Below are 57,671 nucleotides of genomic sequence, written 5' to 3' on the forward strand. Positions count from 1 at the left end.
CTCAGCCTTCGCGTCATGCGACGGTTGAGGAAGCCACCCGCATACGTGGCGCCGCCGATGCGGAAGCGCTGAAACTCAGGCATCATGATGCCGATTTTCATCGTTCCCATCAGCCGGATGACGGTGCTGCACGCGCCGCCTACGACGCGCTTGAGCAGGCCCGTATCGAGTCTGTCGGCTCACGCTATATGCTGGGCGTGGCCGCCAATCTGGACCAGAAGCTGGAAGAGGAATGCCGCGCGCTCGGCGTGCCGCACATGTCCAGCAAGGAGCAACTTCCCACCGCTTTTGCGCTTGGACTGCTTGCCCGCGCAAAACTCAGCGGGCGGCCGGTTCCGGAAAGTGTCCGTCCCCTTCTCGATGACTGGAGCCGCACGCTGTCTCCTGATGCCCTGAAGGCCCTTGAGGCCCTCAATGCTGCCCAGGATGATCAGGTCGCCTACTCCAAAGCGTCGCAAAAGCTGATGGCCGCCTGCTCTCTTGTCGAACTCGATAGCGAGCAGCCAGAAAACGATGAAGATGGGGAAGATGATGCGACCGGAGAGGATGAAGACGGCGCGGATGAGCCGCCTGCCTCCCCGGAAGAGCAGCCCTCAACCGATGAAATGGAAGAGGAACAGGCGGCAGCCGAACCTCAGTTAATGGATGGAAGTGGTGAAACCGGCGATCCGGATGAAGCCACAGATTCAGAATCCGGTGATACTGACGGAACCGGTGAACCTTCGGGGCCCAATGAGGGACGACAGGCCACCCCCGGTGACACGGCTGCCGGTTATCACGCCTATACCACCCAGTTTGATGAAGAAGTCGCCGCAGAAGATCTGTGCGATGAAGACGAGCTGACACGTCTGCGCCAGCAACTGGACATTCAACTGGCGTCACTGACCGGTGTCATTTCACGACTGGCCAACCGCCTGCAGCGTAAGCTGCTCGCGCAGCAGACCCGTTCATGGAACTTCGATCTCGAAGAAGGCATCCTTGATGCCGGGCGTCTCTCGCGGATCGTCGTCAACCCGACCCTTTCCCTGTCCTACAAGCAGGAAAGCGAGACGGAATTCCGTGATACCGCCGTCACACTTCTGATCGACAATTCCGGCTCCATGCGCGGACGGCCGATTTCCGTAGCCGCCATGTGCGGCGATATCCTCGCCCGCACCCTTGAGCGCTGTGGCGTGAAGGTGGAGATCCTGGGCTTCACCACGCGTGCATGGAAAGGTGGTCAGAGCCGTGAGAAATGGACGGGCGACGGCAAACCGAAAAACCCCGGACGTCTGAATGACCTGCGCCACATCGTCTACAAGGCGGCGGATACTCCCTTGCGTCGGGCTCGCCGCAACCTCGGACTGATGTTGCGTGAAGGTCTGCTCAAGGAAAACATCGACGGTGAGGCGCTTCTCTGGGCGTCCCGTCGCCTGCGTAACCGCCCGGAGCAGCGTCGCATCCTGATGGTGATCTCGGACGGTGCGCCTGTCGATGACAGTACCCTGTCGGCCAATCCGAGTTCGTATCTAGAAGATCATCTTCGAGAGGTCATCACGGCTATCGAAAGCCGCAGCGAGATCGAACTGGTCGCCATCGGCATCGGACACGACGTGACGCGCTATTACAGGCGCGCCGTGACCATCACGGACGCCGAAGAACTCGGCGGCACGATGATGAAGAAGCTGTCCGAACTCTTCGATGAAGACGCGAAGCGGTCAGCCCGGCGCGGTTAAACCACGCCGGGCAGCAAAAGCGAGAACCGCATCCACCATCCGGTCGACGTCAGCCGCCATTGTTCTGTGATTGACGATGGCGGCACGGATCACGAGCCGACCGTTGATCCGTGTCGTCGAGGGGACCGCCAGACCGGCTATCTGGACGTCCTTCACTATCTCGCCGTTCAGATGGTCAAGCTGCTCATCTGTCAGAGTGCAGTCCCGCAGGCGGAAACAGACAATGTCGAGAGTCACGGGGGCCATAAGTTCAAGCATTGGTTCAGCGTCAACACGAGCCTCAAGATGACGGGCAACCGCACAACAGTGATCCACCATCCGGCCAAGCCTCTGCGTGCCGTAGACTGACAGGGTCGCCCAGACTTTCAGCGCCCTGAACCCCCGGGACAGATCCGGGCCGAGATCGCAGAACCAGGGGGCACCTGCTGCTAGTCCACGATCCTCCCGCGAGAGATAGGACAGAGTCTGGGCAAAAGCCGCGGCATGTTTGGTGGCATCGCGCACGATCACACACCCGGCGTCATAGGGAACCTGCGCCCATTTGTGGAAATCGAACGCAAGACTGTCGGCTCTCTCAAGGCCTGACAACGCCTTTTTGAAATGAGGAGAGAGCGCTGCCATCGCGCCGAACGCGCCGTCTACGTGAAACCAGAGTTCTTCCTTGGTGGCGATTCCAGAGATGACGTCCAGGGGATCGATTGCGCCCACATCGACGGTCCCCGCAGTTCCGACCACAAGGAATGGCTCGAAGCCTGCCTGCCTGTCTGCCGCAATCATGGCCTTTAGAGCCGTCGTATCCATACGGAAAGCATCATCAACAGGAACCAGACGGAGCGCATCAGAACCGAGGCCAGCCAGATCAAACGCCCGACTGATGCATCCGTGGGCGCTACAGGCGGCGTATCCCACCAGCGAGCGCTGGCCCACACCGTTTTGCCGCAGTGACAGGCCATCTTTTGCGGCGCGACTGGCGACGATGACGGCAATAAAATTCGCCATTGAAGAGCCCGTGACAAACAGGCCCGACGCTGTTTCCGGAAAGCCCATCAGGCTGGAGGCCCAGCGAATGACCATGCGCTCGACTTCTACGGGCGCATGATCCCGGCCTCCCAGATTGGCGTTGAGGCCCGCAGCCAGCATCTCCGCCAGCATACCGACGGGCGTGCCGCCCCCATGCACCCATCCCATGAAGCCCGGATGGCGGTTCCCTACGCTGTAAGGAAGGACCATCTGTTTGAACGTTTCCCCAAAGGCCTCTGCATCCATCCCATGTTCGGGAACCGGGGTGTGACGAAAACCGGTCCGTATATCATCGGGCAAAGGCTGCCAGACAGGCTGCTCCCTGATTTCCCGTAGATTATCGAACATCATGTCGAGCATATGATGACCTGTGGCCCGGAGCCTGTCCCAGTCTGCGCCTTGCGGATCGAGAGAAAGAAATGGGTCGGTATCATCCACCATAAAAAGGCTTTCGCAAGAAACTGGCTGACAGGAAACTTAGGTCATCACTGCGCTTTCATACAGGACCAAGGCGGTGAAAACCAAGCAAGCGAAGCTGATACCTGCAAATGACTGATTTCCACAATCTGGAGTGAAGCCAATCATGCTGTTCGACGGTTTTGCTCTCATAATCAGGACTGTGAACGACGTTCCTTACCGCTTTTGTCTTGGGGGCAGTGGCACACTCCTCATGCTCCTGCATGGTCGGCCAGAAACACACGCCATGTGGCATAAGGTGGCTCCAGCCCTTGCAGCCCATTACACAGTGCTGTGCCCGGATCTGCATCCTGAGCGCTCTCTCACCCAGCAGGCTGATGATCTGCTTGGTCTGGCGGATAATCTTGGCCACGAAAGTCTCATTCTGGCAGGGCAGGACTACGGGGCACGGGTCGCGTGCGAAGTGGCTGGGCAGGAACCGTCTCGTGTGAAAGCGCTGGTTCTGCTCGAAGCCCTGCCCGGTCCGGATCACTCCGGTCGGGATGATATGGCTTTTTCCCTGACACAATATGAGAGTTGCTGGTTTGGTCAGCTTCACCCCAAACCGGAAGCCAACGCCGTCCAGATACCTGCTGAATGGCTGGATGATCCTATCGCAGAAAACAGCTTCTTCTCTCCAGAGGCGGTAGAAGACTATCTCTCCGCGCAGGTGTGGCGAAGCGACACACCTTTTTCATGGCCAGTGTCTCGTCCGGATCTACACTGTCCTGTTCTTGTCCTCTGGGGCGCAAAGGGACGTATTGGCGGGTGGTATACTCCCGTTTTACCTTGGCTGGCTGTTTCCACCGGCACTGTGACCGGCCATGCGCTCCCGGCTGAGCATTTTCTTCCGGAAGAAGCACCAGAAGAAACTCTTGCCGCCATTCAGGATTTTCTGAGTAACATCTCATGAACCAGGCACACGGCCTGCCCCTCCTGACGAACAGAAACCCTGATGTTCCTAACCGAACAGCGAGGAAACAAGCGAGTTACCGCTTGAGGTAATGCCAAACAGGCTGAGAGTCGGATCACTTGTTCCATCCGAACCGTAAAGCGAGAGCAATGAAGCCGGTTGCGTTACTGTCTGCGGATTAAACTGAAGGATGGCCAGATAACGCTCTGCATATTTCTGAATGTTTGCTTCAGATGAGAAGTCCGAGGCGTTATATGTTTTTTCAATCAGACGCTTCTGTTCGTCATAATCCAGAACACCGAACTGTGTTGGATTATATCCGCTTACAGTTTCAACAACTTTCAGAAGAGTGGAATCGGACATGATCTGATCGACAGTCATGCCTGTCGTCATTGTTCTTGTGAAGTAGAGAGCATTACCAACACCGGACGTGCTCTGCTGTGCCTCCAGCGCTGTTTCATAGGATTTTTCATCATATTTCGTGACGATCGAATCAACGGTCGACTGATCAGCGAAAGGAGATGTTGTCGAAGCGGAAGAACCACTTGTATCGAATGCAGCAAAAGCTTTAGCGAATGCTGTCCACGCCGCATTGCCTGATTTGGCCGACACGGACTTGGGATCAGTCGGATTCTGCGTAAGGAGGTCTTTCACCAGCGCTGTGGAGTTCTGAATCGATCCAAGCCCATAGGCTCCGAGCACCACAGAAAGCGCCTTGTAGTTTTTCATCAAGGCAGAGGCAGAGGTGATTGTTACGGCGTCTTCCTCAAAAGATGACGTATAGTTTGTTACCGTCGCATCTGTCTTGGCATAATCGGAAGCCGATTTTGCCTCGTCCTTGAGATCATGCTCATACAGGGCGACGGGAGACAGACCGGTGATAATAGAAGACATGGGAGACCTCCATCAGCCGGCTTTTCCGGCGTTTGCGTCCGTCTCGCAGAGTGCCCCACCAGTACTAACAACCAGTTAAAGTCATATACGCAAAACAAATGCCCAAGATTCATTTTAGGCTTGGCGACACGAAATTTTCTTGCTCTTCTGTAACGAACTTCTCCGGGCGGGCTACGTTTTCCAGGAGAAAAGCGGTCAGGAGCACGAATGGGCAACGCTACGCACAAACAGACCGGACCTTCCCCGACTGTCAGCGGACTCTCCGCAAGCACACCGTCTGAAGGGCTGTTCTCCACTTATCAAAACGGACATTTTTTCTGTGAGCTCACCAATACCGGAGCGCCGCTCGATCCCCGGATTGATCTGCTCCGGCAAAGGCTGAACGCCCTTCCTCTGGATGACCTCCGCACCCGTGCGGCACAGGCAGAACAGGAACTCTACAATCTCGGCATCACTTTCACGGTATATTCGGACAAGAACGCCATTGACCGGATACTGCCGTTTGATCTTGTTCCCCGTATCCTGACCCAACCCGAATGGCGCCATGTGGAAGCCGGCGTAAAGCAGCGGGTCAAGGCTCTGAACATGTTCCTGTGGGACATCTATCACGATCAGAACGTGCTCAAGGACGGCATTATTCCCCGTGAACTGGTCGTCGGAAACTCCAATTTCTGCCCCGCCATGATGGGACTGGACGTTCCCGGCGGTACTTACATCCATATCGACGGCACCGACCTTGTGCGCGACGAGACAGGTCGTTTTCTCGTTCTGGAAGATAACGGACGGACACCTTCCGGCGTCTCGTATGTGATCGAAAACCGCCATACGACGCTGCGTGTCATGCCGGATATCGCGTCAGGCATCGACCTCATGCCCGTGGACGAGTACGGCATGCGCTTACAGAATGCGCTCTCGGAAGTCGCCCCTGAAGGTGTGGACAATCCTCAGGTCGTCCTGCTGTCGCCTGGCATCTACAACTCTGCCTATTTCGAGCATGTTTTCCTCGCCCGCGAGATGGGTGTTCCTCTCGTGGAAGGACGCGACCTCGTCACTGAAAACGACCGCGTCTATATGCGCACGACAGCGGGCCTGCGTCCGGTCCATTCCATCTACCGCCGCCTCAACGACGACTTTCTTGATCCGGAAGCCTTTGATCCCTCAAGCATGCTGGGTGTGCCCGGACTGGTGCAGGCCTACCGCAAGGGAAATGTGACCATCGCCAACGCGATCGGAACCGGCGTGGCGGATGACAAGGCCGTCTACGCCTACATGCCGAGAATCATCCAGTATTACCTCTCGGAAGAACCGATCCTTTCCAACGTGGAGACGCATATCTGCGCCGAACCGGAAGGACTGGCCTACACATTGGCCAATCTCGACAAGCTGGTTGTCAAACCCGTTGGTGAATCAGGTGGTTACGGCCTTCTGATCGGCCCGCATGCGACGAAAGAGGAACTCGCGGAGTTCAGTAGCAAGCTGAAGGACGATCCCTCCAACTACATCAGTCAGCCGGTCGTGCAGCTTTCCGTCTGTCCGACACTCTGTGAAAACGGCCTCGAAAATCGCCATGTCGATCTGCGTCCTTTCGCTGTCACCGGCAAGGACACATGGGTGCTTCCGGGCGGTCTCTCCCGCGTAGCCCTGAAGCGAGGCTCGCTCGTCGTCAATTCGTCCCAGGGCGGTGGCTCCAAGGACACATGGGTGCTGGCATCATGACCATTACTGTCGATCCGATCGCAACCCTCCCCCCGCAGCCGCTTCTCTCACGGTATGCGGAATGTTCCATGTGGCTTGCCCGTTATATGGAACGCATTGAAAATCTGGCGCGTATCATCGATATCACCGAGACCTTTGTCCGGTCCGGCGCGATCGATGGCTGGAAGGCCATCATTCAGATCAATGCGGATGAGGAACGATTCTTCAAGGCACACCGCAAATACGCTGCGGAACAGGTTATCTCCTTCTATGTGATTGAAAGAGACAACCCGACTTCGATCGCCGCTCTGGCTCATGCCGCCCGTGAAAACGCCCGTTCCCTGCGTCCGATCATCTCTGTGGAAATGTGGGCGCAACTCAACGTCTTCACCAATTTTATCCGGGACCTGAAAGCCAACGACATCCGCCCCGGCGAAATTTCCACCCTGTGCACGAAAATCAAGGAAGAATGCCAGACCCATACCGGTATTACCGAGGGAACGCTCTATCGGGATCAGGTCTCAGTCTTCTACAATATTGGACGCTATATTGAACGTGCTGATCAGATCACACGTCTGATCGACATCAAATACCACACGCTCCTGCCTTCAGAGGCCGGTGTGGGATCGGAAGTTGATATCAGCCAGTGGTCCGCTCTTTTGCGCTCGGCAGCGGGTTATCATGCTTACAGACGGGTCATGGCGGGCGACATCCGCCCCTCCAGCATCATCGGTTTTCTGCTGAAAAGCGCCGCTTTCCCGCGTTCACTGACGACGAACCTCAGACTGCTTCACAATAGCCTAACACAGCTCCGTCGGGATTATCGCCTGCTTGCCTCGTCCAATATTCTGGAGCGTGTGGAGCATCTCTCCGCCGTACTAGAAAGTCAGACGGCAACCCAGATTATCGTCAGCGGACTGCATGAGTTCTGCGACTGGATCCAGAGCGAGCTTCAGCTGGTTCAGAATGAAATTGCCCAGGCTTTCTGGCCAACGGAACCTGTCCTGGCGACGCCTCTCCAGCCACTGCCGCCGCTTGAGCCACTTCCGGCATTTTCATCGCAGACACAAAGCCAGAGTCAGACCTGAGGATGGTGTTGGGACAATGGTCGGGTTAGGCCCGGCCATTGTCCTTCAGGAGCTTCTACAGCAATTTCGACTCTGCAAAGCTGAGCCATTTACCATTTCCGACAATCACATGATCCCGCACGGTAATGCCCAGAACACTGGCGGCAGAGGCAACCTGTTTGGTCATGGCAAGATCTTCAGCAGAAGGTGACGGATCACCACTCGGGTGATTGTGCACGAGAACAAGTGCGGTCGCCTTCAGTTCAAGCGCCCTGCGTACGACCTCTCTTGGGTAGACAGGCGTATGATTGACCGTTCCCCTCGCCTGCGCTTCATCGGCGATCAATAGTCCGGTCTCGTCCAGAAAAAGGATGTGAAACTGCTCTATGACTTCCCGTGCCAGAACTGCTGACAGATAGGCGTACAGCTTTTTCCGATCAGAAAGAATTTCACTGTCCGCAAGCTGAGACCTCTGGAGCCTGACCGCAGCTTCACGAAAGACGGTTACGGCCGCAAGCATGTACGGCCCAATCCCGGCCACAGAGCGCAAAGCCTGTGTGGAAGCCGTCAGAGTTCCCGCAAATGACCCGAACCGGGCAAGCAGCATTCCTGCCATTACCTTCGGTTCCTCATGTTTCGGCATGGCCAGACGCACCAGCGCCGAGAGGGCGTCAATATCATCCAGAACCGGCAGATCGGTGACAAGACCACTCTCTTCCGGATCTGCCTGCTCGCTGTTATGAAGCGCTCTGGTCGGGTCAGGTGCCAGTTTTGTGTCGCGGACATTCAGGTTGCGAAATGTCGCCCCGTCCGAAAATCCATTACTCACGAAAGACCTCGACGCAAATAGAAAGCATCGAAAGTCTACAGGCATGTTATTTCTGTGAATACCAAATATTTTGTTTTTTTATATAAATAAATACTAAAATTTAGACTTAAACTTAATATGATGTATTTTATAAAATATCCCTAATTATTGAGAAGATTAGTAAGCTTGGACAAATCAAGCCAGAGACTACGGGAATCAAGCCGTTTCATCAGACCATCTTCCTCAAGCTTCCCCAGCGTACGACTGATTGTTTCGACGGACGTCCCCAGATAATCAGCGATATCGGAGCGATCCATGATCAGGTTGAGAACATTCTTCACAGGATCAAAAACTTCCTGCTGCCGACTGCATTCCAGCAGAAAGTCAGCAACCCGCTTCAGCACTCTCTGATGTGTGACAATCAGCAGATGCCGCTGGGAAAGCCGCAACTGCGCCATGGCTCCCACAAGACAATCCTGTTGCAGCCGCGGCTCATGAGCGCAAAGTGCGTCCAGCGCCGCACGCGGTACACGGATAAGCAGGCAATCTGTCAGCGCACAGGCCGAGTTCAGATAAACGCCGTTCTCTCCCAACCCGAACGGCTCGCCCGGCATGTAGAAAGCGACGATCTGATTTCTGCCGTCCGCAAGCTGATGAGCAACACGCACGGCACCTGAGTGCGGAATATAGATATACTGTGCGGGCGTCGCCTGAGCGAAAATCTGTTCCTTACACTCGTAGGAAACGAGTGAGGCGATCTCCGCCAGTTCCTTCTGAACCACACTGTCCAGAATCAGGAAGCCATCCTTGTCAATACGGTCCGCAGGCCAGTGTCCCACGGCGCAGATACGGACTTTCGGCAAAGCGACGGCAAGGATCTTCATCGAAACCTGTAAGACTGAAGAAGCTGAAACGCAAAAGCCGACACTTGAGAAGTGTCGGCTCCATGGGAATGGTCAGATCTGTCCGCAGAACAGAGTCAGCAGACGCGGTGCACCCAGTTATGAGTGTCTTTCACACGACCACGCTGCGTCCCGATCAGAGCTTCCCGCAGGGCGCTTGTCACCGGACCCGGACCTTTTCCGCCCGAAATCTTCACTTCGCCGCCATTCTTGCTGCGCACTGTGCCAATCGGAGAAACTGCCGCCGCCGTGCCGCAGGCGAAGGTCTCGGTCAGACGACCGGACTTGGCATCCGCGAGCCACTGATCGACGGAATACGCTTCCTCACGCACCGTCATACCCTTTTCACGCGCGATCGTCAGGATCGAATCACGCGTAATACCGGGCAGAATTGTTCCGGTCAGGGCTGGCGTACTGATAGAGCCGTCATCAAACACGAAGAAGATGTTCATGCCGCCCATCTCCTCGATGTAGCGGTGTTCGACAGCGTCAAGGAACACGACCTGATCGCACCCTTCGGCCTTGGCTTCCGCCTGCGCCAGCAGGGAGGCGGCATAGTTGCCACCGCATTTCGCAGCACCAGTACCACCGGGAGCCGCACGCGTGTAGGTCTCGGAAACCCACACAGTCACAGCGCCGGAGCTGAAATAGGCTCCCACAGGCGCTGCAATCACCAGAAACAGATATTCTGATGCCGGCTTGACCCCAAGAAAGGCATCATTGGCGAACATGAAAGGGCGGATATACAGGCTGGCATTCTCGCCAGACGGCACCCAGTCACGATCCGCCTTCACCAGTTCATCGACAGCCCGCATGAACAGGGCGTCCGGAAGCTGCGGCATAGCCATACGTTCCGCCGAAGAGCGGAAACGGCGGGCATTGGCGTCCGGACGGAAGATGGCGATGCCATTATCCTCTGTCCGGAAAGCCTTCATGCCCTCAAAGATTTCCTGAGCATAATGCAGGACCGCAGCGGATGGATCGAGCGTCAGCGGACCACGCGGCATGACTTTTGCGTCGTGCCAGCCCAAGCCGTCCTTGTAGTGGATCATGACCATATGATCGGTTGCAATCCGCCCGAATGCCGGGTTGGCCATGAGCTCCGCCCGCTTTTCCGGGGACGTGAGGTTAGGATGCGGAAGGGTTTCGAAGCTGATGTCCTCGGCGCTACTCACGGCCTGCTCTCCTGCCCTGTCAACGGGCTTACCTATGGTTTCATGGCCCTCAGGGCCGATATTGCGCCACACTTGAGCGGAAATTCCCCTTTTGGGCAATCCGGTCGCAACGCAATTCTGCCGACTGTTTCCAATGAGGTGACCGATTGGTCAATCCCTTGGGAACCGCTCTTCAGGCATGAACATGCTTCAGGGCAGCCTGAAGCTGTCTGGAAACAAGGCCCGGCAGTTCGGAAGGTGTTTCGGCAATGGCCTCCGCACCGGCTTCGATCAGTTCGCCTTCTCCACCATACCCCCACGCAATGCCAATCGCACGGATGGCATTGGCATGCGCGCCGGAAATATCGAACCGGCGATCACCGAGCATGATGGCGTGATGCTTTTCAATGCCGTGGTCCGACAGGACCGAGCCGATCAGTTCCGGCTTTTCCGCACCGCTGTCATCCGGTCGAGCGCCATAAATTTCCCGGAACTCTCCCAGCAGCCCTGCACGTTCAAGAATGGCGCGGGCCAGCGCCTTGGGTTTTGATGTCGCAATATAGAGGGTAGCGCCCGCCTCTTTGATGGTCGCGATCGCCTCCCGCATTCCGGGGAAAACCGGTGTCTGGAACATGCCTTCAGCTTCGTAATGCCGCCGGTAACACGCCATCGCGTCGTCGCACCGATCATCGCCATAATGGCGGAGAACTTCTCCGATCAGATCTCGCAGCGGAGGACCAACAACCCAGGTCAGATCCTGATCCAGATCAGGTTCATGACCAAGCTCACGGATCACTTTCCGGATTGTTGCTATGATCCCTGCGCGGGAGTCGATGATTGTTCCATCAAGATCGAAAAGGACCGAGGAACCGGCGAGAGGATGCGCTGTCATGGTTGCAGTTGAATACGCATCCGGGCCGCCGTCAATGCAGCGTTTCCTGCAGGAGCTCTTGTAGGATCGTCCGGGCTGACTGTAGCGTGCCCGACCGTGGATGGTGTCCGACAGGCCTACGCTCAATACGGCAGACCCGGACACGATCAGAAACTCTGGAGATCGCCTATGTTCAGCCACGTCATGCTTGGCAGTAACGACATCGAAAGATCACGCAAATTCTACGACGCCATCTTCACGGCAATCGGTGGAACACCGGGAACCCTGAACCCGAAAGGTCGCCTCGTTTATACCCACAAGGGCGAACGCCTTGTGATCGGCAAACCGCTCAACGGTGAACCCGCCACCGCAGGTAACGGCTCGACCATCGGTTTCGCCATCGAGACACCGGAGAAAATCGACGCCTGGTGGAAAGCTGGCGGTGAGAACGGCGGCACCCAGATCGAAGATCCGCCGGGCGTGCGCAAGAACCCTGCTGGCGACATGTATCTCGCCTATCTGCGCGATCCCGACGGCAACAAGCTGTGCGCCCTGCACTCCATGTAATTCTGTTTCGTCAGCCGGTATCGGATTTTCCGATACCGGTGACACGGTCCATTTCTATTTGAAACGACAGGGCTGATCGCTGGTCGGCGTCTCATCAGTCTGGATGACCATCAGTTCGACGGGACCAACCCCCACATTTCCTGCGTCATGCCCGATACGGCCCTGCTGGTCCTTGCGGCTGAGCTGATCCTCACCCAGCGAGACTTCACCCGGTCCCATGACCACCTTGTGCCCGTCCATGGCCGTCACATACCATGAGCCCTTAAGCGGAATGATCCACTGCACTTTCGGGTCCGGATGCCACACACCGTTCCAGTGCGCTGGCTGCACAGTGAAGATCACCTGAGCCGGACCTTCCTTCAGCCGGTTCTGCCACTGCGGTCCCGCCGGTTTCGACATGGTTTTCAGATCGAAATCACGGATCGGACAGCGTGTCATATGGCTGATACCGTCGTGATCGCTCCAGTTATGCCAGTACCACATGGTTGGGCTAGGCGGTGTCTCGTCAGCCAGCGCCATTCCGGTCATGCTGAGGATGCCGATCAGTACGGCAAAAACTGTGTTGCGCTTTATCATTCTGCCTTCTCCGACTGCCTGCGCGGCGGCTGGTAGCGTTTTTCCGGCGACACCGCATCGAAGCGCTCCCGACTGGGGGTGGCGAGCAGTTCCACGATCATTCCCCACGGCGTCTTTCCGTAGCAGAACAGATTGCCCGGCCCTTCTTCCAGTGAGGGCTGCTTCTGCGGTTCTGTCATCAGGACACCACCAGCTTCAGTGAAACGGGCGCATCCTGCTTCGATATCATCCACATAGACTGCAAAATGCTGAAGCCCGAAATCACTGGGACGCAGGGCGGCATGCTGCTCCGGTCCGTGCATTTCAAAAAGCTCGATACAGGGCCCCTGCCCCAGCGCCACCATGCACATTTCTTTCACGACCGTTCCGGGCACAAGGTCGAGGATCTTCTCGACCCTGCTTCCTTCCTGCGGGTGATCCGGCGTCACATTACGATAAAGCGGAACCGCTCCGAAGGCCTGTTCCAGAAAACGAAGAGCCGCGTCGATATCGGGAACAGTGACGCCGACATGATCAATCCCCCGCGGCAGACCTGACTGATCCTGAGCCTCTTTCATGCTTGCTCCTCCCGGTTATCTGTAAAAACAACGGAGCCTGTGCCGGTCAGTTGCATATAAAACCCGATGACCGGAACCGATGCCCTCGACGCACGCACTCTCTCCGGCCTATTTCTTGTCCCGTTTCAAGAATAGGGTGACGCATCGTCATCCTGACTGACAGGAGACCGGCCTGCGCCGGGAAACATGCTCATGACTGCTGCCATTGAACGCCGTTTTGAAGCGGCCCGTGCCGTTGTGGATGATGCCGCACGACTGGCCCTTTCGATGAGACCGCCTCCGGGCGGACCGGTGGGCACGCAGAAATCCGCTCAGGATTGGCTGACTGAAGCAGATGGCGCGGTTGAAGCATTCATTTCCAAACGCATGGCGACTCTCTTTCCGGATGACGGATTTCAGGGCGAGGAAGAAGGCGCGACACGCAGCGGGAGCCTGCGCTGGGTTGTTGATCCCATCGACGGCACTTCCAACTTCGCGCGCGGACGCAATCGCTGGTGCGTCTCGCTCGGCCTTCTGGAAGATGATCGTCCGGTTGCCGGTATCGTCTGCGCCCCTGCTCTTAGCGAGACCTATACCGGACTGATCGGCAAGGGCGCTTTCCTGAACGGCAAACCCATCAAGGCATCTCCCGTGAGCGACACGCACAGCGCCATGATCGAGATGGGCTGGAGCAATCGGGTGCCGAAACCAGTTTTCATGGAGAAGATCGGGACCATTCTGGACTCTGGCGCAATGCCGCGCTCAGGCGGTTCCGGAGCGCTGGCGTTGACCGATGTGGCCTGCGGCCGACTGGATGCCTACATCGAAATCGTTATCAATCTCTGGGATGTCGCCGGTGCTCTTCCCATTCTGGCAGAGGCTGGCGCAAAGGTTTCTCCCTTTCTCCGGGACGGCGGTCTGACGGGCGGCGCGACCATTCTCGCCGTCGCTCCGGGTATTGCAGAAACACTGTCAAAGGCCGTGAATATCCCGCTGATCTGAAGTGGCAGCCGGGTGGCAGAATGCCATCCGGCGATCTGCCTTGACATTCGTCATGTAACCGATGGCTACAAAACTATTACCTTTCATGTCCCAAACAGGGTTCTCGTCGGCACGTCCGCACGATAACCTCCGGCCCATGTCATTTTCGAATGACGACAAGGAGTTTGAAACATGAAGAAAATTGCACTCTCTCTCATGCTGGCAGCCGGTCTGGCGACAGCGCCGACATTCGCTCACGCAGCATCGGCCCATGTCGCCTGGGAGAAGTACAAGGCTGGTCGTTCCCTGAAGCATCTGTCCGCTGACGGTCAGCGCGCTTTCGGTGACCTGATTCAGGCCCATGACCTGCTTGCGGCAGGCAAGACGGAACAGGCCATCCCGTTCCTCTACGATGCGAGTAAAAGCCTGACAGCAGCTTCAAAAGCAGACAAAAAGTTTGTTGCGGCTGAAGCTTCCCTGACACCGGCGCCTCAGCATCCGGCAGCACCGGGTCACACCCCTTCCAGCACACAGGAAACCTGGATCCCTGTCGGTGGTGAATTCGTGGAAACAGAAACCCTCGCTCCCGAGAAAAAAGCTGCTGTCGCAGCCGCCAATGGTCAGCTCAAGGCAGGCAAGGCACCGCAGGCCGCAGAGACCATGCAGGTTGTTGATGACAAGCTGGATTTCATCGTGGCTCTGGCCCCGCTGAATGCGACACAGGGCGCAGTGAACCGTGCGCAGGTGTTTACGGAAGGCCACAACCCGCAAGACGCACTTGATGCGGTGACACAGGCGCTGAACGGCCTCGTGTTTGTTGATGATAGCCTTCTTGATGCGCAGGCTGCTCCCGCAGGCGCTCCTGCCGCTGCTTCTGCTGCTTCTGCTGCACCAGCAGCCTCTGTGGCGACACAGCCCGCAGCCAAAGCTGCCCAGTAAGACCGGTACGATTACTCCTGATCATCCAGTGTGAAGATCAGGAGTAATTTTTTAAGGTTTGATTCCCGTGAGCAGTCAGGCTGCCACGTTCCGGTTTACTTCGGTCAATCGGGGCAAAGTGGACTCTGTTCCCTGTACAGTTCGGGACAATGTCCGAAAAACCATGCGCCTGTATTTGAAGACCATACAGACGCCTGACTCTTCTCTCAAAAACGCTTCGACGACGTAACCACTGAGGCTCGCGCGATTTCGTTGGCGCGCTTGGCGGCCAGTTTACGCTCCTTGCGCTCTCTCATGGCCATCCGCTCGTAACGGATACGCTGACGGATCCAGTTCAGAACGCCCGAGAACATCAGCACCATAATGCCGACAAAGGTCCAGCCATCCAGCGGCTCCTTAAAGACGATGTAACTGAGCACGACACCCCAGACCATCTGGCTGTATTGCGGCAGAGCCACACGGTTTGCAGGGGCTTTCGCCGTCGCCATCATCATCAGCAACTGACCAAGCGCCGCCAGAAAACCGTAGCCAAACAGGAAGATCCAGTCTTTGACAGACGCAGGCCATGTCGCATGCACGCCCATCAGGATGCCGTTTCCAACAATAGGCCCGATGAGGCTGGAACCGAACAGGGACAGACGGGTCTTTTCACGGTCGGCAAGACGGTAGGCGATCACGCTGCCTGCATTCGCAAACGCTGCCAGCAGGGCGCACAGATGTCCGAAATGCAGGGCACGGAAGCCGGGACGCAGCACGATCAGCACCCCGACAAAGCCCAGAATGACCGCAAGCCAGGCCCAGAACGTAACCTTTTCCTTCAGGAAAACGACCGAGATCACTGTCACGAACAGCGGCATCAGGAACATCAGCGAGAGAGCTTCCGGCATAGGCAGAAGCATGAAAGCTTCCACGCTGGCCGCTGTCGCGACGAACACACAGATCGCTCTGAGGAACCACATTCTCCACAGCTGAGGACGTACGATATCGAGATAGGATTCCCCCTTCTGCCGGATGAACGGCAGAATCAGGAAACCAAAAATACCGCCAGAAAAGGCGACTTCAAACGGATCCAGAGAGCCTGCCAGCAGTTTGGAGAACGCGTCGCTGATGGAGAACGCCGCATAAGCTCCAAAGGCGAGCGTCATTCCGGTGAAGAGGTCTCTCGGAGTCATGGAAGTTCGTACGCCGTATGCTGGAGAAATGAGAAAAACTGTCGGGCAGGCCTGAAACAGGGAGCCGCGTATAATCGTCGCGCCATATAACGTCACGCACTATTATGAGGCAGACACAAAAAAAATTTACACCCTGTTTTTCTGCACTACGAAATACGCAGGTCTCCGCAAGAAATAGCCATCAGCCATTTCAAATAACGTTAACTCTAAAATTTTATATTGCTTATATGAAAACTGAATAGAGCATCAGTCCAACATACACTCGTGTGTCAGAAACACTTCACAATAAGATATATATTATATACGATTTTTATCGGGAAGCATGACCACTCCCCGATAATCGGCCTTATTCGACCGTAACAGACTTCGCCAGATTGCGTGGCTGATCCACATCCGTGCCTTTGAGCAGGGCCGTTTCATAGGCCAGCATCTGCACGCCGATCGTCTGGATGATGGGCGTAACAAACGGATGCACCTTGGGCAGCGCGATCGTCTGTTCGGCGATGGCGGACAAACGGTCTGCCCCGGCCTCATCAGTAAAGGCCAGTAGACGACCGCCACGAGCCTTTGCTTCCTGCAGATTGGACAGGGTTTTGTCGAACAGAACGCCGGACGGCACAGTCGCGACGATGGGAACCGTGCGGTCAATCAGGGAAATCGGTCCGTGCTTCATCTCGCCAGCGGCATAGGCTTCGGCATGGATGTAGGAGATCTCCTTGAGTTTCAGCGCACCTTCCATCGCGACCGGATAGGCGCTGCCTCGGCCGAGATAGAGCACGTCCCTAGCCTCGGCCACCACGGACGCCATCTTGCGAATGGCGTCATCATGCGTGAACACCTCAGCAGCGCGGCTGGGCAGATCAAGCAGGGCGGACACCAGCTCTTCCTCGCCCGTCTCGTCCAGCTCCCCACGTGCGCGGGCAATCGCGATGGTCAGACAGGCCAATACGGTCAACTGCGCTGTGAACGCCTTGGTCGAAGCCACGGAGATTTCCGGCCCCGCGACCGTGCCAAGCACCACATCACTCTCACGCGCCATGCTGCTATGTTCGGCATTCAGAACGGAGAGGATCGGCAAACCGGCATTTTTCAGCCCACGCATTGCAGCCAGAGTGTCCGCCGTCTCACCCGACTGGGAGATCAGAATACCGAGCGAACCCGGCGTCAAAGGCGGATTGCGGTAGCGCATCTCGCTGGCGACATCGATGTCCACCGGGAGGCGAGCGATTTCTTCCAGCCAGTAACGCCCGACAACACCCGCGAAAAACGCCGAACCACAGGCCGTGATGACAGCGCGAGGCAAGCTGGCGAGGTCGAACGGCATCTCCGGCAGCACCACCTTCCGGGTCGCCGGGTCGATCATGCGCTGAAGCGTCTGCCCGATCACCAGCGGGTGCTCGTGCAGTTCCTTTTCCATGTAGTGACGGTAGCCGTCCTTGCCGACCGCACCGGCAATGAGAGCCGTCGTCTGAATGGTCCGTTCGACACGCTCGCCGGAGTGATCGAAGAACTCGGCCCCTTCCCGGCTGAGGACAACGCAGTCACCATCATCAAGATAGGCGATACGACGTGTCAGAGGCGCCAGCGCGAGACTATCGGAACCGAGGAACATCTCCCCCTCGCCAAAGCCTACGGCAAGCGGTGCGCCGTGACGCGCGCCGATCATCAGCCCTTCGTGCTCGGCGAAAATCATCGCGACGGCATAAGCGCCTTCCAGACGGCGAAGCGCGGAAAAAGCGGCCTCACGCGGTGACTGGCCAGCCCCGAGATAATGATCGACCAGCTTGGCGATCGTCTCGCTGTCCGTTTCGGTCTCGAAACTCTGGCCTTCGGCCTCAAGCTCCGTCCGCAGGGTCTCGAAATTCTCGATGATGCCGTTATGGACGATGGCCACACGGGCCGTGCCATGCGGATGCGCGTTGTTCTCGGTCGGCGCGCCGTGCGTGGCCCAGCGGGTATGACCGATGGCGGTCTTGCCGTGCAGCGGAGCCTGCTCCAGCACCTTGCCGAGATTGTCCAGCTTGCCCGCGGCACGACGGCGCTCGATATGACCGTCCGCGTTCAGTGTGGCGATGCCAGCCGAGTCATAGCCTCGATATTCCAGCCGCCGCAGACCTTCAAAGACGATCGGCGTTGCCTGTCTGTGTCCTACGACGCCACAGATACCGCACATCAGCCCTGTTCCTTCTTTGCCCGGAGCGCTGCACGGAAGCGTGCGGCCCATCCAGTTTTATTTGTCTGCACCCCACGCGCAACCGCCATTGCGTCCGGCTCCACATCACTTGTGATGACACTTCCCGCCGCCACCAGCGCACCGTCGCCAATCGTCACCGGTGCGACGAGGATGGAATCGGAGCCGATAAAGGCGTTCGCACCGATGGTCGTGCGGTGCTTGAACACGCCATCATAATTGCAGGTGATCGTCCCGGCTCCGATATTGGTGGCCGCACCGATGCTCGCATCGCCGAGATAGGTGAGATGATTGGCCTTCGCGCCGTTACCCATGGTGGTGGCCTTGAGTTCAACGAAGTTACCGACGTGGCACCCCTCACCCAGCGTCGTGCCGGGTCGCAGTCGCGCATAAGGGCCGACCAGCGATTTCGGCCCGACTTCGCACTGCTCCAGATGGCTGAACGCCTTGATCTCTGCACCGGAACGCACCGTCACACCTCGTCCGAAAACCACGTTCGGCTGAACGACGACGTCCGGCTCCAGCACCGTATCAAACGAGAAGAATACGGTCTCCGGCGCGGTCAGGGTTACGCCACGCTCCATCGCCTCACGACGCAGACGGCGCTGGACCGTGGCCTCGGCGTCCGCCAGTTCGACGCGGGAGTTTACGCCTAGCAGTTCGCTTTCCGGCGCTTCGACGGCACGGATGATACCACCCTCTTCCCGCACGATGCCGACCACATCGGTCAGGTAGTATTCGCCTTTGCTGTTCGCATTGCCGACCTTGTGCAGCCACTCACGGAAACGGGTGGCATCGGCGCAGAAGACACCGGCATTGCACAGATCAACGGCACGTTCGGCCTCTGAGGCATCAGCCCATTCGACGATTTTTTCGACCGTGCCATCATTATTAAGGATCACACGACCGTAGCGACCCGGATTGACCGGGCGCATGGCCAGCAGAGCGAGGTCTGTCCGTTCGGTTTTACTCCGACGCGTGTCGAGCATGCGCTGGAGCGTCTCGGGCGTGATGAGCGGATTGTCGGCGTAGAGAACCGCCACATCACCATCACCAAACAGATCTTCTGCCTGAAGCGCTGCATGAGCCGTGCCAAGACGGTCATGCTGGATCACCGTCGCATGAGGCGCGGCACAACGGGCAAGATCATCCATATCAGGACCGATAACGACAACGACGCTGTCAAACACCTTGGCCGCGCTGGCGATCAGGTGGCTCAGCATGGGTTGCCCCGCCAGCGGCTGAAGCGCCTTTGGCAGTGATGAGCGCATCCGCGTGCCGAGACCGGCTGCGAGGAGAACGGCTGTGGAAGAACGGTTTACGGACGATTTTGTCATAGCTTTCTGGCGGTAAGCCACTGTCGGGAGACTGTCAAACCCGTGAGGTATGTTTCTGTTTCACTTCGCGTTACTCTCATTTTCCGAACACGGTGAAGAAGAAAGCAGCATTTCATGCGACTGATGGTTTTTGACCTCGACGGCACGCTTGTAGATTCACTGCATGATCTCTCGGACTGCGTGGGGCTGTTACTAGCTGAATATGGTCTCCCTGCCCCATCGCAGGACGCCGTTCGGAGCATGATTGGCGACGGCGTGGGCAAGCTGGTCGAGCGGGCGCTCGATCACGCGAACGCAAAGGACATTGACCGACAGACCGCGATTCACCGCTTCATGGAAATTTACGGGCCGCGTGTGACGGAACGATCCCGCCTGTTTCCCGGCACGAAAGAAACGCTAAATCGCCTCGCAGAAAACAGCTGGACGCTGGCGGTCTGCACCAACAAGCCTGTTGCAGCAGCGAACAATATTCTACGGACATTTGGTATTCTGGATCTGTTCGCCGCTGTCGGTGGCGGAGATTCCTTCCCTGTCCGCAAACCCGACCCCGCGCATCTTCTGGGCACCATCGCTCTCGCCAAAGGCACGGTCGCCCGCTCAATTATGGTTGGCGATCATGCCAATGACATTCTGGCGGCGCGTAGAGCGGGCGCGAAATCGATCTTTGCCCGTTGGGGATATGGCCTCCCCGCCTATGCCGATGGCGCAACGGCTGAAACGGACCGGATTTCAGACATACCGGTCATCGCCGATACACTCCTGAAAGATTCCTGAAGTCATCACCTCCGGCGATCATGTCAGGCCGAAGTCTGGCGACCATGCAGGCGTGCGTTCAGCAGGATAAGGGTAAGAACCACAAGAGATGCGCCGCCGACCGTCAGCATTAGCACTGGAGCCAGACCTTTTCCGAACAGGGACGCCATCCTGGTCTGGAGCAGTGCGTTGCTGGCGGCGATCAGGTTACCGCACTGATAGGCCAGACCGGGGAATGTCGCGCGGACGGATACGGGCGAAAGTTCGCTGAGATAGGCTGGCACCACGCCCCACGCGCCCTGCACGCAGAACTGTACGCACACGGCTCCTGCCGCCAGCCAGACAACGGAATGGGAAAGCGCCCAGATCGGCAGAAACGGCAATGTCAGCAGGGCCGCCAGCGCAATGCTGTATTGGCGACCAATCTTTTGGGACAGCATCCCGAAAAACAGCCCGCCAACAATGGCGGCAATATTATACAGCACGACAACGAGCGTGATGGTGGGATGCGAAAGACCGCGTTCCAGCCCCAGAAATATCTTCGGATACAGGTCCTGCGACCCATGACTCATAAAGTTGAATGCGGTCATCAGAGCCACGGCGAACAGGCACAGGCCCACATTATCCCGTATCACCGGCCAGAGTGCGGGCGCACGGGTGGAGGTCTGTTTCTGTCTGGTTCGCAGCCATTCAGGACTTTCGGGCACGCGGAGCCAGATATAGACCGCAGCGACCAGCGCGCTGCCCCCCAGAACGAACAGTCCGCGCCAGCCCATGACGGGTAGCATCAGAAAAACAAGAGACGCGAGCAGGTAGCCCGCAGGATAACCGGCCTGAAGAATTCCCGACGCAGCCCCCCGCCATGACGGCGGAACGCTTTCCATGATCAGGGACGTTCCCACGCCCCATTCTCCGCCCAGCGCAATACCGAACAGGGCGCGCAAAATCAGGAAAACCGTCAGATTGGGGGAAAAGGCAGAAAGCACTTCGATCAGGGAATAGACAGTGATGGTCGTGATCATCACCGGCTTGCGGCCATACCGGTCAGCCGCCCGTCCACACACAAACGCGCCGACAGGACGTGTCAGCAGAGTCAGTGTCGGCGCGAGCAGGACACTTTCCAGCGGAACATGAAAACTTCTTGCAACATCATCAAGTGTAAAGAGGACAATAAAGAAATCACAGGCATCGAGCAGCCACGCGAGGAGGGAGGCAATGACGACATGACGTGCGGTTGTCAGGTCGTATTCATATCCCCCCTCCCTTATGGAGCCTGAGGAAGGAGCCATCGCCTGTCCGGTCATGTACGTTCTCCGGCGGGTTCCGCCAGAAACCCCACTCTTTTCTGTTTTATCCGGATCAGGTCGACGACCTAGAACGCAGCCTGCACCCGCCCGGCAAGAGCATTGCCACTCCGACCGAGGATATTGAAGGTCTGGCTGTTACGGCTGACAGAGAAGTGAGAATAATCCAGCGTAAGACGGAAATGCTGGCTCAGATACCAGTTTACGGCGCTCTCCCATGTCGTGGAGCGGCCGCCTCGAAATCCCGTCAGTGCATCAGGGTGGTCGTTGAGATTGGTTTCGTCCCATCGGGCAGACAGTTCCATCGCTCCCCAGTGATTCTGGAACGGATCAAAATCTTCGGTGATACCGGGCGGCAGAAAAGAGGCTCTCTTGACGTCGAAGGCGCGGGCGTGGCCGAACAGGGTATAACTTACCGTGACATACCATCCGTCGAACCCAAGAGAGGGCTGAGCAAGACCCGCGAGTTGCGACCGGTTGACGCCGATATGGAAATACTCGCTTTTCACCAGCAGCCTTTTCCACCGCACGCCCAGTTCCGGACCGACTGACCAAACAGAACTGGTGTTCGGGATGCTGGCGGTCAGCAGGTGGTCCTGAGACAGCGGCACGTTGCCGGTGGGCGGCGACATCTTGAATACCCTCCCCGCCGCGCTCTCGTTCCTCTTGAAGCTGTCAGACGTGCCGACCCCGACCATAACGTCCATATCCCGGCTGACATAGGGGCGACCGACAGCGCGGGCGACCGCGCCCGTCTGGCTGTCGCTGATAGTGGCGTCAGTGCTCCTGTCGCCGAACTGCTGCCCGGTGAACCACGCGCTCACGAACCACTGTTTCTCATAATGCAGTCCCCCGACACTGAACCGCCAGGCATTGGCCGCGATATTACGCACGATGTCGATGACCGACGGGCGTTCCAGCAGTGTCAGCCCCCCTGAACGCTCGGCGCTTTCCTCGGATTCACGTGGTTCGTAGTATCCCACGGTCAGTTCCGTGTTGCGCAGACCGGCGTAATTGAGGTTGGCCTCGTATATTCCAATCTTGCCGTCCGCCACGCCCGAGCCAAAATCCGGGGTCACGTTCGCCACCCAGTCCTTGTAGCGAAAGGTGAGGAAGAGACGCATCCGTCGCGCATTCTCCGTAAAACCGGGAAAACGCCCTTTTGGTTCTCCTCCCCGAGGCGCCATCCCGAGATAGCCACCAAAATCCTCCTGAAACCCCAGACCGGCCGAGAAGGCGTACCGGCCATCTTGCGTCGCAATGGTCGGACGTCCGTTGGGAAAGCCTACTCTCATCCCTCCGACCTGAACGACCTCGGACCGTGCGGTCGCCGCCTTGAAGTCCTTCCATGACGACACAATCCCCGAATCGGGAGGCGTTCTCCTGATGTCGGGCGGCCCGGCGAAGACGGGTGCTTCCCTTGCCCCAGCGAAACGTATCCCCGGCTCAGGAACACCGTTCCAGTCATACGCACGAGATGCGGAAGAAACGCCATGTCTCACGGAAACAGCAGGATGCGTGCCGGTGATGACGCGACGCATCTTCCTCAGCTCCGCACGCATTTCGGCGACTTCCCGACGCAGCGCAATGATATCCGGGTCGGTAGTTTCCGCCTGTGCCTGAGACGAGAACAGAAAGGCTCCACTCCACAGGATCGGACATGTGGCCGTCAGGATATCAGTGAGAAAGGTAGTCGCTCCCCTACGTCTTGCGAGAGGATTTCCAGGGACATTCCGCCCATCCTGAACTTTTATTTTCGCTGACATTGCCTCATGACCAGAAACCACTGCCAGACGATGATAACGAACTGAAACGAATTACATGGCAGTCAACAGAGAGTCTTTCACACTTCTCCTCAATTGAGGCAATATAGTCACCGTTTTTTGAGCAATATCCCGGCACCACCCTCATCCTGAAACTGAATTGAAAAAGTTGTTCAATATAAAAAGAAATTAGCAAAATATTATCGAACACATTAAACGATCTGCAACATCCTGAGAGTAATCTGGTCCGAACAGATCAAGGTCGGATGAGTGCACGCTTCCCATACTTCCCCTCACGTTTTCATCGCCACTCCCTGCTTCGGCGGACTGGTCACGCAGACCTACATGCAGTCCATCATCGGCTGCATGGCCATGGCGCAGCATCATGGGATCGAGCTGACCCTTTCGCTCGTGGGAAATGATGCGCTGATCACACGTTCGCGCAATACGTTGCTGCATCAGTTCTTCACCCAGAGCGACGCGTCGCACATTCTTTTTGTGGATAGTGATATCGGTTTCGCGCCGGATGCCGTGCCGCGTCTTGTCGCTGCCGGAAAGGATCTCGTCGCCGGGCTGTATCCCCTCAAGGATCGCTACTGGGATTCGTTCACGAATGTCCTCACCAAAAGAGGCGAGCCAACGGAAACGGCATCCCTGCGCTATGTCGGTGAAAGCGCCTCGCTTCATGAAAAGCACCCCGACGACGGCACGGATGCGGGGCTTGTCAAGGCGGGTTACGCTGGAACAGGCTTCATGCTGATTTCCCGACAGGTCGTGCAGCGTATGATCGAAGCCTATCCGAAAACACGTTACAAGCGGATCGACGCACCGGTTGGACAAGACAATTCAGCCGCCGTTGAGACAGACGCCTATGCCCTCTTTGATTGCATGATCGATCCTGAAACCGGCACCTATCTCAGCGAGGACTTCACCTTCTGCAAACGCTGGCGTGATCTTGGTGGGGAAGTCTGGCTCGATACCGGACTGAAACTTTCCCACACCGGCGCATCAACCTTCACGGGTGATCCTTCGCTGCGTCTGGGCATTGTCAAAGGCAAATAAGAAATCCGAAACGGGAGCAGACCGAATTAGAAATCCGGCATTGCTCCCGACAGCATACCGCCCTGCCTCAAGGGGGCTACTCTGCGAGCAAGACCGGTCACATCATCCGTCTCGACCATCAGACCGCAGACCGTAGCCTCTCCTTCCGCTGGTTGCAGGCGCTCCCCCGGCATCTTGCGGACAAAGCGCGCAACAGCAGCCTCTTTCTGCATGCCGATGACACTGTCATAATCGCCGCACATCCCCGCATCGCTCTGAAACGCTGTTCCTGCCGTGAGAATACGGTGGTCAGCGGTCGGGGTATGCGTGTGAGTGCCCACCACCAGCGAGACCTTGCCGTCCAGCACATGGCCGAGCGCCCATTTCTCACTGCTGGCTTCCGCATGCACGTCAACCACGGCCGCCTGTACCGTGACACCAAGGCGATGCCTGGCAAGCAGTTCCAGCGTCAGACGAAACGGATCATCAAGCGGGTCCATGAACAGGCGCCCCATGACATTGACCACAAGCGCCTTACGTCCATCAGCAAGCGTGACCACCGTGCTGCCCTGCCCCGGCGTGCCGGGAGGAAAGTTCAGCGGCCTTACAACCGCAGGCATCCCGTCAATTTCCCCGATAAGATCACGACGGTCCCATGCGTGATTGCCAAGCGTGATGACATCGACACCACATCCCATCAGATCGCGTGCAATTCCGGGGGAAAGTCCAAAACCGTGACTGGCATTTTCAGCATTGACGATTACCAGATCGAGAGACAACTGACGACGCAGTTCCGGCAGGCGTGTCGTCACACCATCGCGGCCGCTCCGCCCGACAATATCCCCCAGAAACAGAATTCTCACGACATGACTCTCACAATGATCTCCGGCTTCCATAAACGCTGATGGACGGGAATGTAATAACGCGGCAACCTGCCTACGGCTGAAGGTTCTCCGCAGGGATGATGTCTTCTTTTTCGGTGACAATAACCGGCAACGGCACATCAAACGGCCCCACCGGGATATGGGGCACTTCCTGTACAGAAAAAGCATAGCCTATCGCGCAGGCATCGGGCAAAGCCGCGAGCGTACGGTCATAATAGCCGCCGCCATAACCAAGTCGGTATCCCCGCCGATCAAAAGCCAGCATCGGCACCAGCACAACATCCGGCACATCAATCGGACCATCCGGACACACGGTTCCGAATCGCCCTTCACGCATCGGACAGTCCGGATCCCATTGCCGAAAAAGCAGCGGTGATCCTTTAGGAGGCGTCTCGGGCATCAGAATCTGCCAACCCTGCTCATGCAACCGATGAGAGAGAGGGCGTAGATCGACCTCGTCCGGCATGGGCCATACGCAGGCGATCCGTGAGGGAGCTAGCGTGCGAAGCCGGGCGTAAAGTCGGTCACATAATGTGGTGGAGGTGGATGGATCAGCCTGCTGGAGCGCAGCCTTCATCGCAAGACGAATGGCGCGCTTGTCGCTGGCTGTTTCGGGGCGATCTCCAGAACCTGTCATGGAGTCGGAAAAACTGTGTGGGGCCACCCTGGCCGTTGGACTTTACAACCTCCAGGACCTGCTAGTGCAGGTGGGCGCCGGAATACCATGACCAAGATCACGACAGAGCCAGCTCCCGAGGAAGTGCTTATCGGCCCAGGGGATGAATTGCCTGACGCACCGGGCAGCTCCACAGACATAACCTAGTGTGCCTCAAGCGCCGCCGCAATGGTTTCCGCACGTTCAGCCAATAAAGAAAGTTCATCCATAAGCCGCGCGTTTTCTCTTGCAGCCGCTTCACCGGCCGCAATCGCCTTGCTGGCTTCGGTGGAAATCAGTTCAGCCGTCAGATCCGAGAGTTCGTCGGCCATCAGAAGAGACGCCAGAACAAGAATCTTTGCCTCGCCACTAAAGCCAAGCGCCCTGACCCGCGCTACCCGTTTGCTGACTTCCTGCGCCATATCGAGGAGATGGCGTTCCTCTCCCGGCTCGCACCCAATCTGATAGGCATACCCGTTGATCCGGACTGTTACCTGCGGCATGAATCAGTGTCCTTCGCCGTACTGTGACACATCGTGATCGGAAGTGTTGAGCCAGCCATCATGTATGTTCTGCACATCCGGCACCATGCCACTGTCTCCATGAGAGGGTTCATGCAGCGAGGAGTCAGTCGAGGTTTCAACCGGTTTTTCCCGAGGAGAAGCCGGAGCCAGGTCGCCGAGGATAGTCTTCACGTCGACCATCAGCGCATCAAGCGTCGCTATCGCTTTCTGAACATCCGGCTGCGGCCCCTCGACCACAGTCTCAGGAACAGAAGGCTGCGCTTCTTCCCTGCGGTGTTCAAGTGCGAAGGCGATCCTGTCCAGCGCGGAACGAAGTCGTGAAACAGGATCGACAGGCCTATTGTTGTCCGGCTTGTTCTCGCTCATATGCGCACGTGACTCCGCCTTATGTATATCTTTGCAATTTTGTTTAGAAATCACCCGCAAAGGATTGAACGTCAAGCATGATCCGGCAAATCCGCCAGCATCTTTCCACAGGAAACGATAAGAGCAAACCCGGCTGCGTCTTTCCTGTTTCCACTTTGCGAGAAGCCTGTGACGCGCTCAACGTAGCACAAGCGAGCGGATGTTCAGACGTTATCCTCCTCTCTCCTCCGGGAGCAGCCGGTTTCATGGGCGTCCCTTGGTGGATGGCCATGATGGCGCAATTCAGAGATCTTCAAGCGAAAGCCCCAATCTCCCTGCCCTTCATTGATATTCTCGATTGCGGCAGTCAGGCAGGTCGCGCCGTATCAGCCCTTACGCAGGGGCAGAAACATATCGTGTTCGATCCTGACTCCCCGCAAAGAAAAGCTGTGGAGATGCTGGCTGGCTCCCTCGCTGCGACAGTTCTTTTCCAACGACCTGACAGGATTCAGCCTTTCCCTCTTGGCATCGCATGTCCTTCCGGGGAATAAGCCTCTTCACAGACACCCCCGTTCCCGGAGACTGAAATGAGCAGCAAGCAGCCCGACACGGGACGATCGGCAGAACCCTGTGAAGGATACCTTGTCACGCCTCCCTTGCGGGAAGCGTCCTCTTTCGCTGGCCTGCTCGACCATGCTCTGACAGTGCTCCCTGTAGCTGCCGTGCGACTGAGGCTTGTAGAGACTGCTCCCGAAAAGATGAAGCAGACGATTCTCGATATCCGGCAGATCGTGAATCGGCATGACGCTGCGTTGATGCTTGATGGTTTCCCCGAACTGGTGCGCGAGACAGGGTGTGATGGGGCGCATGTTGGGGCGGAAGATGTCGCAGCAGCACGAAAGATACTGGGAGACAATTTCCAGCTCGGAGCCGCGTGTGACTTCAGTCGGGATCTGGCGATGCTGGCAGGTGAAAAAGGCGCCGATTATGTGGCTTTCGGACCGTTTGGCGTCGAGCCTGAGCCGGAAGGCCTTGCTCTTCTGACGTGGTGGCGGGAAATGATGGAACTACCCGTGGTCGCGGCATACAGCCCTGCGTCAGAAACCACCGGCCTCACTCCCCCTGAAACGCTCCGCACACTTGCAGCAACGGCGGATTTTCTTGCACTGGGCATTACTGCCGCGGGTGAGTCTTTCAATCCTCTCTGGCAGACACCAGAACAGTTCCTGCCGCTTTTTGCTGCAACTGCCGAAGGCTGACGGACGGCAACCCAGCGTTGTCAGTGAGTCTGTAGATCCATCGTATTAAGATCGTGCACATTGTAGGCGATGGAACGCACCATGGCCGCAAGCGATTTTTCGCACAGTTCCGTATGAAGGGCCACGCTCGCCTCTGCCGTGAAATCCGAACGGAAGTGTGCCCCCCTGCTTTCTTCCCTCTGACAGGCCGAAATCATCATCATCTGGGCCACCAGCGCCGCATCGTCGCAGGATGCCAGGCGGGAAACACGGAATAGCGCCTGTCGCAGGGACGCTCCTTCACGCACTGGCCCCAGCGCCATCTTTACAAACGGGCGGAGCATCCCCTCGGCCCCGTTAGGCACAGAGAGGTCAGGGGTTATCATCGATACGTCGACCTGCATGTTTTTCGATTCATTTAACACGCTTTCGGCAACCATCTCACTGCAGACAATCATTTCCAGCAGGGCGTTGCCCGGCAATGCTGATGCGCCATGAAGTCCTGTACTCGCACACTCGCCACAGGCCCACAGGCCCGCGATGGAGGTCCGGCCAGCGATATCAGCCATGATCCCACCAATATGGAAAGCTGCTGCTGCCTTTACCGGCAAGGCTTCCTTGCGTGGATCGAGGCCGACATTCCCACACTGTTTCAGAAAACGATCCAGATGATCGCCCGCAACCACGCTCTGGCCGGAAAACTGCTTGCTCAGATCGAGAAAAACCGAGTGTCCCGTATCCTTGTTCTGCTGGACAAGACGGGCGAGACCATCCGAATCTTTTCCTGTCCCATCCAGCCGGTGTCCACTTTCATTCAGAAGAGACACTGACTCTTCCCATAAAAGCGGTGGAACGGCGAAGCTGGTTTTTCCGGTGGTTTCGATAGACAGGGCAAAAGGATCGAACCGGACAAACTCCATGTCACACAATGTCGCACCGGCTCTCGCCGCGATCGCCATACACGCACCGGTTCCATGGGATGAGCCGAGATCATCTCCAAAGAGACCACACGCTCCGCTGCCCGCCATGATCACGACATTCGTATCGAGAATGCCTATCCTGTCACCTGTCGCAAGAACAGCGCCCCGCACATGACCTTCTACAAGAACCAGTTGGCGTAACGCCGTCGCAGGGATGATCGTGACATTCTTTCTTTTCGCAAGAATACCGAACAGGATGGCATAAAGAGCACTTTCAGTGTCCGGCCACCCGTGCGTTCTGATGAAATCGAACTGTGCGAGACCGGTCAAAGCCTGATCCATTCGCCCCATGATACACTGCACGACATCAAGCCGCGCCAGCCCCTTCCCTGCCCGGAGCGTGCGGGCAGCCCTTTCCGCCGGAGAGCCTGTTTCTTTCAGCAGGGAAAACAGACTATCCGCGCCTGTATCTGTGACCTGAGGCTCTCTTCCCGCAATCAGGATGCAGGGCGCGTCATTCATGTGCAGAGCGACCAGCACTCCGGCAATTCCGGCACCGACAATCAGCGGCTGTCCACGCAGTTTTTCAAGATTGACGGTATGCGCCGCAACCATGCCACATCCTTTTCTCTGCCGGGCCCGGTTCTTACAGTTCCAGTCGAAATCCATCTTTTCCGACATTGCACCGCCTGAAAAACCTGCCGCTCAACCAGACTGATCTGTCCCGCCGGGTCCATGAATAATCCAGCACTCCCTTTTCCCAGAGAAAAGTCAGTAAAGGGTTACTGTATCAGCCTTTGACTGATGCCTAATTTTCCTCGCCAGCCTCATCCTGATTTTTTGTTCTTTTCCTGTGAGAAAAAAGCAGGTTTTCGATTGTTTCCGTCTCTGTCAGTGTTTCCGACAAAGGAAGAACCAACGACATACTCTGGGCATTGCGGGCAATGGCTACATCGTTTTTAAATCGAAACAATCTGGCGGGACGGCCAAATATCTCGTCACTCACGCCGCCAGCTTCTTCAATCAGTCCGCAATTCGAAACATTCCTGCGAAACGCCTGTTTATCAAGCGGCTCACCCAGAACACCTTCCATGGAGGCCTGAAACTGCGGAATGGTGAAGCGCTCTGGCATAAGCTCCACCGGCATGGACAATGATTTGAGTGGTTTGCGGAGATGCCCCAAGCCCTGAGCCAACCATTTGTAAAATCTGCTGCCTGCAAGTGTCATCATATCCATCTGTCCGTCACCCGGCAGATATCCGGCCTCAATGAGCGCTTTACAGCGTTCAGAGGCAAGTTCGGGACGCCATCGGGCGCCTTCAAGCGCAAAAAGCACACATATCTTTTTACGCGCTCCCACCTCCTCAGACGTCGTCGGAGGAGAGACCTGTGTGAGCAGAAATTCTCCAAGCCGGTTTTTGAGTGCGACACCCTGATGGTTTCTCTGATCCTCCCACGGTAAAAAATCGTAACAGGATGACCAGCCTCGTGCGTCTCCACCAGTCTGCGTTGTGACAAGATACGGAATGTCCAAGGTTTTCCTGCCATCCGGTGTCTGTTCCATTCTGGTCGGCAGCTGTTCGGCGCAGGCGGAAAAAACACGCCTGCGGGTCACGATCAGCGCCTCAAGGGTCTCGCGGATCTGCGCCTCTTCCGTGCCGAAAAACTGCGTATGAGGCAGCCCTCCCTGTCCATCCGTCAGAACAAACGGTTCACCAGCCTGCAAGGCAACAGGCACCGCAGCAATGATGACCCTTGTTCCCTCCGTCATGTTGGGCGGATCATGTCAGCCACGTCTTCGGCTCACTTTGCTGGACGATGCTCTCGTGCGACGTTCATCGTTCCGTTGTTTCAGGCGAGCGGACGCGCTCCCATACATACCCCCAGCTCCGGTCCTCCGTTCCGGTTCCACGGCCTGCGGGCCCAGCTATCCGTGAAAAGCCTCTTTAATCCCGTACAATTCTCCAGAAACATTGCGGGATACGCCGGACAGGACAAGCGAAACCATTGCCGGATTGTCAACGTCTTCCTGTGCATTATGTCATAGCTGTTGCGCCGCAATAATTTTTCCTATCGTCGGAAACCTGACGATCCTTCGGAGTTTTAAAACACAGGCGCGGCGTGCTACGCTGACGTCAGGATATGCAGCTTTTTCCTTATTATAGAGAGGGTCACAATGGCCGCCACCAGCGCCAGAGAAAGTCTCATTGCCCTTCTGCGCGGCGTTGAAAAGTTCAACACCGAAGTTTTCCCTGAAAAACAGAATCTTTTTCAAGGGCTGGCAGAGGGACAATCTCCCAGCACACTGTTCATCACCTGTGCAGACAGCCGGGTAAACCCCACTCTCATCACCCAGACGGATCCAGGCAACCTTTTCGTTCTGCGCAACATCGGCAATATCGTCCCGGCCTACGGGGAAATGCTCGGAGGCGTCTCATCGGCGATTGAATACGCCGTTCAGGCGCTGGGAGTTTCCAGTATCATCGTCTGCGGCCATTCCAACTGCGGCGCCATGATGGGACTGCTCGACCCCGATCCGTCCAAGCTGGACAAGATGCCTACGGTCAAATCCTGGCTCCGCAACGCAGAAGCAGCAAAAGCTGTCGTTGGTGCGCTCAACAGCACCGATGTTGGACCAGCTGCTGTCCGCAGTCTCGCGGAACAGAATGTGCTGTTGCAGATTTCTCACCTCCGCACGCATCCATCGGTTGCGGCAGCTCTTGCGCAGAACAAGCTGATCCTTCAGGGCTGGTTTTATGATATCGGAACAGGTGAAGTGCTGGTTCTGGACGAACAGTCCCGCAAGACCATCTCGATTGACGAAGCCATTGACCATCTTGAAGAGACCAAAACACCCGCCTGAGCTTATGTTTCCCTGATGACAGGATCTATCCTTCTGATGGGAAAATACCTGTCCAGATCGCGTATTTTGGTAAGTCTTATCTGGCTGGCGGTGCTTTTTCCACAGAAAGGGCGTTGCCAGCCACTTCGTATTACAACCTGGAATATGAGCTGGCTCACACCGCGCGCCGCTCTTGATCCAGCATTACCGGAAGACATCTATCATCGGTCGCCTGCAGATATTCAGCGTCTGAGCGATTATGCGCGACGTGTTGATGCTGATATCATTGGATTTCAGGAAGTTGACGGTCCGCAGATTGCCGCCCGCGTTTTCCCTGCGACGCGGTATCATATTTATATGACCAATGATCCGGTCGTGCAGCGCGTGGGTCTCGCCATAAGAAATTCTCTCTCAGTCGAGCGGCACCCTGATCTTACCGATCTGAATGTCTATCCTCCCTCTGCTCCACATCCTCTGCGTAGCGGTCTGGATGTAACAGTTTCAGACGGAAAAGCTTCTCTCCGTATTCTCGTTCTGCATCTTAAAACGGGATGTTGGGACAATCCCCCAAACGAGAGCAAACATGCCTGTCCGACTTTGCGGCGTCAGTTCGAAATCCTCTCAGACTGGATTCTGGAACGACAGGATGAGGGAGAATCCTTCGCCATCATGGGGGACTTCAACAGAAGAATGACGCCGGGCGATCCACTTTTCCATGAGCTTTCACAGCCCTCCCCACTCCTTCTGACAACAGCAGGGAAGGCCAGCCCATGCTGGGGCGGCGAATATTTCATTGATCATATTCTTCTGGGTGGCCAAGCCAGAAACTGGCTCATTCCTGACAGCCTACGGGTCATGACATTCAAGGGCGCGGGAGACACACCCAAAAATACTTCTGACCATTGCCCTGTTTCCGTCGAACTTTCATTTCCCTGAGCACCACCGCCCGGAATGAAAACTTCTCAGGCCGTTTCCCGTGTTGGAAAGGCTCCAAGTTTCATCAGCGCCGGGTCGCGTTCCCATTCATCAAGTGGAACAAGATCCACCCCGACACGCAACACATCGCCACCACCACCGAGAATCAATCCACGAACCGGGCTGATATCGGCGTAGTCCCGGCCCCAGCCGAGAATCACATGCTCATCACGAACGACAATGCCATTGGTCGGATCGAGGCCAATCCATCCCGTCTCCGGCCCAAGCCAGACACCAACCCACGCGTGAGAAACATCAGCACCAAGCCGCCGCTTCTGCCCCGCAACCGGTCTGGTACGAATATACCCGGACATGTAGCGGGCAGGCAGCCCCAGCCAGCGTAACCCGCTCAGCATGAGGTGGGTAAAGTCCTGACATACCCCTTCTCGACGCTGAAGCACTTCATCCGGCGTTGTGCGCAGGTTTGTCACTCCAGACCGAAAGCGGAATTCCTTATAGACCCGCTCATTCAGTGCGAGCAGCCCTTGGAGCGCCGGCTGACCGGGAGGAAAATCCCGCGCCACATACTCTCCCACGAGTCGGGAAGGCCCACCCATCGGACCACCGAAAAGATACTGTGAAACATCAGCATCCTGCGCTGCCAGAAACGCTATCTCTTCCCAGGCCAGCGTGCTGTCGGCAGGCGGAGGTTCCGGAAAATGCACGTCGACGTCCGACAGGGCGACAATATCAAAATGAGAGTGTGGCGCTTCATGGAACAGCCACACGATCCGATTGCCGAAATGATCGGTCCCCGATTCACGCCGAACGGGCAGAGGATTACATTCCAGCTGAGTACGCAGAACTGTCTGGCCGGGACAGTCACGCGGCGTCAGATGCAGGATATGGGCCGCCAGATCCACCGGATGTCCATAAGTGTAGGACGTCGTGTGCCGGACACGGTAGATCATGTCAGGGCCCCATCCATATCGATGGCAGTCTCATTTCCGATGCCGACAAGCCGGGGCGAATTGAGGACGGAGAAATAGCTTCGGCCTATCCGCTCGGAAAGCTGCAGAACGGCTGCCTGCATATCTTTCAGAGCCAGAGGCAGCGCAGCAGTGGCTGCATCCTGGCTGGAAGCGGAGACAACCGAAGCCACCATCTCGGCCAGTGTTGTGCGGATGTTTTCTGCCATATCCGCCAACTCATAGGACGCGGATCGCTGTGCTTCAGGCACGAAAGGACTGTCCGAGGCCAGTCCGGCCAGAGAGTCACGCAGGGCAGCGAGTTGATAGGCCGCGCCACGCGGATTGTCTTCATCAAGCAGAAGGAGATCCAGCACGGGCGCAGGCTGAACCACTCCGAAATAGCGGGAGCGGTAGGTAATCACACTATCGCAGAGCTGCAGCATCAGACGCAGCGCAGCTTCCATACGCCCACGCTGATACACATCCGGCTGCTCAAGAACGCCGGAGCAGATGAGAAGCACGGAAGACACACGCTCAATCCTTCGTCCCAGATCGAGAAACTGACGCCCGCCGGACAGAACCATGCTTTCCGCAGCGAATCCGGACAAGGTGGCAGAATACAGCAGCAACTCACTCGTGAGTCCCGAAAGCTGATCCAGCATGCGGGCTGGATCAGAACGACGAGGACGCTGGTCGATCATTTTGAGGATCTCGCCTCCCCGGTGGGAGATGAAATCACGGACGTCCTGGGTCAGCCTGTCAACCAGTTCCGGCACAAGGCGTATGATCTTTCTCAGCACACGGGCAAAGAAACCATCAGAACCCCCAATGGCGAACAGTCCGCGGACCGTCCCCGCATAGCCATAGGCTGCAACAGGCGCTTCCTGCACAAGTCCCATGGCGCGCATCTGCCGCATCAGAACAGCGATGTCCGCAAGTTCTCTCGGAGAAGGCTCCGTGCCGGACATATGCGTCATGATAACACGCAGGAGACGAGCGCCGCTTTCTATCTGCTCGAGGTAACGTCCCAGCCAGAAAAAATCGTCGGCAGCCCGGCTGGGCAGGTCGCCCTGCGACCGGCGGATGGCCAGAGGATAGGGAGCGGAAAATGATGTTTCCTGAAGAGAGAAATTCTCATCCACCATCACCCAGACATCCTTGGTGATCTGATTCTCTCCGATCGGACCGGCCGTAACAGCCTCTCCGGCATCAAACACACGGCACACACCGCCTGGCAGAACCGACCAGCCATTCTCATCCTGAATCGCAAACATGCGCAGAACGATGGGCCGGGGCACGATTTCCTTATCACCGACACAGGGGGACAGGGACGCCAGCGGTTCGCGACAGGCGATATAACGCCACGGCTCCTTGCAGACCTTTTCCCACAGATTCTTGCGCTGCTTCTCATCCAGCGCTGCCAGTCGCTGGACCGGAAGCTCCTCCCCGATGGCGGACGCAACGGCCCAGTAGCCGGTTGTCTCCTGAGGAGACTGAGATCGTCCGAACAGAAGCTGCTCAAGAAAAATCTGATTATCCGGCTGCCCGAGCCAGAGACTGTCCACATTCTCCAGTCGGAGCGTTTCCCCGAAAAGCCGTGAGGCAATATCAGGCAGAAACGACTGCACACCGAGGGCTTCGACAAAGCCGGCCCGGGGGTCATTGATCAGCCTCACAGACCCGTTGCGCGCCGCATCGAGCAGGCCTGACACACCCGCCGATCCCGACGTCCCTTCCAGCTCAAGCGGATCAATCGAATCGCCGTTCTGCCGGACAAGGAGAACATCGATCTTTCTCAGGCCACGGACAGTCTTGAGCCACAGGGCTCCTTCCCGAACAGTGAGATCACCCGCCTCTACCAGCGTGCATCCCAGCTCCCGCGCAAGAATAACGTGCTCGCTCCAGAAAGGACTGGATGGTCCGGGGGTCAACAACGCCGGATTGGCTGTCTCACCAACGCCTGTCTTCTGAACGCTGTCCTGCCAGCACTCAAGAAAAGGACGGAGTCTCTGCAACGCCACGCCAGCAAACAGCTCGGGAATCGCCCGTGTCATCTGCCGGCGATTTTCCAGAGCGAGGCCAATCCCGTTGCCCTGTCGGACCCGGTCGGCCAGCACACGCCATTGTCCGTCGGCTTCCCGCACGAGATCCACGGCATAGGATGATATGAATTGATGTCCGACCGACCGAAGGGCATCCACCGTTCCGCAGCGCAGAAAGCCCTTGTTGGCCCATACCAGCGCTGGTGGCAGGAGGTGATCGACCAGCACGTTCCGCTCGCCGTAAACGTCTCGCAAAAGCGCTTCCTGCAGACGGGCTCGCTGGATGATCCCTGCCTCCAGCGCACTGAACTCATCCGCCTTCAGTAACAACGGAATCGGGTCACACTGCGCTCCGATAAAATTGTTCCTCCCCTGATTGTCCAGCGTTTCTCCTGGACCGGAAAATGAGGAGGATGACAGAGCCCCGGTCTGATCAGCCAAAGCCAATGCTATCTGCTGCTGCCGCGCCCGAAGTTCCTGATGCCCAAGATCAGAAATGGCGCTCAGAAGACGTCGCCACTGGGGGCGTACGCCTCCGTGACCATTCACCATCTCATCAATTGGAATCGCGCCGTTCATCCGATCGGTTCTAGGGTGTCACACTCTCCCCATGCAATCCTGCAGTGAAGAATGGAGCAGGTTTCCTTCATGAAATCAGGCAAAACAAGGACTTACTGTGGCGCAGGCGCAACGGGTACCAAAGGCAACCCATGCACAAGGTCATGCACGAAGCGCAGCTTTTCCGCGATGGTAGGGGTAATCACAAAAGGATACATATCTGGTTGCCCCATTGAACGATTCAGTGCGTTCACTGCCAGAGTCAGCGGAGGCCAGGCCACCAGCAACTCCTTGAAGCTGGTGGCAGCGTAGGTATCGAAGTTGAAGGCATGCGACAGGCTGCCATCCTTCGCCACAGTCGGACTTACAGCCACACCGAAGGCCACAGCCGTCTGAAGCGTGTCCACGATGTGCAGATAGTGCGCCCATGTCTCCGCGAAATCTTCCCACGGATGTGTTGTGGCATAGGAACTGACGTAATTCTCCTGCCAGCCAGCTGGTGGACCGTTCTCGTAATGCTGCTGAAGAGCCATTCCATAATCCTGCGTGTGATCGCCGAACAGGGTGCGGCAGGCCTTTTCATTGCCCGCATCACGCACGAGAATGTTCCAGTAGAAATGCCCTACTTCATGTCGGAAATGCCCCAGCAGTGTGCGGTAATACTCTTCCATTTTCACCCGCATTTTTTCACGCTCAGCATCATCCGCCTCACGCAAGGCAATGGTGATGATCCCTTCATCATGGCCTGTCATGACTTTCCCCTCCCCGTTTTCCGGGTCTTCAGGGAAATTGAACACCAATCCGCCTGTCGGGTTCTCGGCACGGGTGGGTATGGGAAGATTGAGCAGAAGCAGACTATAAAACAGGCGATGTTTGGCCTGCTCCAGTCGCCGCCACAGCTCCTGATTTCCTGCCTTGGTCAGATCGGGAATGACGTGGTTATAACGACACGCCACGCACAGTACATCTGCGCTCCCTTCAGGAACAAGCCAGTTGCAAACATCATATTCTGCGTTTGTACAGAGAAAACGGAGCGGTGCATCAACTCCATCCCCTATGGCAAGCCAGCCCTTGTCATCCGCAGCAGGTTCAAGCGCCAAAAGTCTGCTCGTTTCAGTACAGTAACCCAGCCTGTGACCGCAGCTTTCACAGTATGTATTTTCAAAGAAAAGAACCTGACCGCAACTCTGGCAACTGAACAGCTTCATGCTAGCCTGACTTTCATCCACATCGACAAGTCGATGAACGCACACAAGACAGTTTTGTTGCCAATTAGCGTTGGATAATTTGCCTTTCTCACATGACAACAAAAATTATCTTTGTAAGATTTTCGTCACTTGGTAAGCCTGAGGGAGGTGTCAGTAACGATTTTATTAAAAACAGATGAAAATGCCTGTTTTATTTCTGTGCCATCACTCGCTTCGAAATAGTAATCATCGCTTGTTGCACAATCCTGCACGGCCGCCTGCATGGATCCGGCACCACTATCGGGCATAGACCCGAAATACTCAGTGAACCAGGAAGAGCTTTCATCGATATAATAAGGTGTCCAGACAGAAAAAATCTTTACATTCATATTTTTAAGAGTTGTACAGCCTGACCCGAAATCAGTTGTAACGTTTCGATATGCCAGCGAATTATTATTGACATATGTGTCGGAAGTACCGTCAGACAAAAACACTACATAGGTCGTCATCTTGTCTGCAGAAGAACCATCTCCAACATTTGTCAGATGGGACACAACGTAGTTCAGGGCATCTGCCGTTTTTGTATAACCACCGTTATAAACATCAAGTTCTGTTCCATACATACCTGTCGCCGTACTATTATGACTGTTGATATATGGGGTAGAATCTTCCGCATCCACAGAAGACAGGGCAGACGAAATCTCGGACTGGTCAGAAGTTGGCGCAAGAACCTGTTCTATCTGCGTTCCAAAAGTAATCATACTGATCAAAAAATGATTTGAGGCATTTTCTGACAAATCAGATATTTGCGAAGCGAGGTCGGACAACGCAGATTGCACATAGTCAATTTTCAGATCAAGTCCGTTGGTTTGTGCATAGGCACGCATATTGCAGGCGGGCAAAGTCTGGGAAGACCCTGTCTGCGTTGTACATTTTATTGATTTGATGCTGTCGTAATAACCATGAGTATCATGGCAGGCAAAAGCGCAATGAGCTGGTGTATTGAGCAAGGCATTGATGACTTCCTGCGTGCCTCCGACTGTCATGGAGTTTGAAACATCCACAAGAAAGACTATCTGCACATAGGTCTGCCCGGCTGTCACACTTGCGGTCGATGATACACTAACCACCCCGCTCATGGTCGGAAGCAAATTGGCCATAACGAACTTGGTTGCAGAACTCAGGCCTACTGTTACAGCACTGGAATAACCTCCGTTACTGCTATACGTTACAGTTGCAGTCGGAATATCCGACAATCCAGCACCAGCAGCATTTGCATTCACTGTCGCCTGGGCAACAGTTTCAGCTACAGTCTGAGCATTGCTTTGGGCATTACTCCCTCCAGAAGCCAGACTTTCATTCGCGGCCTTCGCTGCCTTGAGCGCAGCTGCATCAGCAATACTTTGAAGTCGGGTTTTCGTATTGATGATTGCGCCCACGTTGATTGCGACGGACACCCCAATCATTATCGTAAACATGGCTGCTGCCGCAAGAATCGCGACACCACCTTGTCTCGCCTTGAGAAAAGAAATCTCACCCACCAAGAGTTTTTTTAAATAGGACACAAGAAAGTCCTATATGAGCGATGTTTACAAAATATTTATTTCAAAAGACCTGCCTCTTCAAAGCAGCGAAGGCCACCCCAAAGGTGAATAACCGCTCTCTCAGGCCCCCAGAGAAAATATCAAGCCGACGGAACATCGGAAAACTGTTCCGCCGGGCATCTTTTCTCAGAATCTTCGGAGATCAAGCGTTCTTGGCTGCTCCATCGACCGTTCCACATGTGGCTCCGTCATGGTCCCTGGCGTGTGACCAAACGGGAAGAAACGAATACGACGACGCGCTTCCGCCTCGTTGGCGTTGACGGGCCGTGTCTCATAATTCCGGCCGCCCGGATGCGTGACGTGGTAGGTCAACCCGCCGACACTACGACCGGTCCAAGTGTCATAGATATCGAACACCAGCGGTGATTCCACTCCGATAGTCGGATGCAGGGAACTGGGCGGATTCCACGCCTTGAACCTTATGCCGCCGACATATTCACCCTGCCGTTGTGTGCCAGTCAGCGGCACGGCGCGTCCGTTACAGGCAAGAATGTAACGCTCGTCCACCCATCCGGAAACAAGAGCCTGCACACGTTCGACAGAACTATCAACATAACGCGCCGTGCCGCCCGCCGCAGGCTCCTCCGCAAGCGTGTTCCACGGTTCAAGCGCCGTGCGCAATTCCAGCGTCATGCCCAGTTCGGTGATGGAGCCGATTTCCGGGAAACGGAACTGGAAGTGTGGCTCAAACCATTCCTTCTCAAGCGGTGCACCAAGCATCCGCAATTCGTCAATGGCGTCACCGAAGTCCTGCCTGACAAAATGCGGCAACATGAAATCATCATGCAGACGAGTTCCCCAGCGCACCAGACGCCGTTCGTAAGGCTTGCTCCAGAACGCCGCGATCGCCGCACGCATAAGCAGCACCTGCGCTGCCGACATACGGTGATGGGGCGGCATTTCGAACGCACGGTATTCCATCAGCCCGAGCCGGCCCGAACTGCTTTCCGGCGCATAGAGCTTATCGATGCAGAACTCGGTACGGTGCGTATTGCCGGTGATATCCGCAAACAGATTGCGGAACAGCCGGTCCGTCAGCCAGGGAGGCGTGAACACTTCCCGATTGACTTGGCGGAACGCGATTTCCAGTTCGTACAGAGCGTCCTGTCGCGCCTCGTCGATACGAGGATGTTGCGAACTCGGTCCAATGAACAGACCGCTGAACAGGTACGATAGCGATGGGTGGTTGTGCCAGAACCCGGCCAGCGACTTGAGCAGATCAGGCCGCCGCAGGAATGGACTGTCCTCGGCATTGGCCGCACCCATCACCACATGATTGCCGCCACCCGTGCCGACGTGCCGCCCGTCGAGCATGAACTTTTCCGCAATCAGCCCGACATTGCGGGCTTCCTCATAAAGCTGGCGGCTACGGGTCTCGTGCTCATCCCAGCTTGCCGCAGGATGCACATTGACCTCGATTACGCCCGGATCAGGAGTGATGGAGAAGGACAGCAGGCGCGGATCACGAGGCGGCGCATAGCCTTCCAGCACGACCTTGCGTCCAAACTCGGCAGCTGTTGCCTCAACTGCGGCGCAGAGATCCAGCCAGTCCTCCACGGCGTAAAGTGGCGGGAAGAAGACATGCAGGATGCCATCTCGGGACTCTACGGTCAGTGCTGTGCGAACGACATCCGGTTCCTCGCGATTGATCTCCAACAGATGTTCGCTGAGCGCCTTCTCGGTGCTGATCCGCCACGGCTTGCGCACAGGATAGGGCGGCAGCGCCGGAAGATCGGAAAGCTCGGCCATCGGACGTCCGGGAGGCGTTCCAGACCGGCTGATGAGGTCAGGCACAGCAGCGCCATAAACGTGCGAAGTGCGTCGCGCGAAAGCCGGATGAGGCGGCAGACGCGGATGTGGCGCAAAAGGATCAAGCGGGAAAGACTGATCGATATCGTCAATGTCTGCCCAGGGCAGGCTTTGCAGAGGCAGACGGAAGCCGATGGACGAATCACCGGGAACAAGGAAGATCGTATCGCCCCGCATGAACCAGCGGCCTGACTGCCAGCGGCGCACACCGTCCTGCACAACAACACGCAGCGGCAGGACTGAGCCGGATTCACGCGACAGCCCACGACTGAAGACACGCGCCAGACGGTCCCGCTCCAGCGGGTCGTTCAGCTTGGAGCCTTCCGCCAGCACGTTGGCCGGGAGACGATGCTCTTTCCAGAGATAGTAATGAATGTCTTCGTATGCCGGTGTGACGAGCTCCGGATCGACCTGCAATTTGCTCGCCAGAGACTGGGCAAACCGCCGTGCGTCATGTTCCGTGGCGTTATCGGTGTCGTCGTCCGAGGCAAGGAGGTTGCGGTTCAGCCAGACCGGCTCTCCGTCGCGTCTCCAATATGTCGTTAGTGCCCAGCGGGGAAGCTGTTCGCCCGGATAATGCTTGCCGAACAGGGTCATATAGGTCGAACCGGGCGACCAGATCGACATCAGACGCCGAAGCAGACGATTAGCGTAGGCCCGTTTGGTCGGGCCAAGCGCCTCGATATTCCATTCGGGCGCATCCATGTCATCGGCAGCAATAAAGGTCGGCTCGCCACCCATTGTCAGGCGGACATCACCTTTTTCAAGCTGACGGTCGACCGCCTCACCTGCAGCGAGAATGGCTTCCCATGTCTGCTCGTCATACGGTTTGGTCGTGCGTGGCGTTTCAGCGAGACGCTCCACCCGCATCTCAAAGCCGAACTCCGTTTCGCACAGATCGACACCACCGGAAATTGGTGCTGCCGAACCGGGCTCAGGCGTTGCAGCGAGAGGAATATGTCCCTCACCCGTCAGCATGCCGGACGTTGCGTCCAGACCAATCCAGCCCGCACCCGGGAGATAGACTTCGGCCCAGGCATGCAGGTCTGTGAAATCTTCAGTCGGCCCCGACGGACCCTCAAGAGGCTTCTCGTCCGCGACGAGCTGGATCAGGTATCCCGAGACAAAGCGTGCGGCATAACCAAGATTGCGAAGAAGCTGGACAAGCAGCCACGCGCTGTCACGGCAGGAACCCTTACCTTCCTCAAGCGTCTTTTCCGGAGACCAGACACCGGGCTCCATACGGACGATATAGCTGATACGCTTCTGGACCGCCTGATTAAGCGCCACCAGCATATCAACAGTGCGTTGTTTTTCCTTGGGAATTTCAGAGATCAGCGCCTTGAGCAGAGAACCGGCCGGTTCCAGTTTTCTGTAGGGAGCCAGTTCCTGATCAAGGACATGATCATATGTAAACGGCCATTCTTCCGCTTCCGGCTCAAGAAAGAAGTCGAACGGATTGATGGTCGCCATATCCGCGACAAGGTCAACGGTGACATCAAAATGCGTGACACGCTCAGGGAATACAACGCGCGCCTGCCAGTTGCCCGACGGATCCTGCATCCAGTTGGTAAAATGGGGCTTCGGTTCAATAGTCAGCGCGTAGGACAGAATGTTTGTCCTGGCGTGCGCCGCAGGTCTGAGGCGAATGACCTGAGGCCCCATCATAACAGGGCGGTCATAATGATACGTTGTCTTGTGAGTCAGCGCGACGTTCAGCGTCATCGTCATCTTTCCAGATCGGTCCCTCAGGGATTAAACTCCAGCTCTCGTCGCTTCGACAGCCCTTTTCGTTACGATTCTAAAAAAAATTAGTGATCTCTCCCGAAAGCGCCAACATTCTGGCGTGAACATCCCTGTCCAAAAGAGTCGAAATGCCTCCTTCCTCTGACCGGTCTGAAAAGCCCGATAGTGTCGTTCACGATCTGCTGGGATGGCGCTGCGAGGAGCTCCGGCCCGATGTCCGTGTGATTGTCAATGAGTCCGAGCCAGCCCTGACGCCGGATGTTGAACAGCGTGTTCAGACCATCTGGGACGACTCCCGAGCCCATCGCCCCACGCTTTTTAACGGCCGTATCTTCTGCATGGAGAGAATCACTCCAGACTGTATTGAAGGATACTGGACGGAATACCGCCGGGCTCTGGCGCAAATGGCGGACCCGACGATTTTCGGCGATATACCTCTGCATCAGTTGGCTGTTTGCGGCCTGCTCCGCTGCGCGAACGGTATCATTCTGGGCAGACGTCATCCTTCGTCCCTGTACCTTGGCGGCTTCTGGCAGTCACCGCCTGCGGGAACCGTTGAAATGCGGGAAGAAGGACAGCCTCTTTCGCTCACCGACCAGATTCTTGCGGAAGCAGAGGAGGAACTGGGGCTGACTTCGCAGGATGTCAGCACAGGTGCCCCTCGCCTCGCTGTCACCCATTCCAGAACCGCTATTGTCGATATCGGCATCCCGCTGATGACATCATTATCTTTTGCCGTCGTGAGAGAAAAATGGCTGTCAGGAGCCAACAGGGAATACGACCAGCTGACTGTGATTACCGATGATCAGATCGACAACTGGCGCCAGCGGGGGGACGTTCTGCCCACGACACGGGCCTTGCTGCACACGACATGATACCTTCTGTTACAGTTATGTTATTTTTTCATGTCTGGATTACGATTTTCGTTTACCACGCAGTCCTGTGATGTTAGATTTGGCACAGAATTAAGCCCCAACGAAACTGGAGCCCGTGCCATGGTCACCCGCATCGCCCGTTTTGTCTCGAATGGTCTAATTGCCGTTCTGGTGGCATCGAAGGATGAAGCTGGCATTCCGATGACTGCCACCGCCAAGTCGCAGCAGAAGCCCTTCTGAGGCTTTTGCTTGTGAACGACGTTTCTTCATAGAAACGATACACTCCGTCATCTGACTCCAACAAAAAACCTGCAGAGATGATCTGCGGGTTTTCTTTTATAGGTATTGTTTCAGATACCGTCCTGACAATGGAAGTTCTTCTTTTCACTCTGTCTGCCAGATAAAGCGAAAAGAAGAACAGGTCCCGTTCAGTGTGTATCAGGCAGAGCGTAGACAACCAGTTCATCGCTGATCGGTGTCATCATGAAGTGATGCCCGCCAGCCATGATCGCAACATACTGCTTGCCCTTGTACTCATACGTCATGGGCGTAGCCTGCCCACCGCCCGGCAGGACAGCATTCCAGACTTCCTTGCCTGTTTTCAGGTTGAAAGCGTGGATGAGGTTGTCGGTCGTGGCCGCCACAAACACCAGTCCGCTGGCGGTAATCACCGGACCGCCATTGTTCGGCGTACCGATTGTCAGCGGCAGATAGGTTGGAAGCCCCCACGGACCATTGGCCCGCGCACTTCCCAGCGGATGCTGCCAGAGCACTTTTCTGGTGTGCATGTCGATTGCCGTGATCATGCCGTACGGCGGCTTGTTGCACATCATGTGAGTGAATCGGTTCCAGAACGGTGTCACGACAATACCATAGGGCGTGTCGGCCATCGCGCCGTTTCCTTCAGCGCCACCTGCCTTGGGATTGAAATGCGGGCTGTCGATCGGCAGAAGACCCAGTTCATCGGCCTTGATACGATCCACAAGCTGGTCCCGCATCGGGGTGTTGTTCCAGTTGGCGATCAGGATGCCGGTTTTGGCGTCATACGCCATGCTGCCCCAGTCACTGCCGCCGTTGTAGCCAGGATATTCAATCCAGGGCTTGCTGATCTCGGGAGCCGTGAACTCACCCTCATATTTCGACTTACGGAACAGGATGCGGCAATAAAGCTGGTCGATAGGCGTCATGCCCCACATGTCGCTTTCCTTGAGATCAGGAAAACCGAGACGGGGCATGCCAACCGACCAGGGCTGGGTTGGAGACCGTGGGTCGTTCGGGACATCCGTGGCTGTCGGAGCAGGACGCTCCTCCACCGGCAGGATCGGCTTGCCTGTGCGACGATCCAGCACGAACGTCTGCCCACGCTTTGTCGGCACGATGAGCGCCGGAACAGTGCCATCCGCCGTTGGCATGTCGATCATGGTCGCCTGCGAGCCCATGTCGTAATCCCAGACATCCTTATGCACGGTCTGGAAGACCCAGCGCGGTGAGCCGGTCTTGACGTCGATGGCGACGATGGAAGAGGAGACAGCGTTTTCCTCGGGAGAACGCATGGCGCTGTAATAGTCGGCCGCAGCATTACCTGTCGGCACATAGACCAGCCCAAGAGCATTATCACCCGTCATCGCAGCCCAGGAATTCGGCGTGCCACGACTGTAATGTTCACCCTCTTTCGGCTCACCATGCTCGTTGGGACGGTTGACGTCCCATGCCCACAGGAAGCGTCCGGTTTCTGCATCGTATCCACGGATCACACCGGAAGGAGCCCAGCGACGCTGACCGTCAAGCACTTCCTGATTGGTCACAACCGCACCGTTTACGACCGGCACGGGAGCGGTAATGGAGACGAAGCCCGGCACCGACTCTCCCATGCCTTTCATGAGATTGACTTCGCCGTGATAGCCGAAGCCCTCACACTTCTGGCCGGTTTCCGCATCGACCTCGATAAGCCGCATATCCAGCGTGCCTTCGAGAATACGATTATGACAGGGCTGTCCCTCCGGAATGGTTGAAGACGTATAATACGTCACGCCTTTGCAGGCCGCCGTGTAGGGGATGCTTTCGTATTTGACGCCAGCCTTGAAGTGCCAGACTTCCTTGCCTGTGGCAGGATCGATCCGCATCATGTCGTTCATGGCGGAACACATGTAGAGTCCGTCACCGACCTTGATCGGCGTGGTCTCGGCGGCCCATTTGTTGGCCTGCCCCGGACCGGGTTTGCTGCCGGTGTGATAGATGAACGCCTGTTTCAGCTGGCTGACATTTTCAGGGGTGATCTGGTCAAGCGGCGAATAGCGGGTGCCGTTGCTGTCCCGACCGTAAGCCGCCCAGTCATCATGAGCCGGATTGCTGCTGGCCTGCTCGACTGCGGGAGTCGCCTCGCTGGGAGGAGCCGGAGGACCGTCCGGGATATTCCCCGCGTTTACACCGCTGGCCTGAGGAGCATTCGGAGGAGGCGCACCATACCAGCTTCCCGGATGCGGCAAAGCGCTCCGGCTGGTTCCATTTCCCTCGCCCGGTGGGTCTTCATTCTTGGATGGAACCTGAGCCCATGACGCCGTCACGGGAACAAGAAGAGACGGCAGCCCGCATATGATGGTTGCCGCCAGCAGAGTGGTTTTACGCATCATACCGCATGTCCTCTGAGAGATGTCTCGCGCTCGATGCGACGCAGAACCGGAATGGTGAGCAGAACAGCAATAGCGACGAGGCTTGGTCCGAACAGGCGGGGCAGAAGTCCCCAGCCATCCATTCCGACTTCCCAGAAAGCCCAAGGCCAGGTGCAAAGCCATGCGGCAAGATAAAGGAACGCTCCGGCAACACGCCCGAACACCATCAGGATGCCACCTGCGATGATCGCCGCTCCGAACAGCACGTAATATAAGGACCCACCCAGAACCGCGAGTTGCGCTCCCATGATGAGCAAAGGCAGTCCAAGCAGGACTATCAGAACGGCCACAGCAAATGTGGCCCACTCCGCCGCGCTTTTCGGACGGTGAACAGTTTCCATAGAAGATCTCCGACTGCGTTGACACGCTGAAGCGGAATAACGCCAGCCGGAGCGAAGTGTTCCGTTTTGCAAAAACGATATATCGTGACTACCGAGAAGCAAGGTCAGGTGATAGAGCCTGCCAATACTTTTTCGGAGAATGAAATGCGGCGCGCAGGTATTGTTGCGGGACTACTGTTCTGCTTTTCAGCCCATGCACAGGAAGCCATCACCACGCCGGAGAGGATGGATGGAGCGTGGGTAGCCCTTCACCACTCGTCCGATGGTGGCGAGCATGTGGATGCCTGTATCCTGAAGGCAAGCGGACCGACGCTCCAGTTCCGGGCAACAGGGAAAGAGCTTTCCATTCAGGTAGCGGATGAGAGCGCCTCCTCCGGACAGTCGCTACCTGTGACGCTGACCGCAGGAAGCTTCACCAGAACATTTCCCATGACATCAGCGGAAACAGGCGCTCTCTCAGCGCCTGTTGAATCTGATTCCTTGCTGGACACTCTGGAGGCTTTCAAAAAAGCTCCAACGCTGACGATCAGGATTGGCTCCACCGATAGCGACCCGATTCCTCTGGAAGGCAGTTCGCGGACGCTCGATGCTTTTGTTTCCTGCATGAAGACACATGAGTTCGGCGGATCGAAAAAGAGCGGGAACAAGGGACGGCATTAAGAACCTGCTATCGTCTGCCCCGGCTTCTCACCAGAAGCAGACGCCAAGATCGTCAGACCCCCAGCCAGATAGCGGCCAGCACAAAAATTGTCCCCAACGTGACAAGAACCAGTATGCCAGCCGCATTGCCGGGCATGACGGAAGGCAGTTCAGCGACAAAGCGTGCCGCGGCCACCAGCATCAGGACGCCAGCGACAAACGCCACGATCCTTACAATTGACGTGGAACTGATGGGAAAACGTCTGATCGGCCGCATGATGACTCCGGGTCCGCTCCTGTCCGGCAACTGGTGAGGAAGCAGCCTCAAGCTCTAGCATCTCTCGGAGGCAGGGCAACCCATGACTTCGCGCCCTCTCTCATGCAGAAAAGCGCGGGCCAATCACAGACCGGTTTTACGCACGCTCCATACATATTTTTCTTCACATCGCTTCACAAGCCATCTTCCCGATAACCGCTGGACACTCCTATAAGCGCTCATGCTCAAAGGGTTCCTCACTGTCGGCGGCTGGACCATGCTCAGCCGCATTCTCGGCCTTGTCCGCGATCAGCTTCTTGCTGCCTTCATGGGGGCCGGGCCGATGCAGGATGCCTATCAGGTGGCCTTCCGCCTCCCCAACATGTTCAGACGGCTTTTCGGAGAAGGCGCGTTCAACGCCGCCTTCGTGCCGCTCTTTTCGTCGGAACTGGCGACGGAAGGAGATGACACGGCCCGCACCATGGCGCGGCAGGTGTTCGGCGTCCTTCTGACCTGGCTGGTGATCCTGTGCATGCTGGGTGAGATCTTCATGCCAGCCGTTCTGCGGGTGATCGCGCCGGGTTTTGCGGAAAACGGCGCGCAGTATGAACTCGCCGTTTCACTCAGCCGCATCACCTTCCCTTATCTTGTGCTGATCTGCGCAGCGGCACTCGTGTCCGGCGTGCTGAATGGCCTGCACCGTTTCAGCATGGCCGCCGCGGCTTATCTTTCCTTCAATGTCGTGGGCATCGCCGCCGTTCTTTTTGCGACGCCGTTTTTCCCCGACGTCGCCCATGCCGCCGCGTGGGGCGTGACAGCGTCTGGCTTCGTGCAGCTTGGCCTTCTCATGTATGCGGCCCGGAAAGCCGGTTTTGACCTTACGCCGCTACCGCCGCACATCACCCCCAAGATCCGCCAGCTTGGACGACGAATGTTGCCGGGCCTGATTGGCAGCGGCATCACGCAGATCAATCTGACCATCGACACGATCATCGCCACCCTGCTCCCCGCGGGCAGCGTCTCGCTGATGTATTTTGCCGATCGCCTGAACCAGTTGCCTCTCGGCGTGCTTGGAGCCGCTGCCGGAACGACGCTGCTACCGGTCCTGACCCGGCATCTGGCGTCAGACGATATCGACGCAGCTCACGCGGCACAGAACCGGGCGATGGATTATGTTCTGATGCTCACCCTGCCCTCGATGGCCGGATTGCTGGTTCTCGGCACGCCCATCATGCAGGTTCTGTTTGCGCATGGCTCCTTCAGCCTGCTGGATGCGGCCCTGTCCGCCCAGTCTCTTCGGGCTTATGCGCTTGGCCTCCCAGCCTTCGTGCTGGCAAAGGTTCTGGCTCCGGCTTTCTTTGCTCGCGGCGATACGTCCACACCGGTCAAAATCGGTTTCTTCACCCTGACGATCAACCTGATCCTTAACCTGCTGCTGATGAAGCCTCTCGCTCATATCGGGCCGCCCCTCGCCAGCAGTCTTGCAGCGATCGTGAATGTCAGCGTTCTGGCGGCTTTACTGATCCGTCGCGACGCCCTTCGCCCCGACGCTTCCATGATTCGGCGGATTGCCCTGATGGGGATGGCCTCGATCGTCATGGCGCTGGCTTTGCTGGGGCTGAACAGCCTGCTGACGATGCCTGCGTCCCATGTGACATTCTGGTTGGCTATACTGCTGTCTTGTGAAGTGCCTATAGGCGGCCTGCTTTATCTGCTGTCCCTGCACCTGTTCGGTGTCTTGGATCTGGCCAGCGCTCTGGATGGCGTAAAGCGTCGTCTGAACAGAAAGCGTGGAAAAGCGTGAGTGCTCATCCCTATACGGCAGAAAACTGAGCCTACCGACAGGGCTCAGATCAGCCGATAAAGATGGATCCCGGGAGGCCCAGACCCTGCCTCCCGGCCGTGATATCAGTCCGTTTTTTACTGCTCCGGATTTTGTGGGGCTGGTTGTGATGAAGTCGACTTCTTTGTCGCTGTTCCCAGAACATTGTCTTCACTGACAAAACGGAGCGACTCCTGCGCCTCCGTCAGAGCGGCAACGGCTTCATCAGTTTTTCCGCCTTCCAGAAGAACGGAAGCACGATAAACATCAGCCGTGAAAGCCTGCTGAGGCGCGATGGCGAGCACAAACTGAACGTCCACGCCTGCCTTTTCCAGCCCTTCGGCAGCCGCTTTCGCTTTACCTTTCTTCAGCAGGTCATTGGCTTCAGTAATCGCCTGCTGCTGTCCGGGAGACTGTTTCTCTTCAGATGAAATGACATATTGTCCAAGCACCGGCAGCCAGAGAACAGGATCTGCTGCAGCCGTTGCGGAGGGAAGCTTGCCGGGGTGTCCGGCGGGAACGGCTGCAGCAGGGTGCAACTCGTTCTCGGCCTTCAGAAACTGACGATTATCCTGCGTCGCCCGGGTCAGTGTCTGGTTGGCGTCAGCCAGCGCATCCGTGGCGATTTTCTGGTCTTTCCCGATAATCGCCCGGCGGGCTACATCCACATCAGCAAAGGCTCGCAGACCTTCCTGCGAAAGTCGCCCGAAATCCTGATCAACCTGTCTGGCTGTTACAGGAGCAGCAAAGGCAGGCTGGGCGCACACCGCTGCAGTCATGAGGGCTGAAGTCAGAAACGCACGGATAGTCATAAATTTCTCCAGAAAAACGATCACCACAGATTGACTCATCTGGCTTCAGAGAAAAGGCAGAGAGACGCAATGCCGCCTACAGATTTTGGCATGGAACACTTTTCAACAATTCGAAGGGCTGTTTTCCCGTATTATCCGCTTTACAGGAGATGAATATACCCCCTATCAATTGCGAATAAATCTCATTTACAGAAACCGGCTTCACTATGGCTTTCTCATCCTACTACCTGCCCCGCCTGCTGATTGCAGCCCTTCTGGCCTACCCGGCAGGGCTGGTCGTCGCAACCTTTCTGCCTCACCTGCTGCATATGCCACGGCCGGATTCCTTTTTCGTCGCTCAGGTGGGAGCGGTCATCGTGGTGCCCACCACGGTGCTGACGATCTTCGGAACACGCTCACTCTTGGGGGGATTGCTGGCAGCGGTTGCGGTCATAGCCGCCACCATGCTCATCGCGCTTCCACTCGCTGCCTTCGGACCTCAGTAACGCGATGACAACTCCTCACAAACAGAGCGTGCCCTCCCTGCGCATGCGTATGGGCTGGCTGCACGCATGGGTCGGATTTATCGCAGGTCTGCTTCTGGTCTGTATTTTCGTGACCGGAACCATGTCGGTCTTCGACACGGAACTCACACACTGGATGCAGCCGGAAACGCCCTATGCTCAGCCCGGTATCCCCTCTGCCGAAGCACTTGATAAGGCCGCCGCCGCCGTGACAGCGCAGGAAGGCAAGAAGAACCGCATCTTTCTCAGCCTGCCTTCAGATCGCGATCCTCTGCTGCATGTGACTTACATGGATCATGACGTCTTCAAGAGCGAGACATTCCATCCGCAGACCGGACAGAGCGTTCCCCTCCGCGAGACAGTGGGAGGACTGTTCTTCTTTTCCTTCCACTACACTCTTTATATGGGCCGCATGTTCGGCGTGATCTTTGTGCAGGTTCTCGCTGTGGGAATGCTGGTCACGCTTGGGTCGGGTGTCATCATCCATCTGAAAGCCCTGCTGCCCAATCTCGTGGCTTTCCGCCCACAGTCCAGCAGCCCCCGCCCCTGGATCGACGCGCATGTGATCGCCGCCGTGCTGTTCCTGCCTTTCATGTTCATGATCGCCTACACAGGCGTCCTGATCCACGCGAATCGTTTCTTTCCCACTACCGCCATAGAGCGTCCCAACCGCGACGGACCGGGACGCAATGGCCATCACCAGATGCCTTCTTTACCACCGCTGGCACCTCTGCTGGCCGATGCGGCAGAAACATTTGGTGCGGACAGGCTGGGCTTCATCCAGTTTTCTCCGAAGACCGTGACCGTTGTGCGGGCTGACAACACAAAGATCGGCATCAGCCGGGATCATATTGATTATGATCGCGTGACAGGCGAACGCATCGGGCTGGTCAGCAAAAACAGTCCAGCAGCCCGAACGTCCCAGTTTCTCAGTGGTCTGCATATGGCGCGGTGGGCTCCTGTCCCGATGCGCTGGCTCTATTTCATATCGGGCTGCGCTGGCTATGTCATGTTCGCCACAGGGCTTGTGATGTTCCTCATAAAGCGTCGTCGCACAGCCACCCAAAAGAACTCTCTGCCTATGGAGATCGCGGAAGGTCTGGCGCTTGGCACAGTGCTGGGCATGCCTCTGGCCTGCGCTGGCGTGCTCTGGATGAACCGGCTGCTACCGGCTGATCTTCCTACCCGTGTTACGATTGAAGGCTCGACACTGTTTGTCCTGTGGGGAGCCCTGACTGTCCATGCGCTTGGTCGGGCATTCGGACACAAGGTGATGAAAGGATGGATCGAGCAGAGCAGTCTGCTGTCGCTGCTCCTCTGCCTGCTTCCCGTTCTTGATCTTGCCACACGCTGGAAATGGATCACGGGACAGGACCAGACCGTCTATGCCGCCGTCGATCTGACGGCAGTGGTTCTGGGTCTCCTCGCCCTGCGTCTTTCGGTCGTGCTGAAACGCAAAACCGGCACAACTGCCAGCCTGTCTGGACCATCCTTCTCAAAAGAGATTGTGTCATGACCATTCTGACAGTGTCGCTGCTGTTGAATCTTGTCCTGTGGAGCCTCGCGCTCGGGTGCCATGCCCGTCTTCAGAGCGGCTGGCAGAGACGGCGGAACTGGTTTCCTTCCCGGCTAGTGCAGCAACTCATGCAGGCAGGCAGGGCAATCCTGCCCATGCTGGGGTTGATCCTGTCCATGCTGCTGGCAGGATCAGAAGGCGTCATCAGCTGGGTGGCATCCGCCTCTGTTGGAGGCGTTCTGGTGGCACTGACAGACGCATGGCGTGCACCACCCAAAGCAAAACCCAGACATTCATCCCGCCGTCTTTCAGCTCAGGAAGGAGCGATTTAGGTTTTCACTATCGTCGAAAGGCTGAGAGGGGAGCCTTTTTACTTTCCCCCCTTCCCGATCATGCCTTACCGACGCTTGCCCCGGTATCGTTGGCAGGCTTTTCCACGCTGGAAAGCACGGTTGAAACTGTGGAACGCAGAACCTTCACAGAGACGTTCGGAGCGATCTCGACCTCAATTTCGTCCATCTCCGGAGAAGCCTTGCGCACTACCCCGATGATGCCACCCGACGTGACGATCCGATCACCACGGCGCATGTTCTTCAGACTCTCCTTCAGCTTTTTCTGTTTCAGCTGCTGCGGGCGGATCATCATGAAATAGAAAATGACAAAAACCACCGCATAAGGGAGCAGCTGATAAACGCCGCTCAGGCCACCTCCGGCACCGCCGGCAGCCTGAGCGTAAGCAGGGGAAATAAGGAAATCACTCATTGTAGTAACTTTTCGTCCGACGGGTTGCGGTCAGCCATAGCCGACTGATACGCCGGGACCATAGATTTTGGGCGCGACGCGTCAACCATTGCTTTATGTCACAGCCTTCTGTCTCAGGCCTGTTTTTCGGAAATGAAGATGACCACAGATATCATGCCCGTTCTGGAACGTATCGCCTCCGCACTGGAACGTCTTGCTCCGGCCACAGCCTCCCTGGATGGTCTGGACAGTGCCGACGCCTTCATCTGGCAGCCCCAGCGCGGCAGACTTTCTCCTGTCCGCACCGTATCGCATGTCGCCCTGAAACTGCTTCAGGGAGTCGATTCCCAGAAACAGTTGCTCCTGAACAACACGGCGCATTTCGCAGCAGGCCTTCCAGCCAACAATGCCATGCTGTGGGGCTCCCGCGGCACAGGGAAGTCCTCCCTTGTAAAAGCGTGTCACGCCGAAATCAATGCAACGCTTCCTCCCGACCAGCACCTGATTCTCATTGAGATCGAGCGTGAGGATCTCGGCACCCTTCCCGATCTGATGGATCTGCTGCGCACCTCCAGCCGCCGCTTCATCGTGTTCTGTGACGATCTGTCCTTCGAGCGCGAGGATGCGGATTACAAGGCGCTCAAATCGGTTCTCGACGGCGGCATCGCCGGACGACCGGAGAATGTGCTGTTCTACGCCACTTCCAACCGTCGTCACCTGATGCCGCGTGACATGATCGAGAACGAGAAGGCGACAGCCATCAACCCTTCCGAAGCGACAGAAGAAAAAGTCTCGCTGTCTGACCGTTTTGGTCTCTGGCTTGGTTTTCATGTCTGTCCGCAGGACGTTTATTTCGACATGGTCAGAGCCTATGCGAAAGAACGCAGGCTCGCGATTTCGGATGAAGATCTCTGTGCCCGCGCCAATGAATGGGCTGTCACGCGAGGCAATCGCTCTGGTCGTGTCGCGGCACAGTTCATGGATGATCTGACAGCATCGCTGAAAAGCGGGAGTCAATAAGTTTACAAAATCTTTCCTGTTGATCTGCCTCACTTCACCGCGAGGATGGAAGTGCTATAGGAAAATGACTTTATTTTTTATACCGTTACGAAAAACAGTGCATGCTGTGCTTTATGAGATGTGAGCAGACATACGATGGATCAGCCAACCACGACCGAACTGTCAGAAGACTTCGAAGCCTTCTGCGAAGCAGCTCCTGAAGCAAAGCATAATCAGCCGGTCGATCTGCGGCGTGTCCATTGTGATCCCGACTTCTGGTATCCCGTGGCCTGGTCGCGTGAACTGAAGCGCGGCAAGACGATCGGCGTGCGTTACGCCGGACAGCCCATCGCACTGATCCGGCCTGAAGAAGGCAATATCTTCGCTCTCGAAGACCGTTGCGCGCACAGACAGGTTCCCCTGAGCAAAGGGCATGTGCAAGGGCAATCTGTTCAGTGCTGCTATCACGGCTGGGCATATGGCCGCTCCGGCCGATGCATCGATGTGCCTTATCTTGGCAAAGGCAAGCTGCCGAATGGCGTGCGCACCTATCCGGTGATTGAGCAGGACGGGCTGATCTTCGTGTTCCCCGGTGATCCTGAGAAAGCCAAGACAGTGCACCTCCCCGCCACGCTCGCCCGCGTGGACGACCCGGCTTACAAGACCCGCCGTTTTGGTCAGGAAGTCGGCTGCCATTACAGCTTCATGCATGAGAACCTGATGGATATGAATCATCAGTTCATGCACATGAAGCAGATGGGGCAGATGCGTCCCCGTTTCCTCGGTCAGAAGCGTGAACCGGGTCTTGTCGAGGCGCGCTATTCCTTTGCCCGCACTGGCGGCAAACAGCCGCTTGGCGAGGCGTTGATCTTCGGCGAGCGTCGTGATGCCTCAGCAAAGCATCAGGATCGTGACGTCATGACGATCCGCACGACCTATCCGTATCAAACACTGCATATCCAGACGGGCGATGAAGCGCCTGTGATGGATCTCTGGATTGCCTACACGCCGCAGGACAAGGACCAGCTGACGAACCGCACGTTCGGCCTCCTGTCGGTCAAACGTCCGGGCATTCCGGGCCTGCTCGATCTCGCATGGCCTTTCCTGATTGCGTTCACCGAGCGGATTTTTGCGGAAGACCGTGAAATCGTCGAGCTTGAGCAGCAGGCATGGAAAGATCTGGGCGGCGACCACAATCTTGAGGTCTTCCCGGTCATCAACAATCTCCGCGCGCTTCTGGCTGAATGTGGCGTTCCAGCAGATGCCAGCAAGACGGATGCGCCCGCAGCCTGTGCGAGGGAAACGTCCTGCAAAAAGACAGAGCAGCCCGCAGCGGCGACCTCGCGTCCGGCTGAAAGTGACGATGCGTCCGCGCCTGCTGACAAATCTGTCGTTCCCACGACAGCTATGCCAGCACCGGATCATCAGAACGCGACTGCTTCTGATGGAAAAACAGAACCCCCCTCGCCTCTGGTCGTGACACCTCCGAAACGGAAACGTCATCGAAGCCGGAAACACCATAAAGATAACGCCGTGACCCCTTCCGTTTCCTGACAATATCGAGGCAGCAGTGACTTTTCCGGTCGAACCACCAAGGCTGATGGCTGGAACATTCTGCCTGAGAGGCCTCCGTCCTGATGATGCGGGGGCCATTCATGCGCAGGTCAACGACTGGAACGTCATCCGGATGCTCAGCCGGTTGCCGTTCCCCTACCCGCGCGATCTGGCCGAACGCTGGATCGCCAGCACTGTCCAGCAGGCCGAAGCCAGAACGGCTTATCACTTTGCGATCGAAAATCAGGCTGGCGCGGTCATCGGGTGTATCGGCCTGACGCTGAGCCAGACTGACGGCCATTATCGCGGCTCACTGGGTTACTGGATCGGACGCGAATACTGGCGGCAGGGCATCGCCACTCTGGCTGCCGACCGCCTCTGTAGCTGGGCTTTTGCGAACCTTCCTGTCGACACGATCGAAGCCTCTGTCGCACAGGACAACGTTGCCTCCGTCGCCGTGCTGAACAAGCTCGGTTTCAGGCAGACAAGCACCGCCACCCAGACATTCACCGCACGAGGCGGCAATGTGAATGTCCTGCTGTTCAGCGCATCCCGTGAAAGCTTCGACACCGCTCACCAGAGCAATCCCGTTGCAGAAAACGACTCATCGATTGAACAGACGGAAGAGCCACGCCGCCTCGTGCTGGTGGTGGCAGCCGTTCTGATTGACGCGAATAACCGTATTCTTCTGGCCCGACGCCCGGAAGGCAAGACGCTTGCAGGATTGTGGGAATTTCCCGGCGGCAAGATGGAACCGGGTGAAGCCCCGGAAACCTCTCTGATCCGGGAGTTGCGTGAGGAGCTTGGCATTGACGCCAGCCGCGCCTGCCTTGCGCCTTTCACCTTCGTGTCCCACAGTTATGAAAAATTCGATCTGCTGATGCCGATCTATCTGTGTCGACAGTGGCAGGGTCATCCTGAAGGGCGCGAGGGACAGAAACTGGCCTGGGTGAAGGCCGACGAACTGGACCAGTATCCCATGCCGCCCGCCGATATTCCTGTTATTCCCTTTCTGCGTGATCTTCTTTGACTGTCTGACGCCTGATTGTCTTCACTGTGCATGAGAAAACGAGATACCCGGTCATGAATCCCACTTCCGCTCTTATCGTTATCGGCAACGAAATTCTTTCCGGGCGTACGCAGGACGCCAATATCCGTTTTCTGGCAACGCATCTTGGTGATATCGGCGCCCCACTCAAGGAAGTCCGCATCATCCCGGATGTGCGCGAGACGATCATCACCACCGTCAACGAGATGAAGGCGCGTTACGATCAGGTCTTCACGACTGGCGGGATTGGCCCGACCCATGACGACATCACGTCAGCCTGCGTAGCTGAAGCGTTTGGTGTCCCACTCGAACTGCATGCGGAAAGCGCCGCACTACTGGAAGACCATTACGGCAAGGATCAGTTCACGACAGCCCGCCAGCGGATGGCGATGCTGCCGCGTGGCGCAACGCCGATCAAGAACGCGGCCTCCATCGCTCCGGGATTTTCCATCGGCAACGTGCATGTCATGGCGGGCGTGCCTTCCATCATGCAGGCCATGTTTCATGCCGTCAGTCCGACGCTCAGACGGGGGCAGCCTATCCAGTCGAAAACATGGTATGCGCTCGGCATCTATGAGAGCGTCATCGCCGCTGCTCTGGAAGCTGTCCAGAATCGCTATCCTGATCTGGATCTCGGTTCTTATCCGTTCAAAAGGGCCGACGGTCGTGGCGGCGTCGCTCTTGTAGCGAAAGGTTCCGACCCGGCTAACCTCGCAGCCGCTTCGCAGGCAATTCACGATCTCATCGCAGCGACCGGAGAAACGCCGATAGAGGGCGAACCAAAAGCCTGATCCGCACTTTCGAAGTCACAAAATGCAGAAAGGCCCGGACACAATGTTCCGGGCCTTTCTTTATAGCGGACAAGTGGAAAACTCAGTTCAGCGCACTACGTCCCATCGCCAGGAACTTTTCACGTCTCTGGGCAATAAGCGCCGCTGCGCCTTCACTCAGCAACGGCATCAACTCTTCCGCAATCGACTGACCAAGCTTCTCGATCATCG

General features: G+C 56.8%; 52 protein-coding genes, 1 other RNA gene and 1 pseudogene (2 of these 54 cut by a window edge). 23 read left to right on the forward strand and 31 right to left on the reverse strand.

Going from position 1 to position 57,671, the window contains the following annotated elements; all coding sequences use genetic code 11:
• A protein-coding gene (locus EMQ_RS02920) for a cobaltochelatase CobT-related protein (RefSeq protein WP_010666587.1) crosses the window boundary here: on the forward strand, window positions 1-1,715 show its 3' portion. It extends 190 nt beyond the left edge of the window; only the last 1,715 of its 1,905 coding nucleotides appear in the window; the start codon falls outside the window, past its left edge; its stop codon occupies window positions 1,713-1,715.
• Here the strand turns inward: EMQ_RS02920 and EMQ_RS02925 are convergent.
• A complete protein-coding gene (locus tag EMQ_RS02925; RefSeq protein ID WP_010666586.1) occupies window positions 1,698-3,176 on the reverse strand; it encodes a pyridoxal phosphate-dependent decarboxylase family protein in 1,479 nt (492 codons plus the stop codon). The genes EMQ_RS02920 and EMQ_RS02925 overlap by 18 nt on opposite strands.
• 142 nt (window positions 3,177-3,318) lie before the next feature.
• On the opposite strand from EMQ_RS02925, the gene EMQ_RS02930 reads away from it, so the two are divergent.
• Entirely contained in the window at window positions 3,319-4,104 is a 786-nt protein-coding gene (locus EMQ_RS02930; protein ID WP_010666585.1) for an alpha/beta fold hydrolase, read from the forward strand.
• Between the two features lie 48 nt (window positions 4,105-4,152).
• On the opposite strand, the gene EMQ_RS02935 is transcribed toward EMQ_RS02930, so the two are convergent.
• Complete coding sequence (locus EMQ_RS02935) at window positions 4,153-4,998, reverse strand: DUF1217 domain-containing protein (RefSeq protein ID WP_010666584.1); 846 nt, start codon at window positions 4,996-4,998, stop codon at window positions 4,153-4,155.
• A 207-nt stretch (window positions 4,999-5,205) separates the two neighbouring features.
• Between EMQ_RS02935 and EMQ_RS02940 the strand changes: the two genes are divergently transcribed.
• Together EMQ_RS02940 and EMQ_RS02945 are read left to right on the forward strand one after the other, a co-directional pair.
• Entirely contained in the window at window positions 5,206-6,714 is a 1,509-nt protein-coding gene (locus EMQ_RS02940; RefSeq protein WP_010666583.1) for a circularly permuted type 2 ATP-grasp protein, read from the forward strand.
• Window positions 6,696-7,781 carry an alpha-E domain-containing protein gene (locus tag EMQ_RS02945; RefSeq protein WP_010666582.1) on the forward strand — a complete coding sequence of 362 codons (1,086 nt, stop codon included), beginning with the start codon at window positions 6,696-6,698 and terminating at the stop codon, window positions 7,779-7,781. Before EMQ_RS02940 ends, EMQ_RS02945 begins: the two co-directional genes overlap by 19 nt.
• A gap of 55 nt (window positions 7,782-7,836) precedes the next feature.
• On the opposite strand, the gene radC is transcribed toward EMQ_RS02945, so the two are convergent.
• The 4 genes from radC to EMQ_RS02965 all read right to left on the reverse strand — a co-directional run bounded on the left by radC (window position 7,837) and on the right by EMQ_RS02965 (window position 11,516).
• A complete protein-coding gene (gene radC / locus EMQ_RS02950; RefSeq protein ID WP_158306051.1) occupies window positions 7,837-8,589 on the reverse strand; it encodes a RadC family protein in 753 nt (250 codons plus the stop codon).
• A gap of 140 nt (window positions 8,590-8,729) precedes the next feature.
• Window positions 8,730-9,452 carry a Crp/Fnr family transcriptional regulator gene (locus tag EMQ_RS02955; RefSeq protein ID WP_010669169.1) on the reverse strand — a complete coding sequence of 241 codons (723 nt, stop codon included), beginning with the start codon at window positions 9,450-9,452 and terminating at the stop codon, window positions 8,730-8,732.
• Between the two features lie 95 nt (window positions 9,453-9,547).
• Window positions 9,548-10,645, reverse strand: a complete 1,098-nt coding sequence (locus tag EMQ_RS02960; RefSeq protein WP_018308488.1) for a branched-chain amino acid aminotransferase — start codon at window positions 10,643-10,645, stop codon at window positions 9,548-9,550.
• Window positions 10,646-10,817: 172 nt separating this feature from the next.
• Window positions 10,818-11,516: an HAD hydrolase-like protein gene (locus EMQ_RS02965; protein ID WP_018308487.1), complete on the reverse strand. Its 699-nt coding sequence runs from the start codon at window positions 11,514-11,516 to the stop codon at window positions 10,818-10,820.
• Between the two features lie 168 nt (window positions 11,517-11,684).
• Between EMQ_RS02965 and EMQ_RS02970 the strand changes: the two genes are divergently transcribed.
• Complete coding sequence (locus EMQ_RS02970; RefSeq protein WP_010666131.1) at window positions 11,685-12,062, forward strand: VOC family protein; 378 nt, start codon at window positions 11,685-11,687, stop codon at window positions 12,060-12,062.
• Window positions 12,063-12,116: 54 nt separating this feature from the next.
• On the opposite strand, the gene EMQ_RS02975 is transcribed toward EMQ_RS02970, so the two are convergent.
• Window positions 12,117-12,638, reverse strand: coding sequence for a cupin domain-containing protein (locus EMQ_RS02975; protein ID WP_010666130.1), 522 nt, complete (start codon window positions 12,636-12,638; stop codon window positions 12,117-12,119).
• Entirely contained in the window at window positions 12,635-13,195 is a 561-nt protein-coding gene (locus EMQ_RS02980; RefSeq protein WP_010666129.1) for a VOC family protein, read from the reverse strand. Before EMQ_RS02980 ends, EMQ_RS02975 begins: the two co-directional genes overlap by 4 nt.
• A gap of 192 nt (window positions 13,196-13,387) precedes the next feature.
• On the opposite strand from EMQ_RS02980, the gene EMQ_RS02985 reads away from it, so the two are divergent.
• Together EMQ_RS02985 and EMQ_RS02990 are read left to right on the forward strand one after the other, a co-directional pair.
• Entirely contained in the window at window positions 13,388-14,176 is a 789-nt protein-coding gene (locus tag EMQ_RS02985) for an inositol monophosphatase family protein (protein WP_031941425.1), read from the forward strand.
• A gap of 171 nt (window positions 14,177-14,347) precedes the next feature.
• Complete coding sequence (locus EMQ_RS02990) at window positions 14,348-15,094, forward strand: YfdX family protein (RefSeq protein WP_010666127.1); 747 nt, start codon at window positions 14,348-14,350, stop codon at window positions 15,092-15,094.
• 206 nt (window positions 15,095-15,300) lie between these two features.
• Here the strand turns inward: EMQ_RS02990 and EMQ_RS02995 are convergent, their stop codons facing one another.
• The 3 genes from EMQ_RS02995 to glmU form a co-directional block, all read right to left on the reverse strand.
• Complete coding sequence (locus EMQ_RS02995; RefSeq protein ID WP_026200254.1) at window positions 15,301-16,266, reverse strand: DMT family transporter; 966 nt, start codon at window positions 16,264-16,266, stop codon at window positions 15,301-15,303.
• Window positions 16,267-16,612: 346 nt separating this feature from the next.
• Entirely contained in the window at window positions 16,613-18,439 is a 1,827-nt protein-coding gene (gene glmS, locus EMQ_RS03000) for a glutamine--fructose-6-phosphate transaminase (isomerizing) (protein ID WP_010666125.1), read from the reverse strand.
• Window positions 18,439-19,794 carry a bifunctional UDP-N-acetylglucosamine diphosphorylase/glucosamine-1-phosphate N-acetyltransferase GlmU gene (gene glmU, locus EMQ_RS03005; RefSeq protein ID WP_026200253.1) on the reverse strand — a complete coding sequence of 452 codons (1,356 nt, stop codon included), beginning with the start codon at window positions 19,792-19,794 and terminating at the stop codon, window positions 18,439-18,441. The genes glmS and glmU overlap by 1 nt, the downstream gene beginning before the upstream one ends.
• 114 nt (window positions 19,795-19,908) lie before the next feature.
• Here glmU and EMQ_RS03010 point away from each other — a divergent pair, with 114 nt between their 5' ends.
• Window positions 19,909-20,568, forward strand: coding sequence for an HAD-IA family hydrolase (locus EMQ_RS03010; RefSeq protein WP_010668626.1), 660 nt, complete (start codon window positions 19,909-19,911; stop codon window positions 20,566-20,568).
• Window positions 20,569-20,591: 23 nt separating this feature from the next.
• Here EMQ_RS03010 and EMQ_RS03015 read toward each other — a convergent pair whose 3' ends face one another.
• Both EMQ_RS03015 and EMQ_RS03020 read right to left on the reverse strand, forming a co-directional pair.
• Window positions 20,592-21,851, reverse strand: a complete 1,260-nt coding sequence (locus tag EMQ_RS03015) for an MFS transporter (RefSeq protein WP_010668627.1) — start codon at window positions 21,849-21,851, stop codon at window positions 20,592-20,594.
• 68 nt (window positions 21,852-21,919) lie between these two features.
• A complete protein-coding gene (locus tag EMQ_RS03020) occupies window positions 21,920-23,617 on the reverse strand; it encodes an OprO/OprP family phosphate-selective porin (protein ID WP_018308485.1) in 1,698 nt (565 codons plus the stop codon).
• 267 nt (window positions 23,618-23,884) lie between these two features.
• Here EMQ_RS03020 and EMQ_RS03025 point away from each other — a divergent pair, with 267 nt between their 5' ends.
• Window positions 23,885-24,676, forward strand: coding sequence for a hypothetical protein (locus EMQ_RS03025; RefSeq protein WP_010666547.1), 792 nt, complete (start codon window positions 23,885-23,887; stop codon window positions 24,674-24,676).
• Window positions 24,677-24,702: 26 nt separating this feature from the next.
• Here the strand turns inward: EMQ_RS03025 and EMQ_RS03030 are convergent, their stop codons facing one another.
• From EMQ_RS03030 to EMQ_RS03050, 5 genes are all read right to left on the reverse strand, one after another.
• The gene (locus tag EMQ_RS03030) at window positions 24,703-25,518 is read right to left on the reverse strand and encodes a TIGR00282 family metallophosphoesterase (protein WP_010666546.1); all 816 of its coding nucleotides are present in this window, start codon (window positions 25,516-25,518) and stop codon (window positions 24,703-24,705) included.
• Between the two features lie 73 nt (window positions 25,519-25,591).
• The gene (locus EMQ_RS03035) at window positions 25,592-26,176 is read right to left on the reverse strand and encodes a 5-formyltetrahydrofolate cyclo-ligase (RefSeq protein WP_010666545.1); all 585 of its coding nucleotides are present in this window, start codon (window positions 26,174-26,176) and stop codon (window positions 25,592-25,594) included.
• Between the two features lie 16 nt (window positions 26,177-26,192).
• A non-coding RNA gene (ssrS, locus tag EMQ_RS03040) (6S RNA) lies at window positions 26,193-26,349 on the reverse strand.
• A 9-nt stretch (window positions 26,350-26,358) separates the two neighbouring features.
• Entirely contained in the window at window positions 26,359-26,697 is a 339-nt protein-coding gene (locus EMQ_RS03045) for a cell division protein ZapA (RefSeq protein ID WP_010666544.1), read from the reverse strand.
• A 3-nt stretch (window positions 26,698-26,700) separates the two neighbouring features.
• The gene (locus EMQ_RS03050; RefSeq protein ID WP_010666543.1) at window positions 26,701-27,084 is read right to left on the reverse strand and encodes a hypothetical protein; all 384 of its coding nucleotides are present in this window, start codon (window positions 27,082-27,084) and stop codon (window positions 26,701-26,703) included.
• Window positions 27,085-27,161: 77 nt separating this feature from the next.
• Between EMQ_RS03050 and EMQ_RS03055 the strand changes: the two genes are divergently transcribed.
• Window positions 27,162-27,614, forward strand: a complete 453-nt coding sequence (locus EMQ_RS03055; RefSeq protein ID WP_010666542.1) for a hypothetical protein — start codon at window positions 27,162-27,164, stop codon at window positions 27,612-27,614.
• 36 nt (window positions 27,615-27,650) lie between these two features.
• Entirely contained in the window at window positions 27,651-28,322 is a 672-nt protein-coding gene (locus tag EMQ_RS03060; protein WP_010666541.1) for a thiamine phosphate synthase, read from the forward strand.
• Between the two features lie 20 nt (window positions 28,323-28,342).
• Here the strand turns inward: EMQ_RS03060 and EMQ_RS03065 are convergent, their stop codons facing one another.
• Both EMQ_RS03065 and EMQ_RS03070 read right to left on the reverse strand, forming a co-directional pair.
• Window positions 28,343-29,836: an FAD-binding protein gene (locus EMQ_RS03065; protein WP_158320013.1), complete on the reverse strand. Its 1,494-nt coding sequence runs from the start codon at window positions 29,834-29,836 to the stop codon at window positions 28,343-28,345.
• Window positions 29,837-30,029: 193 nt separating this feature from the next.
• A complete protein-coding gene (locus EMQ_RS03070) occupies window positions 30,030-30,992 on the reverse strand; it encodes an NrtR DNA-binding winged helix domain-containing protein (RefSeq protein ID WP_010668519.1) in 963 nt (320 codons plus the stop codon).
• Between the two features lie 405 nt (window positions 30,993-31,397).
• Here EMQ_RS03070 and EMQ_RS03075 point away from each other — a divergent pair, with 405 nt between their 5' ends.
• Both EMQ_RS03075 and EMQ_RS03080 read left to right on the forward strand, forming a co-directional pair.
• Complete coding sequence (locus EMQ_RS03075) at window positions 31,398-32,084, forward strand: carbonic anhydrase (protein ID WP_010668520.1); 687 nt, start codon at window positions 31,398-31,400, stop codon at window positions 32,082-32,084.
• Window positions 32,085-32,228: 144 nt separating this feature from the next.
• Window positions 32,229-32,999, forward strand: coding sequence for an endonuclease/exonuclease/phosphatase family protein (locus EMQ_RS03080; protein WP_231368012.1), 771 nt, complete (start codon window positions 32,229-32,231; stop codon window positions 32,997-32,999).
• Between the two features lie 26 nt (window positions 33,000-33,025).
• On the opposite strand, the gene EMQ_RS03085 is transcribed toward EMQ_RS03080, so the two are convergent.
• The 5 genes from EMQ_RS03085 to EMQ_RS03105 all read right to left on the reverse strand — a co-directional run bounded on the left by EMQ_RS03085 (window position 33,026) and on the right by EMQ_RS03105 (window position 42,874).
• Window positions 33,026-33,949, reverse strand: a complete 924-nt coding sequence (locus tag EMQ_RS03085) for a transglutaminase family protein (protein ID WP_010666948.1) — start codon at window positions 33,947-33,949, stop codon at window positions 33,026-33,028.
• Complete coding sequence (locus EMQ_RS03090; protein ID WP_010666949.1) at window positions 33,946-36,570, reverse strand: circularly permuted type 2 ATP-grasp protein; 2,625 nt, start codon at window positions 36,568-36,570, stop codon at window positions 33,946-33,948. Before EMQ_RS03090 ends, EMQ_RS03085 begins: the two co-directional genes overlap by 4 nt.
• A gap of 92 nt (window positions 36,571-36,662) precedes the next feature.
• The gene (locus EMQ_RS03095; protein WP_010666950.1) at window positions 36,663-37,757 is read right to left on the reverse strand and encodes a zinc-binding metallopeptidase family protein; all 1,095 of its coding nucleotides are present in this window, start codon (window positions 37,755-37,757) and stop codon (window positions 36,663-36,665) included.
• 125 nt (window positions 37,758-37,882) lie between these two features.
• Window positions 37,883-39,301, reverse strand: coding sequence for a pilus assembly protein TadG-related protein (locus EMQ_RS03100; protein WP_132012076.1), 1,419 nt, complete (start codon window positions 39,299-39,301; stop codon window positions 37,883-37,885).
• A 165-nt stretch (window positions 39,302-39,466) separates the two neighbouring features.
• The gene (locus EMQ_RS03105) at window positions 39,467-42,874 is read right to left on the reverse strand and encodes a transglutaminase family protein (protein ID WP_018308481.1); all 3,408 of its coding nucleotides are present in this window, start codon (window positions 42,872-42,874) and stop codon (window positions 39,467-39,469) included.
• A 149-nt stretch (window positions 42,875-43,023) separates the two neighbouring features.
• Between EMQ_RS03105 and EMQ_RS03110 the strand changes: the two genes are divergently transcribed.
• Window positions 43,024-43,770, forward strand: a complete 747-nt coding sequence (locus EMQ_RS03110; protein ID WP_010668191.1) for a phosphohydrolase — start codon at window positions 43,024-43,026, stop codon at window positions 43,768-43,770.
• 428 nt (window positions 43,771-44,198) lie between these two features.
• Here the strand turns inward: EMQ_RS03110 and EMQ_RS03115 are convergent, their stop codons facing one another.
• Together EMQ_RS03115 and EMQ_RS03120 are read right to left on the reverse strand one after the other, a co-directional pair.
• The gene (locus EMQ_RS03115; protein WP_026200249.1) at window positions 44,199-46,397 is read right to left on the reverse strand and encodes a pyrroloquinoline quinone-dependent dehydrogenase; all 2,199 of its coding nucleotides are present in this window, start codon (window positions 46,395-46,397) and stop codon (window positions 44,199-44,201) included.
• The gene (locus EMQ_RS03120; RefSeq protein WP_010667299.1) at window positions 46,397-46,780 is read right to left on the reverse strand and encodes a hypothetical protein; all 384 of its coding nucleotides are present in this window, start codon (window positions 46,778-46,780) and stop codon (window positions 46,397-46,399) included. Before EMQ_RS03120 ends, EMQ_RS03115 begins: the two co-directional genes overlap by 1 nt.
• Window positions 46,781-46,924: 144 nt before the next feature.
• Between EMQ_RS03120 and EMQ_RS03125 the strand changes: the two genes are divergently transcribed.
• Complete coding sequence (locus EMQ_RS03125; protein ID WP_010667300.1) at window positions 46,925-47,440, forward strand: hypothetical protein; 516 nt, start codon at window positions 46,925-46,927, stop codon at window positions 47,438-47,440.
• 52 nt (window positions 47,441-47,492) lie between these two features.
• Here the strand turns inward: EMQ_RS03125 and EMQ_RS03130 are convergent, their stop codons facing one another.
• A complete protein-coding gene (locus EMQ_RS03130) occupies window positions 47,493-47,696 on the reverse strand; it encodes a hypothetical protein (RefSeq protein ID WP_010667301.1) in 204 nt (67 codons plus the stop codon).
• 220 nt (window positions 47,697-47,916) lie between these two features.
• On the opposite strand from EMQ_RS03130, the gene murJ reads away from it, so the two are divergent.
• A complete protein-coding gene (gene murJ / locus EMQ_RS03135; protein WP_010667302.1) occupies window positions 47,917-49,479 on the forward strand; it encodes a murein biosynthesis integral membrane protein MurJ in 1,563 nt (520 codons plus the stop codon).
• Window positions 49,480-49,595: 116 nt separating this feature from the next.
• On the opposite strand, the gene EMQ_RS03140 is transcribed toward murJ, so the two are convergent.
• Complete coding sequence (locus EMQ_RS03140; protein WP_158320014.1) at window positions 49,596-50,309, reverse strand: YfdX family protein; 714 nt, start codon at window positions 50,307-50,309, stop codon at window positions 49,596-49,598.
• Between the two features lie 206 nt (window positions 50,310-50,515).
• On the opposite strand from EMQ_RS03140, the gene EMQ_RS03145 reads away from it, so the two are divergent.
• From EMQ_RS03145 to EMQ_RS03155, 3 genes are read left to right on the forward strand one after another with little or no spacing between them, the layout of a single operon-like run.
• Window positions 50,516-50,794: a hypothetical protein gene (locus tag EMQ_RS03145; protein ID WP_010666894.1), complete on the forward strand. Its 279-nt coding sequence runs from the start codon at window positions 50,516-50,518 to the stop codon at window positions 50,792-50,794.
• 4 nt (window positions 50,795-50,798) lie between these two features.
• A complete protein-coding gene (locus EMQ_RS03150; RefSeq protein ID WP_231368011.1) occupies window positions 50,799-52,328 on the forward strand; it encodes a PepSY-associated TM helix domain-containing protein in 1,530 nt (509 codons plus the stop codon).
• Window positions 52,325-52,660: a hypothetical protein gene (locus tag EMQ_RS03155; protein ID WP_010666896.1), complete on the forward strand. Its 336-nt coding sequence runs from the start codon at window positions 52,325-52,327 to the stop codon at window positions 52,658-52,660. Before EMQ_RS03150 ends, EMQ_RS03155 begins: the two co-directional genes overlap by 4 nt.
• 58 nt (window positions 52,661-52,718) lie before the next feature.
• Here the strand turns inward: EMQ_RS03155 and yajC are convergent, their stop codons facing one another.
• Window positions 52,719-53,090 (reverse strand): preprotein translocase subunit YajC, encoded by a 372-nt coding sequence (yajC, locus tag EMQ_RS03160; RefSeq protein ID WP_010666897.1) that lies wholly within the window; start codon window positions 53,088-53,090, stop codon window positions 52,719-52,721.
• Window positions 53,091-53,228: 138 nt separating this feature from the next.
• Between yajC and EMQ_RS03165 the strand changes: the two genes are divergently transcribed.
• From EMQ_RS03165 to EMQ_RS03180, 4 genes and pseudogenes are all read left to right on the forward strand, one after another.
• On the forward strand, window positions 53,229-54,089 hold the full coding sequence (locus tag EMQ_RS03165) for an ATP-binding protein (RefSeq protein WP_026200248.1): 861 nt from the start codon (window positions 53,229-53,231) through the stop codon (window positions 54,087-54,089).
• Window positions 54,090-54,224: 135 nt separating this feature from the next.
• Window positions 54,225-55,358: pseudogene (locus tag EMQ_RS03170) on the forward strand (Rieske 2Fe-2S domain-containing protein); the annotation flags it as partial.
• 310 nt (window positions 55,359-55,668) lie between these two features.
• The gene (mutT, locus tag EMQ_RS03175; RefSeq protein WP_010667447.1) at window positions 55,669-56,652 is read left to right on the forward strand and encodes an 8-oxo-dGTP diphosphatase MutT; all 984 of its coding nucleotides are present in this window, start codon (window positions 55,669-55,671) and stop codon (window positions 56,650-56,652) included.
• A 53-nt stretch (window positions 56,653-56,705) separates the two neighbouring features.
• On the forward strand, window positions 56,706-57,461 hold the full coding sequence (locus EMQ_RS03180) for a competence/damage-inducible protein A (RefSeq protein WP_010667448.1): 756 nt from the start codon (window positions 56,706-56,708) through the stop codon (window positions 57,459-57,461).
• An 82-nt stretch (window positions 57,462-57,543) separates the two neighbouring features.
• On the opposite strand, the gene EMQ_RS03185 is transcribed toward EMQ_RS03180, so the two are convergent.
• Window positions 57,544-57,671 carry the end of an acetyl-CoA carboxylase carboxyltransferase subunit alpha gene (locus EMQ_RS03185; protein ID WP_026200246.1) on the reverse strand. It continues 844 nt past the right edge of the window, so only the last 128 of its 972 coding nucleotides appear in the window; the start codon falls outside the window, past its right edge; the stop codon is at window positions 57,544-57,546.

It is taken from the genome of Acetobacter aceti NBRC 14818 (assembly GCF_000193495.2).
In the GTDB taxonomy this organism is placed as follows: Bacteria; Pseudomonadota; Alphaproteobacteria; order Acetobacterales; family Acetobacteraceae; genus Acetobacter; species Acetobacter aceti.

Coding starts and splice junctions, on each gene's coding strand:
- EMQ_RS02940 (WP_010666583.1), top strand. CDS start 5,206: ATGGGCAACGCTACGCACAAACAGACCGGACCTTCCCCGACTGTCAGC.
- EMQ_RS02965 (WP_018308487.1), bottom strand. CDS start 11,516: ATGACAGCGCATCCTCTCGCCGGTTCCTCGGTCCTTTTCGATCTTGAT.
- EMQ_RS03120 (WP_010667299.1), bottom strand. CDS start 46,780: ATGGAAACTGTTCACCGTCCGAAAAGCGCGGCGGAGTGGGCCACATTT.
- EMQ_RS03060 (WP_010666541.1), top strand. CDS start 27,651: ATGAGCAGCAAGCAGCCCGACACGGGACGATCGGCAGAACCCTGTGAA.
- EMQ_RS03065 (WP_158320013.1), bottom strand. CDS start 29,836: ATGGTTGCGGCGCATACCGTCAATCTTGAAAAACTGCGTGGACAGCCG.
- EMQ_RS02995 (WP_026200254.1), bottom strand. CDS start 16,266: ATGACTCCGAGAGACCTCTTCACCGGAATGACGCTCGCCTTTGGAGCT.
- EMQ_RS02980 (WP_010666129.1), bottom strand. CDS start 13,195: ATGAAAGAGGCTCAGGATCAGTCAGGTCTGCCGCGGGGGATTGATCAT.
- EMQ_RS03125 (WP_010667300.1), top strand. CDS start 46,925: ATGCGGCGCGCAGGTATTGTTGCGGGACTACTGTTCTGCTTTTCAGCC.
- EMQ_RS02975 (WP_010666130.1), bottom strand. CDS start 12,638: ATGATAAAGCGCAACACAGTTTTTGCCGTACTGATCGGCATCCTCAGC.
- EMQ_RS03015 (WP_010668627.1), bottom strand. CDS start 21,851: ATGACCGGACAGGCGATGGCTCCTTCCTCAGGCTCCATAAGGGAGGGG.
- EMQ_RS02925 (WP_010666586.1), bottom strand. CDS start 3,176: ATGGTGGATGATACCGACCCATTTCTTTCTCTCGATCCGCAAGGCGCA.
- EMQ_RS03150 (WP_231368011.1), top strand. CDS start 50,799: ATGACAACTCCTCACAAACAGAGCGTGCCCTCCCTGCGCATGCGTATG.
- EMQ_RS03105 (WP_018308481.1), bottom strand. CDS start 42,874: ATGACGCTGAACGTCGCGCTGACTCACAAGACAACGTATCATTATGAC.
- EMQ_RS03145 (WP_010666894.1), top strand. CDS start 50,516: ATGGCTTTCTCATCCTACTACCTGCCCCGCCTGCTGATTGCAGCCCTT.
- EMQ_RS03050 (WP_010666543.1), bottom strand. CDS start 27,084: ATGAGCGAGAACAAGCCGGACAACAATAGGCCTGTCGATCCTGTTTCA.
- EMQ_RS03165 (WP_026200248.1), top strand. CDS start 53,229: ATGACCACAGATATCATGCCCGTTCTGGAACGTATCGCCTCCGCACTG.
- EMQ_RS03075 (WP_010668520.1), top strand. CDS start 31,398: ATGGCCGCCACCAGCGCCAGAGAAAGTCTCATTGCCCTTCTGCGCGGC.
- EMQ_RS03180 (WP_010667448.1), top strand. CDS start 56,706: ATGAATCCCACTTCCGCTCTTATCGTTATCGGCAACGAAATTCTTTCC.
- EMQ_RS03110 (WP_010668191.1), top strand. CDS start 43,024: ATGCCTCCTTCCTCTGACCGGTCTGAAAAGCCCGATAGTGTCGTTCAC.
- glmU (WP_026200253.1), bottom strand. CDS start 19,794: ATGACAAAATCGTCCGTAAACCGTTCTTCCACAGCCGTTCTCCTCGCA.
- EMQ_RS03155 (WP_010666896.1), top strand. CDS start 52,325: ATGACCATTCTGACAGTGTCGCTGCTGTTGAATCTTGTCCTGTGGAGC.
- EMQ_RS02935 (WP_010666584.1), bottom strand. CDS start 4,998: ATGTCTTCTATTATCACCGGTCTGTCTCCCGTCGCCCTGTATGAGCAT.
- EMQ_RS02970 (WP_010666131.1), top strand. CDS start 11,685: ATGTTCAGCCACGTCATGCTTGGCAGTAACGACATCGAAAGATCACGC.
- EMQ_RS03045 (WP_010666544.1), bottom strand. CDS start 26,697: ATGCCGCAGGTAACAGTCCGGATCAACGGGTATGCCTATCAGATTGGG.
- EMQ_RS03035 (WP_010666545.1), bottom strand. CDS start 26,176: ATGACAGGTTCTGGAGATCGCCCCGAAACAGCCAGCGACAAGCGCGCC.
- EMQ_RS03010 (WP_010668626.1), top strand. CDS start 19,909: ATGCGACTGATGGTTTTTGACCTCGACGGCACGCTTGTAGATTCACTG.
- EMQ_RS03140 (WP_158320014.1), bottom strand. CDS start 50,309: ATGACTATCCGTGCGTTTCTGACTTCAGCCCTCATGACTGCAGCGGTG.
- EMQ_RS03130 (WP_010667301.1), bottom strand. CDS start 47,696: ATGCGGCCGATCAGACGTTTTCCCATCAGTTCCACGTCAATTGTAAGG.
- EMQ_RS03020 (WP_018308485.1), bottom strand. CDS start 23,617: ATGTCAGCGAAAATAAAAGTTCAGGATGGGCGGAATGTCCCTGGAAAT.
- EMQ_RS03090 (WP_010666949.1), bottom strand. CDS start 36,570: ATGAACGGCGCGATTCCAATTGATGAGATGGTGAATGGTCACGGAGGC.
- EMQ_RS02990 (WP_010666127.1), top strand. CDS start 14,348: ATGAAGAAAATTGCACTCTCTCTCATGCTGGCAGCCGGTCTGGCGACA.
- EMQ_RS02930 (WP_010666585.1), top strand. CDS start 3,319: ATGCTGTTCGACGGTTTTGCTCTCATAATCAGGACTGTGAACGACGTT.
- EMQ_RS02945 (WP_010666582.1), top strand. CDS start 6,696: ATGGGTGCTGGCATCATGACCATTACTGTCGATCCGATCGCAACCCTC.
- EMQ_RS02985 (WP_031941425.1), top strand. CDS start 13,388: ATGACTGCTGCCATTGAACGCCGTTTTGAAGCGGCCCGTGCCGTTGTG.
- EMQ_RS03070 (WP_010668519.1), bottom strand. CDS start 30,992: ATGACGGAGGGAACAAGGGTCATCATTGCTGCGGTGCCTGTTGCCTTG.
- glmS (WP_010666125.1), bottom strand. CDS start 18,439: ATGTGCGGTATCTGTGGCGTCGTAGGACACAGACAGGCAACGCCGATC.
- EMQ_RS03095 (WP_010666950.1), bottom strand. CDS start 37,757: ATGAAGCTGTTCAGTTGCCAGAGTTGCGGTCAGGTTCTTTTCTTTGAA.
- EMQ_RS03115 (WP_026200249.1), bottom strand. CDS start 46,397: ATGCGTAAAACCACTCTGCTGGCGGCAACCATCATATGCGGGCTGCCG.
- mutT (WP_010667447.1), top strand. CDS start 55,669: ATGGCTGGAACATTCTGCCTGAGAGGCCTCCGTCCTGATGATGCGGGG.
- murJ (WP_010667302.1), top strand. CDS start 47,917: ATGCTCAAAGGGTTCCTCACTGTCGGCGGCTGGACCATGCTCAGCCGC.
- EMQ_RS02955 (WP_010669169.1), bottom strand. CDS start 9,452: ATGAAGATCCTTGCCGTCGCTTTGCCGAAAGTCCGTATCTGCGCCGTG.
- EMQ_RS03085 (WP_010666948.1), bottom strand. CDS start 33,949: ATGATCTACCGTGTCCGGCACACGACGTCCTACACTTATGGACATCCG.
- EMQ_RS03055 (WP_010666542.1), top strand. CDS start 27,162: ATGATCCGGCAAATCCGCCAGCATCTTTCCACAGGAAACGATAAGAGC.
- EMQ_RS03080 (WP_231368012.1), top strand. CDS start 32,229: ATGAGCTGGCTCACACCGCGCGCCGCTCTTGATCCAGCATTACCGGAA.
- yajC (WP_010666897.1), bottom strand. CDS start 53,090: ATGAGTGATTTCCTTATTTCCCCTGCTTACGCTCAGGCTGCCGGCGGT.